Source organism: Nocardioides sp. Soil_C_8 (genome assembly GCF_057656315.1).
The window spans coordinates 166758-224428 of record NZ_JBDGKQ010000005.1 but is presented as its reverse complement, the minus strand read 5'-3'; the positions used below and the strand labels follow the sequence as shown (position 1 = coordinate 224428).

At 69.5% G+C, this 57671-nt stretch carries 51 protein-coding genes (2 of these 51 cut by a window edge); 20 read left to right on the top strand and 31 right to left on the bottom strand.

What is annotated here, in order from left to right:
- The 3 genes from AC3A3L_RS20570 to AC3A3L_RS20560 all read left to right on the top strand — a co-directional run.
- Positions 1–904 carry the 3' portion of a sulfite exporter TauE/SafE family protein gene (locus tag AC3A3L_RS20570; RefSeq protein WP_487641904.1) on the top strand. The gene continues 107 nt to the left of window position 1, outside the view, so only the last 904 of its 1011 coding nucleotides appear in the window; the start codon falls outside the window, past its left edge; its stop codon occupies positions 902–904.
- Positions 905–1159: 255 nt separating this feature from the next.
- Complete coding sequence (locus AC3A3L_RS20565) at positions 1160–1882, top strand: endonuclease domain-containing protein (protein WP_487641903.1); 723 nt, start codon at positions 1160–1162, stop codon at positions 1880–1882.
- A 161-nt stretch (positions 1883–2043) separates the two neighbouring features.
- Positions 2044–3432: a tyrosine-protein kinase domain-containing protein gene (locus AC3A3L_RS20560; protein WP_487641902.1), complete on the top strand. Its 1389-nt coding sequence runs from the start codon at positions 2044–2046 to the stop codon at positions 3430–3432.
- 33 nt (positions 3433–3465) lie between these two features.
- On the opposite strand, the gene AC3A3L_RS20555 is transcribed toward AC3A3L_RS20560, so the two are convergent.
- Positions 3466–4287 carry a beta-keto acid cleavage family enzyme gene (locus tag AC3A3L_RS20555; RefSeq protein WP_487641901.1) on the bottom strand — a complete coding sequence of 274 codons (822 nt, stop codon included), beginning with the start codon at positions 4285–4287 and terminating at the stop codon, positions 3466–3468.
- Between the two features lie 23 nt (positions 4288–4310).
- Here AC3A3L_RS20555 and AC3A3L_RS20550 point away from each other — a divergent pair, with 23 nt between their 5' ends.
- Together AC3A3L_RS20550 and dtd are read left to right on the top strand one after the other, a co-directional pair.
- The gene (locus AC3A3L_RS20550; RefSeq protein ID WP_487641900.1) at positions 4311–5468 is read left to right on the top strand and encodes a hypothetical protein; all 1158 of its coding nucleotides are present in this window, start codon (positions 4311–4313) and stop codon (positions 5466–5468) included.
- A gap of 13 nt (positions 5469–5481) precedes the next feature.
- A complete protein-coding gene (gene dtd / locus AC3A3L_RS20545; protein ID WP_487641899.1) occupies positions 5482–5922 on the top strand; it encodes a D-aminoacyl-tRNA deacylase in 441 nt (146 codons plus the stop codon).
- A 314-nt stretch (positions 5923–6236) separates the two neighbouring features.
- Here dtd and AC3A3L_RS20540 read toward each other — a convergent pair whose 3' ends face one another.
- Both AC3A3L_RS20540 and AC3A3L_RS20535 read right to left on the bottom strand, forming a co-directional pair.
- Positions 6237–7385: a glycoside hydrolase family 16 protein gene (locus tag AC3A3L_RS20540; protein WP_487641898.1), complete on the bottom strand. Its 1149-nt coding sequence runs from the start codon at positions 7383–7385 to the stop codon at positions 6237–6239.
- Positions 7386–7461: 76 nt separating this feature from the next.
- Positions 7462–7734 carry a hypothetical protein gene (locus AC3A3L_RS20535; protein WP_487641897.1) on the bottom strand — a complete coding sequence of 91 codons (273 nt, stop codon included), beginning with the start codon at positions 7732–7734 and terminating at the stop codon, positions 7462–7464.
- A 167-nt stretch (positions 7735–7901) separates the two neighbouring features.
- Between AC3A3L_RS20535 and cysD the strand changes: the two genes are divergently transcribed.
- The gene (gene cysD / locus AC3A3L_RS20530) at positions 7902–8816 is read left to right on the top strand and encodes a sulfate adenylyltransferase subunit CysD (RefSeq protein WP_487641896.1); all 915 of its coding nucleotides are present in this window, start codon (positions 7902–7904) and stop codon (positions 8814–8816) included.
- Positions 8816–10120, top strand: coding sequence for a sulfate adenylyltransferase subunit CysN (gene cysN / locus AC3A3L_RS20525; RefSeq protein WP_487641895.1), 1305 nt, complete (start codon positions 8816–8818; stop codon positions 10118–10120). Before cysD ends, cysN begins: the two co-directional genes overlap by 1 nt.
- Before the next feature lie 34 nt (positions 10121–10154).
- Here the strand turns inward: cysN and AC3A3L_RS20520 are convergent, their stop codons facing one another.
- The 7 genes from AC3A3L_RS20520 to AC3A3L_RS20490 all read right to left on the bottom strand — a co-directional run bounded on the left by AC3A3L_RS20520 (position 10155) and on the right by AC3A3L_RS20490 (position 18428).
- Complete coding sequence (locus tag AC3A3L_RS20520; protein WP_487641894.1) at positions 10155–11351, bottom strand: lipopolysaccharide biosynthesis protein; 1197 nt, start codon at positions 11349–11351, stop codon at positions 10155–10157.
- A gap of 65 nt (positions 11352–11416) precedes the next feature.
- Positions 11417–12562 (bottom strand): glycosyltransferase family 4 protein, encoded by a 1146-nt coding sequence (locus tag AC3A3L_RS20515; RefSeq protein ID WP_487641893.1) that lies wholly within the window; start codon positions 12560–12562, stop codon positions 11417–11419.
- Positions 12563–12573: 11 nt separating this feature from the next.
- Positions 12574–13446, bottom strand: coding sequence for a glycosyltransferase family 2 protein (locus AC3A3L_RS20510; RefSeq protein ID WP_487641892.1), 873 nt, complete (start codon positions 13444–13446; stop codon positions 12574–12576).
- Positions 13443–14603, bottom strand: a complete 1161-nt coding sequence (locus tag AC3A3L_RS20505) for a glycosyltransferase WbsX family protein (RefSeq protein WP_487641891.1) — start codon at positions 14601–14603, stop codon at positions 13443–13445. The genes AC3A3L_RS20510 and AC3A3L_RS20505 overlap by 4 nt, the downstream gene beginning before the upstream one ends.
- A gap of 31 nt (positions 14604–14634) precedes the next feature.
- The gene (locus tag AC3A3L_RS20500; RefSeq protein ID WP_487641890.1) at positions 14635–16083 is read right to left on the bottom strand and encodes a hypothetical protein; all 1449 of its coding nucleotides are present in this window, start codon (positions 16081–16083) and stop codon (positions 14635–14637) included.
- A complete protein-coding gene (locus tag AC3A3L_RS20495) occupies positions 16080–16877 on the bottom strand; it encodes a glycosyltransferase family 2 protein (RefSeq protein ID WP_487641889.1) in 798 nt (265 codons plus the stop codon). Before AC3A3L_RS20495 ends, AC3A3L_RS20500 begins: the two co-directional genes overlap by 4 nt.
- A gap of 42 nt (positions 16878–16919) precedes the next feature.
- Positions 16920–18428, bottom strand: a complete 1509-nt coding sequence (locus AC3A3L_RS20490) for a sugar transferase (protein ID WP_487641888.1) — start codon at positions 18426–18428, stop codon at positions 16920–16922.
- Between the two features lie 350 nt (positions 18429–18778).
- Here AC3A3L_RS20490 and AC3A3L_RS20485 point away from each other — a divergent pair, with 350 nt between their 5' ends.
- Positions 18779–20137 (top strand): helix-turn-helix domain-containing protein, encoded by a 1359-nt coding sequence (locus tag AC3A3L_RS20485; RefSeq protein ID WP_487641887.1) that lies wholly within the window; start codon positions 18779–18781, stop codon positions 20135–20137.
- Positions 20138–20204: 67 nt separating this feature from the next.
- Here AC3A3L_RS20485 and AC3A3L_RS20480 read toward each other — a convergent pair whose 3' ends face one another.
- Complete coding sequence (locus AC3A3L_RS20480; RefSeq protein WP_487641886.1) at positions 20205–20327, bottom strand: hypothetical protein; 123 nt, start codon at positions 20325–20327, stop codon at positions 20205–20207.
- A 288-nt stretch (positions 20328–20615) separates the two neighbouring features.
- On the opposite strand from AC3A3L_RS20480, the gene AC3A3L_RS20475 reads away from it, so the two are divergent.
- The gene (locus tag AC3A3L_RS20475) at positions 20616–21374 is read left to right on the top strand and encodes a hypothetical protein (protein ID WP_487641885.1); all 759 of its coding nucleotides are present in this window, start codon (positions 20616–20618) and stop codon (positions 21372–21374) included.
- Positions 21371–22870: a nucleotidyltransferase domain-containing protein gene (locus AC3A3L_RS20470; protein WP_487641884.1), complete on the top strand. Its 1500-nt coding sequence runs from the start codon at positions 21371–21373 to the stop codon at positions 22868–22870. Before AC3A3L_RS20475 ends, AC3A3L_RS20470 begins: the two co-directional genes overlap by 4 nt.
- Before the next feature lie 10 nt (positions 22871–22880).
- Here AC3A3L_RS20470 and AC3A3L_RS20465 read toward each other — a convergent pair whose 3' ends face one another.
- Positions 22881–23366, bottom strand: coding sequence for a hypothetical protein (locus tag AC3A3L_RS20465; RefSeq protein WP_487641883.1), 486 nt, complete (start codon positions 23364–23366; stop codon positions 22881–22883).
- A gap of 236 nt (positions 23367–23602) precedes the next feature.
- Here AC3A3L_RS20465 and AC3A3L_RS20460 point away from each other — a divergent pair, with 236 nt between their 5' ends.
- Both AC3A3L_RS20460 and AC3A3L_RS20455 read left to right on the top strand, forming a co-directional pair.
- The gene (locus tag AC3A3L_RS20460) at positions 23603–25000 is read left to right on the top strand and encodes a tyrosine-protein kinase domain-containing protein (protein WP_487641882.1); all 1398 of its coding nucleotides are present in this window, start codon (positions 23603–23605) and stop codon (positions 24998–25000) included.
- A gap of 176 nt (positions 25001–25176) precedes the next feature.
- A complete protein-coding gene (locus tag AC3A3L_RS20455) occupies positions 25177–26139 on the top strand; it encodes a hypothetical protein (RefSeq protein ID WP_487641881.1) in 963 nt (320 codons plus the stop codon).
- A gap of 20 nt (positions 26140–26159) precedes the next feature.
- Here AC3A3L_RS20455 and AC3A3L_RS20450 read toward each other — a convergent pair whose 3' ends face one another.
- Both AC3A3L_RS20450 and AC3A3L_RS20445 read right to left on the bottom strand, forming a co-directional pair.
- Positions 26160–27641, bottom strand: coding sequence for a sensor histidine kinase (locus AC3A3L_RS20450; protein WP_487641880.1), 1482 nt, complete (start codon positions 27639–27641; stop codon positions 26160–26162).
- Between the two features lie 172 nt (positions 27642–27813).
- Positions 27814–29232 (bottom strand): AfsR/SARP family transcriptional regulator, encoded by a 1419-nt coding sequence (locus tag AC3A3L_RS20445; protein WP_487641879.1) that lies wholly within the window; start codon positions 29230–29232, stop codon positions 27814–27816.
- 312 nt (positions 29233–29544) lie between these two features.
- Between AC3A3L_RS20445 and AC3A3L_RS20440 the strand changes: the two genes are divergently transcribed.
- Positions 29545–34887, top strand: a complete 5343-nt coding sequence (locus AC3A3L_RS20440) for a peroxidase family protein (protein WP_487641878.1) — start codon at positions 29545–29547, stop codon at positions 34885–34887.
- Positions 34888–34942: 55 nt separating this feature from the next.
- On the opposite strand, the gene AC3A3L_RS20435 is transcribed toward AC3A3L_RS20440, so the two are convergent.
- The 6 genes from AC3A3L_RS20435 to AC3A3L_RS20410 all read right to left on the bottom strand — a co-directional run bounded on the left by AC3A3L_RS20435 (position 34943) and on the right by AC3A3L_RS20410 (position 40183).
- Positions 34943–35248 (bottom strand): DUF1416 domain-containing protein, encoded by a 306-nt coding sequence (locus tag AC3A3L_RS20435; protein ID WP_172256424.1) that lies wholly within the window; start codon positions 35246–35248, stop codon positions 34943–34945.
- A gap of 64 nt (positions 35249–35312) precedes the next feature.
- Positions 35313–36161 carry a sulfurtransferase gene (locus AC3A3L_RS20430; RefSeq protein ID WP_487641877.1) on the bottom strand — a complete coding sequence of 283 codons (849 nt, stop codon included), beginning with the start codon at positions 36159–36161 and terminating at the stop codon, positions 35313–35315.
- 37 nt (positions 36162–36198) lie between these two features.
- Positions 36199–36681 (bottom strand): DUF4395 domain-containing protein, encoded by a 483-nt coding sequence (locus AC3A3L_RS20425; RefSeq protein ID WP_487641876.1) that lies wholly within the window; start codon positions 36679–36681, stop codon positions 36199–36201.
- A 289-nt stretch (positions 36682–36970) separates the two neighbouring features.
- Positions 36971–37438: a TlpA family protein disulfide reductase gene (locus AC3A3L_RS20420; RefSeq protein ID WP_487641875.1), complete on the bottom strand. Its 468-nt coding sequence runs from the start codon at positions 37436–37438 to the stop codon at positions 36971–36973.
- 128 nt (positions 37439–37566) lie between these two features.
- A complete protein-coding gene (locus AC3A3L_RS20415) occupies positions 37567–39774 on the bottom strand; it encodes a carboxypeptidase-like regulatory domain-containing protein (protein ID WP_487641874.1) in 2208 nt (735 codons plus the stop codon).
- Between the two features lie 109 nt (positions 39775–39883).
- Entirely contained in the window at positions 39884–40183 is a 300-nt protein-coding gene (locus tag AC3A3L_RS20410; protein WP_487641873.1) for a MoaD/ThiS family protein, read from the bottom strand.
- Between the two features lie 78 nt (positions 40184–40261).
- Between AC3A3L_RS20410 and AC3A3L_RS20405 the strand changes: the two genes are divergently transcribed.
- Together AC3A3L_RS20405 and mshD are read left to right on the top strand one after the other, a co-directional pair.
- Positions 40262–40978, top strand: a complete 717-nt coding sequence (locus AC3A3L_RS20405; RefSeq protein ID WP_487641872.1) for a winged helix-turn-helix transcriptional regulator — start codon at positions 40262–40264, stop codon at positions 40976–40978.
- A gap of 115 nt (positions 40979–41093) precedes the next feature.
- Positions 41094–41921: a mycothiol synthase gene (mshD, locus tag AC3A3L_RS20400; protein ID WP_487641871.1), complete on the top strand. Its 828-nt coding sequence runs from the start codon at positions 41094–41096 to the stop codon at positions 41919–41921.
- Between the two features lie 79 nt (positions 41922–42000).
- On the opposite strand, the gene ygfZ is transcribed toward mshD, so the two are convergent.
- From ygfZ to AC3A3L_RS20375, 5 genes are all read right to left on the bottom strand, one after another.
- Positions 42001–42948 (bottom strand): CAF17-like 4Fe-4S cluster assembly/insertion protein YgfZ, encoded by a 948-nt coding sequence (gene ygfZ, locus AC3A3L_RS20395; protein ID WP_487641870.1) that lies wholly within the window; start codon positions 42946–42948, stop codon positions 42001–42003.
- Between the two features lie 62 nt (positions 42949–43010).
- On the bottom strand, positions 43011–44258 hold the full coding sequence (locus AC3A3L_RS20390) for an MFS transporter (protein WP_487641869.1): 1248 nt from the start codon (positions 44256–44258) through the stop codon (positions 43011–43013).
- Positions 44255–44818, bottom strand: a complete 564-nt coding sequence (locus tag AC3A3L_RS20385; protein ID WP_487641868.1) for a winged helix-turn-helix domain-containing protein — start codon at positions 44816–44818, stop codon at positions 44255–44257. The genes AC3A3L_RS20390 and AC3A3L_RS20385 overlap by 4 nt, the downstream gene beginning before the upstream one ends.
- A 150-nt stretch (positions 44819–44968) precedes the next feature.
- On the bottom strand, positions 44969–45391 hold the full coding sequence (locus AC3A3L_RS20380) for a Fur family transcriptional regulator (protein ID WP_487641867.1): 423 nt from the start codon (positions 45389–45391) through the stop codon (positions 44969–44971).
- 76 nt (positions 45392–45467) lie between these two features.
- Positions 45468–45962: a heme-binding beta-barrel domain-containing protein gene (locus AC3A3L_RS20375; RefSeq protein WP_487641866.1), complete on the bottom strand. Its 495-nt coding sequence runs from the start codon at positions 45960–45962 to the stop codon at positions 45468–45470.
- A 23-nt stretch (positions 45963–45985) separates the two neighbouring features.
- Here AC3A3L_RS20375 and AC3A3L_RS20370 point away from each other — a divergent pair, with 23 nt between their 5' ends.
- From AC3A3L_RS20370 to AC3A3L_RS20355, 4 genes are all read left to right on the top strand, one after another.
- Positions 45986–46348: a DsrE family protein gene (locus tag AC3A3L_RS20370; protein ID WP_487641865.1), complete on the top strand. Its 363-nt coding sequence runs from the start codon at positions 45986–45988 to the stop codon at positions 46346–46348.
- Between the two features lie 46 nt (positions 46349–46394).
- On the top strand, positions 46395–48572 hold the full coding sequence (locus tag AC3A3L_RS20365; RefSeq protein WP_487641864.1) for an RNA degradosome polyphosphate kinase: 2178 nt from the start codon (positions 46395–46397) through the stop codon (positions 48570–48572).
- Between the two features lie 106 nt (positions 48573–48678).
- Positions 48679–49296, top strand: a complete 618-nt coding sequence (locus tag AC3A3L_RS20360; RefSeq protein WP_487641863.1) for a DUF47 domain-containing protein — start codon at positions 48679–48681, stop codon at positions 49294–49296.
- Between the two features lie 49 nt (positions 49297–49345).
- On the top strand, positions 49346–50341 hold the full coding sequence (locus AC3A3L_RS20355; protein WP_487641862.1) for an anion permease: 996 nt from the start codon (positions 49346–49348) through the stop codon (positions 50339–50341).
- Between the two features lie 114 nt (positions 50342–50455).
- Here the strand turns inward: AC3A3L_RS20355 and AC3A3L_RS20350 are convergent, their stop codons facing one another.
- From AC3A3L_RS20350 to AC3A3L_RS20325, 6 genes are all read right to left on the bottom strand, one after another.
- Positions 50456–51472: a hypothetical protein gene (locus AC3A3L_RS20350; protein WP_487641861.1), complete on the bottom strand. Its 1017-nt coding sequence runs from the start codon at positions 51470–51472 to the stop codon at positions 50456–50458.
- 298 nt (positions 51473–51770) lie between these two features.
- The gene (pstB, locus tag AC3A3L_RS20345) at positions 51771–52550 is read right to left on the bottom strand and encodes a phosphate ABC transporter ATP-binding protein PstB (protein ID WP_487641860.1); all 780 of its coding nucleotides are present in this window, start codon (positions 52548–52550) and stop codon (positions 51771–51773) included.
- 38 nt (positions 52551–52588) lie between these two features.
- Positions 52589–53677 (bottom strand): phosphate ABC transporter permease PstA, encoded by a 1089-nt coding sequence (gene pstA / locus AC3A3L_RS20340; protein WP_487641859.1) that lies wholly within the window; start codon positions 53675–53677, stop codon positions 52589–52591.
- Between the two features lie 64 nt (positions 53678–53741).
- Positions 53742–54692: a phosphate ABC transporter permease subunit PstC gene (gene pstC, locus AC3A3L_RS20335; protein ID WP_487641858.1), complete on the bottom strand. Its 951-nt coding sequence runs from the start codon at positions 54690–54692 to the stop codon at positions 53742–53744.
- Between the two features lie 91 nt (positions 54693–54783).
- Positions 54784–55920: a phosphate ABC transporter substrate-binding protein PstS gene (locus tag AC3A3L_RS20330; protein WP_487641857.1), complete on the bottom strand. Its 1137-nt coding sequence runs from the start codon at positions 55918–55920 to the stop codon at positions 54784–54786.
- Between the two features lie 205 nt (positions 55921–56125).
- A complete protein-coding gene (locus AC3A3L_RS20325; RefSeq protein WP_487641856.1) occupies positions 56126–56992 on the bottom strand; it encodes an NUDIX hydrolase in 867 nt (288 codons plus the stop codon).
- A gap of 41 nt (positions 56993–57033) precedes the next feature.
- On the opposite strand from AC3A3L_RS20325, the gene AC3A3L_RS20320 reads away from it, so the two are divergent.
- Positions 57034–57671 carry the 5' portion of a hypothetical protein gene (locus AC3A3L_RS20320; protein ID WP_487641855.1) on the top strand. It continues 448 nt past the right edge of the window, so 638 of the gene's 1086 nt are visible here — the first part of the coding sequence; it begins with the start codon at positions 57034–57036; its stop codon lies beyond the right edge, outside the window.

The following is a 57671-nucleotide window of genomic DNA, read 5'->3' as shown; positions in this document are numbered from 1 at the left end:
GGCGCTGCTCTTCCTCGGCGTCGGCGAGGCGGCGACCGTCGTGACCGCCGACCTCACCGCGGCCGCGGTCTACAAGACCGGTGGCGCGATCGTGCACAAGCGCGAGGGCTCGCCCAACATGAAGCTCGCGATGTGGCTGATGATCGGCTCCATCCCGATGGCGCTGCTCGGGCCCCACCTGGTCGCGTGGTTCACCGACGACACCGAAGAGCTCAACCACGTGCTGATCATCAGCATCGGCTTCGCGCTCCTGCTGGCGGCGGCGACGTACGCCCTGCGCCTCTACGTCAACCTGCGCCGCGTCCGCTCCGGCACCCACGTCCACGACGACGACCCCGCCATCCGGGTCGTCCCGACGCTCCTCGTCGGCATGCTCGGCGGCCTGCTCGTCGGCATCACGAGCGTCGGCTCCGGCTCGGTCATCATGATCGCCCTGCTGATGCTCTACCCCGGCCTGTCGGCCGTGCGGCTCGTCGGCACCGACCTCGTGCAGGCCGTCCCGCTCGTGCTCGCCGCGGCGATCTCCAACATCGCGCTCCACGGCATCGACTGGACGATCCTCATCCCGCTGCTCATCGGCTCGGTGCCCGGCACGATCCTCGGCTCCAGCCTCGCCCCGCGCGTGCCGCAGTCCTTCATCCGCCGCGGCATCGTCGTCGTGCTGACGATGAGCGGCGTCGCGCTGCTCGACAAGTCCGGCTGGGCACCCCTCGGAGTCGAGGAGACCCACCCCATGCTGATCGCCGGCATCGGCCTCGTCGTGCTGGTCGTCCTGCCCATCGTCTGGGGCTTCCTGCGCAAGCAGCAGGGACTGCCGATGTTCGGCTCGCCGACCATCGCCCAGCTCGAGGACCCCGACTACCGGCCGGGGGTCGTGGGAATGAAGAAGGTCGACCGGCAGTAGGGCCGCTTCCGCCCGCGTGACGGCGCGCGGCCCGGCGCGTCGGGCATGCCGTACGGCGTGTCGCGCGCGTCGCGGGCTTTCGAGCGGCCCCTGTGGAGAGACGGTCGCGACGCCCGCCGATGCTCGACACACTCGGGCCATGGACGTCGTCGTCGCCCTCACCCGCCTCGGCGGCATCGGGTCGACGGCCGACATCCTCCGCCTCACCACCACAAGCGGCTGCGCCACGCTGTCGCCTGCCGCAGGGTCATCCATGTGTCACGCGGGCGCTACGCCCTCCCGACGGCCGACCTCGCGCGTGGCATCGCGGGGGAGATCGACGGGCACCTGCGACTCCTCAGCGCGGTCGCCCACTGGGGGTGGGAGTCGAAGTGGCCGGCGCGCTACCCGCAGCTCGGCGCCTCCGCGAAGCCGGCCCGGCCCGTGGAGGCGGAGGTCCGCATCAGCGATGTTCCCCGGCACGGCGTCGACGGCTGGGCCACCAGCCGCGTGCGCACCGTCCTCGACTGCGCAGCCGAGCTCCCCTTCGACGAGGCGCTCGCAGTGGCCGACTCCGCGCTCCGGCACAGCGACGTGACCCGCGAGGAGCTCGAGGCCGCGATGGGCGAGGACCCGCAGGTGCGTCGGGTCGTTGCGCACGCGACACCGCTGGCGGCCAACCCCTTCGAGTCCGTGTTGCGCGCGGTTCTCATCGAGGCAGGCATCAGGGTGGTCCCGCAATGGGCGACGACGCTCGGGCACGTCACCTACCACCCCGACCTCGCCGAGCCGTTCGCCGGCATCGCGATCGAGGCCGACTCGTGGAAGCACCACGCCGGGAAGGCCGAGCACGACCAGGACTGCCGCCGCTACAACGCCCTCGTCATCGGCGGCTGGATCGTGCTGCGCTTCACCTGGGAGCAGGTGATGTTCTCGCCGCACGAGGTCGTCGACGCGGTCCGCGGCGCGCAGGCGCTCAGGGCCGATAGGGCGGCCTGAGCCCCCTCTGCCGGTTGCGTGTCGGGAGACGTCGTACGGCGTGTCGCGGGCGCTGCGGACGTCGAACGGCCCCTCCCGTCCACCCGCCCCCGCGGATGACGGACGAGGGCGGTCGAGCGCTTACCCTTGTCAAAGTTTCGTTGACAAGAAGAGGAAAACGAGTGGAGCTGCAGGACTACTGGCGCACCGTCCGACGGCGGTGGCGGCTGGTTCTCGGGAGTGTCCTGGCGGTCCTGGCGGTCGCCGCGGTGTGGACGTGGACGGTGACCCCGACCTACGCGTCGACGACCCGGATCTTCGTCTCGACCAGCCAGACCGACGAGAACTCCGCCTACACCGGCAACCTCTTCGCCACCCAGCGCGTGGCGTCCTACGCCGACCTCGTGACCAGCAACCAGCTCGCCGAGCGCGTCGCCACCGAGCTGGGCGACGCCGACCCGACGGACCTTCGCGAGCAGGTCAGCGCCTCGGCCGTCCCGGAGACGGTGCTCCTCGAGATCGAGGCCACCGACCCCGACGCGGAGCGCGCCCGCGACATCGCGCAGGCCTACGCCGAGCAGCTCCAGCTCCTCGTCGAGGAGCTCGAGACGCCGCGCGGCGAGACGGCGGCCGTCGTCAAGGCCACGCTCATCGACGACGCCCAGGTCGCCCGCTCACCCATCTCCCCGCAGCCGCTGCGCAACCTCGCGCTGGCCGGCGTCCTCGGCCTGCTGCTGGGCGTCGGCCTGGCCGTGGCGCGCGAGCTCCTCGACACCAGCGTGAAGGGCGCCGACGACGTCGCCGAGATCACCTCGGCACCCGTCCTCGGCAACATCTTCCAGGACACCGACGCCAAGCGCACCCCGAGCGAGGTGCTGTCCACCGCCACCCCGTGGGCCGAGGCCTTCCGCGTGCTGCGCACCAACATGCAGTACGTCGACATCGACCACGAGCAGAAGGTCTTCGTCATGACCTCCTCGCTGCCGGCCGAGGGCAAGAGCACCACCGCGGTCAACCTCGCGGTCACGCTCACCCAGGCCGGCCAGCGGGTGGCGCTCGTCGAGTGCGACCTGCGTCGTCCGCTGATCGCCGACCGGCTCGAGCTCGACGGCGCGATCGGCACCACCAGCGTCCTGATCGGCAAGGTCAGCGCCGAGGACGTCATGCAGCAGTACGCCGACACGTCGCTCGACGTCATGGTCTGCGGCCAGATCCCGCCGAACCCGTCGGAGCTGCTGCAGTCGCAGGCGATGGAGATGCTGCTGCTCGAGCTGCGCCAGCGCTACGACGTCGTCATCCTCGACGCTCCCCCGCTGCTGCCGGTGACCGACGCCGCCCTGCTCGCGACGCGCGCCGACGGTGCGGTCGTCGTGGTCAGCCACGGCCGTACGACCCGCGACCAGCTCTCGACGGCGATCGAGCGTCTCGACTCGGTCGGCGCCACCACGCTGGGTGTGGTCGTCAACCGCACGCCGGCCAAGGCCGCCTCCAGCGGGTACGGCTACGGCTACGGCTACGCCCCGCTCGAGGAGCCCGTGGCGGCCGGGGGCGGCAAGCGCCGCCGGCGCTGACCCGCAGGACGGGCTGACCGAACCAGCCGGGCCTCAGGCCAGGCCGAGCAGCTCGCGGCACTGCGCCGGCGCCATCGGCGTGCGCTGCGCGATCCGTCCCAGCTCGACCGCGCGCTCGACGAGCTGGGCGTTGGACTCGACCGGCACGCCGCGGCTGATGGTGAGCACGTCCTCCATGCCGACGCGCAGGTGGCCGCCCATCGACAGCGAGGCCATCGCGACCGACAGCGTGGAGCGGCCGATGCCGGTGGCCGACCACGAGGTCACCTCGGGCGGGAGGGCGGCGACGCCCGCGACGAGCGCCGGGGCGGTGCCGGGCATGCCGCCGGGGACGCCCATGACGAAGTCGACGTGCACCTTGCCGCCGGCCGGGACGCCGTACTGCTGGATGAGGCGGCCGAGCGCGTGGACCTGGCCGAGGTCGAAGAGCTCGAACTCGGGCGCCACGCCGCGCTCGAGAGCGAGCTGGTAGAGGTCCTTGACGAAGGGCCAGGGGTTGAGGAAGACGTCGTCGCCGAAGTTGGTCGTGCCCATCGTGAGCGAGCAGGAGTCGGGCTCGGCGTCGAGCACCTTGAGCCGCTCGTCGAGCGGGTCGTGCACCGAGCCGCCGGTGGAGAGCTGGACGACGAGCGAGGACGACTCGCGCACCGCGGCGACCCACTCGCGCAGGAGCGTCTGGTCGAGCGTGGGCTGGTGGGAGGTGTCGCGTACGTGGATGTGGATCATCGCCGCGCCGGCGGCCTCGCAGTCGGCGGCGGTGCGAGCCACCTCCTCAGGGGTGGTCGGGAGCTGCGGGCAGTCGGCCTTGGCCGTCTCGGCGCCCGTCGGTGCCACCGTGATGAGCAGTTCGTCCATGCGCGCACCTTAGACTCCCGCGAGTGACCCTCTCGGCCAGCCCTCGCCACGTCGTCGCTGTCACGGCTCTCGGGACCCAGGTCCACGTCGAGGTCGCCGGGGGCAACGCCGACACCGTGGCCGCCGACCTCCTTCGGGCGTGGTCGCGCTGCGACGCGCGGCGCGTCGACGACGTGGAGGGCCGGAGCGTGCGCGTGCTGGTCGACGAGGACCCCGCCGTGGTGGAGGACGCCGCCGCGCACGGCGCGATCGCCGGGCCGAGCGGGTCGGTCGTCGGTGACCAGGTCGCCCTGGCCGTCACCCTCCAGGCGATCGAGGCCAACGAGGGCGACCTGCTGATGCTGCGTGCCGCGGCTGTCGCCGACCCGGAGACCGGCCGGTGCGTCGTGCTCGTCGGCCCTGCCGGCAGCGGGCGCTCGACCGCGGCCCGCACGCTCGCGCGCCACTTCGGCTACGTCACCGACGACACCGTCGCCTTCACCGCCGCGCTCGACCTGCTCCCCTACAGCAAGCCGCTCGTGTCGTCCGACGAGCCCGCGGAGGGCCTGCAGTCCCCCGACGACCTCGGCCTTCGCGAGGCCCCGGCCGACCTCCGCCCGGCGGCCGTGCTGCTGCTCGAGCGCCACGCCGAGGGGTTCGTCCCGCCCGTCCTCACCGAGCTCCCCACCGCGGAGGCGATCGCCCACCTGTCGGGCAACGCGTCCTACCTCCGCGCCCTCGACAAGCCGCTGCACCGCCTGGCCGCCCTGGTCGAGGAGGTCGGCGCCGTGCACCGGGTCGACTACCGCGAGGCCGACGACCTGGTCGCCGTCACCCAGCAGCTGCTCAACCACCCGCCGGCGCGCGAGGTCGTGACGGAGCAGGTGCCCGAGCCGACCCTCGTCGAGCTCCTCGGCCCCGCCACCGTCGACGACGGGGAGCGCGTGCGCCGCCGCGACTTCGTCGACTTCCACGTCAGCGACGACGGCATCGGTTGCGTCATGCTCGGCGAGACCGTCGTCGCGCTGTCCTTCCTGGCCACCCGCATCCTCACGCTGCTCGGCGAGGGGACCGCGAGCCTCGACCGGCTCGCCGAGGGGCTCCTCGTCGAGTTCGGCGAGCCCGAGTCCGGCGACGCGAGGTCGCTCGTGGAGACCCACGTCGACGACCTCGTCGAGGTCGGCATCCTCACCCGCGTCTGAGCGGGGCACCGTCGTGCGCGTCGTCATCCAGCGGGTGCTGTCCGCCAGCGTGCGGGTGGACGGCGAGGTCGTCGGCGAGCTCGACCGCCCGGGGCTGCTCGTCTACCTCGGCGTGACCCACGACGACGGACCGGCCGAGGTCGCGTGGACGGCCCGCAAGATCTGGGACCTCCGCCTCCTCCGCGACGAGCAGAGCGCCAGCGACGTCGGCGCACCCGTCCTGGTCGTCAGCCAGTTCACGCTGTACGGCGACGCGCGCAAGGGCCGCCGCCCCACCTGGCAGGCCGCCGCCCCGGGCCCGGTGAGCGAGCCGCTCTACGACGCCGTCTGCGCCGAGCTCGAGCGCCTCGGCGCCCATGTCGAGCGCGGCCGCTTCGGCGCCGACATGCGTGTCGAGAGCGTCAACGACGGCCCCATCACCCTCGTCCTCGACACGCCGCCTACCGCTGGTTGAGGAGGTCGCGCAGCGACCGTCACGAAACCCCCAAACCCGAACAGACCTCAGTACGGCAGCTGCGTCGCGAGCCACCCCGCGAAGAGCCACGCGGCGACGGCCACGGCCCAGAAGATCACGACTCCGCGGTGCGTCATCGGACGGCCTACTCGTCCGAGAAACGGTGGTAGTGGCTGTTGTGCGGGCACGCCCGCCCGTACTTGATCCTGCACCGTCCCCAACGCACCGCGCCGACCCCCATTCGCTTCACGCGACGAGTCTGGAACGCCGGCGTCCTCGCGCTTGCTACAGGACGACCACGCTTCGTCCACGGCTCACTTCGGGCCGGTCTCCCACACCCGCGCCCAGTCGACCTCCATGGTCTGGGGCAGCTTGCCGTCGAAGCGGGGCAGCTCGTAGTCCGACGACAGGAGGCTGAGGATGAGGAACTCGGGCTTGCCCGAGCTCACCCCCTTGATCCGCTGGGTGACCTTGTCGTCGATGCGGAAGACGTACTCCTCGGGCGTCCACTCCACGGAGAACACGTGGTACTGCTCGGCCCAGTCGTCGCCGAGCTGGTCGGCGTTGGGGAGCCAGCCACCGACGGTCTGCTTCTTGCCCGCCTTGTCGAGGAAGTAGGTGAAGCTGGTGAGCCCGCCCTCGGGGTGGTCGTCGCCGAAGTACTCGATGACGTCGATCTCGGCGCCGCCCTTCTTGGGCCCGCCGGCGCCCTGGCCGCCGACCGGCTGCATCCAGAACGCTGCGTGCTGGCCGCGGGCCGACTGCGTCTTGATGCGCGCGGCTGCGTAGCCGTACGTGAAGTCCAGCCGGTGCTCGGTGCCGAGGTGCCCGTTGAGCCGGTAGGGGAACTTCTTGCGCTTGCCGGGGAGCTGGCACTCGTCGCCCTTGCGCTCGGGGTCCTCGGTCACGCTGAGGCGGAGCACGCCGTCCGCGACCTCGGCATTGTCCGCGCTGGCCTTGGAGCAGGTGCGGACGCCGGTGTAGCCCTGGTCGCGGGTCAGCCACGTGGCGTCGGGGCCGTCGACGGTGCTCTCGTCGTCGAAGTCGTCGGTGAAGGTCGCCTCAGGGGCGTCGCCGGTCGCGACCTGGGTGCCGATGGCGTCGTCCCCGACGCCGACCACCACGTGGAGGTCGCCGGGCTCGCGGCTGGAGAGCGAGACGCGGCCCTTGCCGTCGGTCTCCTGCTCGTCGACGTCGGACCAGCCGTCGTCGGTCTTCGCGACGAGGGCGACCGCGGTTCCCTCGTCGACGTCGTCGATCGTGGCGTCCACGACCCAGGCGGCGTCATCGGCGGATTCGACGTCCTCGCCGTTGGCGGCGAGCTGGGGCAGCACCTTCGCCTGCACGCTGTCGCTCTTCTTGTACGACGGCGGCGCGGCGTCGCCGTCGTCGGACGAGCTGCAGCCCGTGACGAGCAGGGCTCCTGCGAGCGCAGCCGTGAGGGCTCGGGGGATGGTCCGCATGCGCGCCATTGTGTCCAAGGCACGGTGGCGGCGACCAAATCGTCTCGCCGGCCGCTCGACCGTCAGGTGGGCATGGTCACCCGGCGGTGCGAGCGAGGCCGCCGGAGGTCACGGCCTCGCGACGCCGCGACGTGGCGAGCACCCGCGCCTCGTGCGGCCACCGCGTGGCCGCGCTGCGCCGGGACTCGACGCGTGAGAGGTGTGCCACGTGCTCGGCGCTGACGGCCGGCGTACGGACGGGCTCGGCGACGACGACGGGGCGTGCCGCGAACATGCGCCCGACGACCACGGCGACGGGGAAGGACAGCAGGATCCACGCTGCGAGGATCACACCAGCCCAGAGAAGCATGGTGGAGTAGTACCCACCCGATCCGGGAACCAAACCCGCTGATTCGCACGGGCGCTCCCGCCACCCCCGTGGGCGCAGGGTGACCACCCCCGGCAGTGCGAATCGTCCGTGGCGCTGCCCGTCGCTACGATGATGGCTGCTGTCCCTAGAGAGGTCCTTGCTACGCCATGACCAACACCCACGTCGACTACCAGCTGAGCCAGCTGGACCAGCTCGAGGCGGAGTCGATCCACATCTTCCGTGAGGTCGCCGCCGAGTTCGAGAAGCCGGTCCTGATGTTCTCGGGTGGCAAGGACTCCATCGTCATGCTCCGCCTCGCGGAGAAGGCCTTCTTCCCGGCCAAGCTGCCGTTCCCGCTGCTCCAGGTCGACACCGGCCTGGACTTCGACGAGGTGCTCGCCACCCGCGACTCGTGGGTCGACCGCCTCGGCGCGCGGATGATTGTCGCCACGATCGACGAGGCGATCGCCGCCGGTCACGTCGTCGACGACGGCAAGACCAGCCGCAACCGGATGCAGATCGGCACGCTGCTCGGCGCGATCGAGGAGAACGGCTTCACCGCCGCCTTCGGTGGCGGCCGCCGCGACGAGGAGAAGGCCCGCGCCAAGGAGCGCGTCTACTCCCACCGCGACGACTTCGGCCAATGGGACCCGAAGAACCAGCGCCCCGAGCTGTGGAGCCTCTACAACGGCCGCATCCACGCCGGTGAGCACATGCGGATCTTCCCGCTGTCGAACTGGACCGAGCTCGACATCTGGAGCTACATCCACCGCGAGCAGATCGAGATCCCCTCCATCTACTTCGCCCACGAGCGCGAGGTCATCGAGCGCGACGGCATGCTGCTGTCGGTCGGCCCGGAGATCCAGCCCAAGGGCGGCGAGAAGGTCGAGACCCGGATGGTCCGCTTCCGCACCGTGGGTGACCGCACCCAGACCGGTTGCGTCGAGTCCGAGGCGACCGACACCGCAGCCATCATCGAGGAAATTGCCGTGGCCCGGGTCACCGAGCGCGGCGCGACCCGCGGCGACGACCGGTTCTCCGAGGCCGCCATGGAAGACCGCAAGAAGGAGGGCTACTTCTGATGGCCGACGAGAAGACCACCGCCGGCGAGGAAGCTGCCGCTGTCACCGAGAACGCCGACCTGCTGCGGTTCGCGACCGCCGGCTCCGTCGACGACGGCAAGTCCACCCTCATCGGGCGGCTGCTGCTCGACTCCAAGTCGATCTTCGAGGACCAGCTCGAGGCGGTCGAGACCACGTCGCAGTCCAAGGGCTACGACTACACCGACCTGGCCCTGCTGACCGACGGCCTGCGCTCCGAGCGCGAGCAGGGCATCACCATCGACGTGGCCTACCGCTACTTCGCGACGCCCAACCGCAAGTTCATCATCGCCGACACCCCGGGCCACATCCAGTACACCCGCAACATGGTGACCGGCGCCTCGACCGCCGACCTCGGGCTCGTCCTCGTCGACGCCCGCCAGGGACTCACCGAGCAGTCGCGCCGCCACGCGGTGCTGCTCTCGCTGCTGCGCGTGCCGCACCTGGTGCTGGCGATCAACAAGATGGACCTCGTCGACTGGTCGCAGGAGGTCTACGAGAAGATCCACCGCGAGTTCACCCAGTTCGCGACGAAGCTCAACATCCCCGACCTCGAGGTCATCCCGATCTCGGCGCTCCAGGGCGACAACGTCGTCAACCGCTCCGAGAACACCCCGTGGTACTCCGGCCCGACGCTCATGCACCACCTCGAGCACGTCCACGTCGCCTCCGACCGCGACCTCGTGGACACCCGCTTCCCGGTGCAGTACGTCATCCGCCCGAAGTCCGACCAGTACCACGATTTCCGCGGGTACGCCGGCCAGGTGGCCGGCGGCGTGCTGAAGAAGGGCGACGAGGTCGTCGTGCTGCCCAGCGGCATGACGTCGACCATCTCCAAGGTCGAGCTCTTCGACCAGGAGGTCGCCGAGGCGTTCCCGCCCATGTCGGTCACGATCCACCTCGAGGACGACGTCGACGTCTCCCGCGGCGACATGATCGCCCGCCCGAAGAACGCTCCCCGGCCCAGCCAGGACATCGACGCGATGATCTGCTGGATGACCAACGAGCCGCTCAAGCCCCGGCAGAAGCTCGCCATCAAGCACACGACCCGCATGGGCCGCGCGATGGTCAAGGACATCCAGTACCGCCTCGACGTGAACTCGCTGCACCGCGACCAGGAGGCCGGCGAGCTCGCGCTCAACGAGATCGGCCGCGTCCAGCTGCGCACCACCGTGCCGCTCCTGTGCGACCCGTACTCGAAGAACCGCACCACGGGCTCGTTCATCCTGATCGACGAGGCCACCGGCGTCACCGTCGGCGCGGGCATGATCAACAGCGCCAGCTGACGCAGCCTGGTGCACGCGGCCCTGATCGATTCGGTCAGGGCCGCGTTGTTTTCCCTCGACCCCCGCGGCTGAGGCCTGTCACCTGCACTACGAGTGCCAAGCCCTCTGCGCAAGCCAGTGCCAGCATGGCGCCGGGAGCTCCGTTACGACTGGGCAGCACCGACAACAGGAGGAAGGCCGACGCCGCGGCTGCGCCGGCACTCACGGTGATCCACCGGACCCGTCTACGCGCGACCAGCAGCATCCCTGTCGCCCTGGACAGCGACGTCAGCAGGACGACGCAACCGGCCCCCGCAGAGGTGGCGTAGCTGACCTTTACCTCGCCTGCGAACATCAGGTCGACCGCCCGCGGCAGTGCCAATGCACAGGTGATTCCGGCCCCAACCCCAACCGCTGCCTGCAAGAGAACAACTTGCCTCGAAACAGCAGCCAGCGAACGAGCGTCGGCGGTCGCCACTCCAATACTCCTCTGTAGAACGTTCGGGACGCTCTGAAGCACCAGCAAGCCCATCCTCATAAGACGTTCTGCAGCCGCGAAAGAAGCCACGGCTCCGGGCGCCCAGGCTTGAACGAGCGCAACCGGAAGTCCGATGTACACCGCGCTGAGGCCACGCCCGAGCAACGCCATCGACTGACGGCGCACAACGGCCGCAACCCCATCCGACCGCGCGAAGTCAACCCGCCGTGGCCGCACGAGAAGCACGCCAGCCAGAGGCGAGGCGAGATACCCGAGCACCAGGCACATCGAGAACGCAACGAGAGGCGCATCGAGGAGAATGATCGCTACTACCCCAAGCAACACTGAGAGCAGTCGCGGCAACGCGTCGCTCCAGAAGATGCGCGACGGACGTCCAAGCCCAATGAAGAACCAGTTCAGCGAGAGGCCGCTCACTGTCATCGCCACCCCTGCGAGCATGGCTGCCACCACATACGGAGGCGCCAACAACCAGACAATGAGAGCTGATAGCGGGACTACGGCGGCCGCCACTGCCGCCCTGGACTTCAAGGATGACGCCAGGAGCGCGAACGACCCCGCACGATCCGCCGACGCGACTGCCTGAGGCCCGGTCAGGCCCCAGCCGAGCTCGACGGCCACGGAGGCGGCTGCACCAACCGACTGACCGACCGCGATCGAGGTCCAGCCCGCTGCACCGAATCGATCTGAGATGGCCGGTATGGCCAGCAGCGGCGTGACGGCCCCAATCATCGGGAATGCCGCGTACGCGAGCACCTTACGAGCCCGTCCTCTGGCCGCACTCACGACTGCATCAGAGCGAGACGACGAAGTATTCATTCCTAGTTGCCCGCGAGGAGCGGACGCCGCTGAATCTCGACAAGCACGTTTCGGAATGCCACGTACTGCGAGGGGGCATTGGCGAACTCCTCCCCCCTTGCCGCGGCCCGTTGTCTCAGGTCTTCGTAGTCCTCCGCCGACATTGTGGCCGCTTGGTGGAGAGCAGCGGCCATTCCCTTGGCGTTCGCTGGTTCGGTGGCGATTCCGCCGCCGTCGCGCAGAAGCATCGAGGTGGCGCCGCGTGCAAAGCCGATCACAGGACGACCGTGCCGAAAAGCTTCGACTACGGTCCGACCGAAGGCCTCGTTGCGCGAGCCAGTGATGACGAAGTGAGCTGCCGTGTACTCAGCACTGAGGTCGTCTGCCCACGGCAGGAGTGCCACGTTCGATCGCAAGCCCAGGACGCGAATGAGTGCTCGAAGAAGCGCCGAGAAGACCAGCCCGCCACGACCGACCACACGGATATCGAGGTCACTGCAGGCTTTCCGTGCCAGGAACGCGCCCAGAATGACGAGGTGTTGCCCCTTCTCCCGCGAGAAGTACCCCGGAAGAACCAATGTCCTCCGAGCCCCCTCCGGAGGCGCAAGATCCGTGCGCGCAACAGCGGCTGCGGGATTGGGGCTCACGGTGAAGGTGTTCGGATGCCTCGCACGCGCGAGGTCGAAGATCTGTTCCTCCACGTATGGCGAGATCGTGCACAACGCGGCTGACCGTCTGAGGATCTGCCGTGCAATCGAGCGCTTGGGTAGGAACGAGCCCAGTTGCCTGTTGTCTCGCAGGGATTCGCGGACGATCCAGACGTGCGGAAGTCCAAGACTGCCGGCTGCCCACGCGCCAGCTGGAATGACGGAGGTGTTCGTCACCACCACGTCCGGGCGGAGCGATCGCAGGAGTGAAACCAGTCCGCCAACCGACCCGAAGGCTTGGAACACTCGCATCAGGCCCACCGGCGGTAGCCAGTGTCGCGCTCCCATCCAGGCTCGCATGGGAAGGAGAACGACAGTCGCGCCAGCGGCGCGCAGAGAGTCCACCAGGGGTCCGTGGGCGGGCAGGACGACGACGACTTCGTGGCCGTCGGCAACAGCACCCGACGCTATGTCGAGCATGGAGCGCTCGGCGCCCAACAATCCTGCCGAGTGCCCGATCATTACTATCCGCATCAAGCCACCCTGCCCCAGCGTCCGCGCAAGCCGTCCGCGACGCCGCGCAGCGTCGCGTGACGCGTTGCCGGGGTTGCCCGCAGTGCGCCGGCAACGGAGCGCGCCACCCATCGCAGGGTACGTGCGCGCAAGCGCCACGCCGAGCCGAGTCGCAGCGACAGGTACAACAGCTCGTTACGGACCCGGTAATAGGTTGCGCGTGGGGATTCCTGAGACATCGAACCGCCTCGTTGATGCCACAGTTTGGCGGCGCAGACATAGCGCAGCTGTGCGACGGCTGCCATTCGCTCGGCGAACTCGAACTCTTCCTTATAGTGGAAGAACCGCTCATCCATGAGTCCGACTGCGTGGGCGGCGTCGACCTTGACCAGCAAACCAGTTCCGGTGACGACGTCCACTGGATGGTGGCCAACGCTGCAGCCCTGACAGCGCTCATGCACGAGCCGCGACCCGTCACTCCGGGCCGCGCTGACATACGGCACCGCGTCATCACTCAGAGGTTGCTCCGACGACAGCTGCTGCGGGGAGAGCAGGCCGCTTTCGCCAGCGTTCTGGAGAAGCAGGGTCAAGCAACCGGGATATGGCATGGCATCGGGGTTCAACAGCCAGGCCCATTCGTAGCCGCGGGCCCGTGCGATACGCAGTCCCGCATTGACACCCGCGGCGTACCCGAGATTTGTCGGCAACCGATCGATGGTCGCACCATCCGCTGCCAGACGATCGAGTAGCAACCAGTCCGAGTTCTCTGAGTCGTTGTCGACGATCACTACCGCCAGCCCTGGGTACTCCTCGCGGACGGCCCTGACTACCCGCGTCACATCCTCGGCGGAGTTCCAGTTGACCAGAACAGCCGCAACGCTCTCCCCGCTCACCGACGTGCGCGCTCGCGAGCTGATTGCACCATGGTCTTGACGGTGCGAGCAGACCCTCGTGTCAGACCTGCGAAGTTCACTCGGCCGCGTGCATGCGACTCGTCGACGTGCGGTAGATCCGAGGGAGACACGCCCCATCGGGTCGCGTCCAGATAGGCGTAGCCCCACTTGTTGTCCGGTTCTAGATACGCACCTTCGGCCCACTCGTTCCAAGCATTGATGAAGACCAGGCCATCGCTACCCCTGGCAGCGCGCTCCGCTTCGCGGGCATGGGTGAGCCACTCGGCGTACAGCCGTGGGGTGCTCCCCACGAAGAGAGTCGCATTCTGCATTCGCCGAGGGGTGTTGTCCCAGCGGGGCACAACCGTCGGGTGGCGGATGAACTGCGTCCTCTCCCGCGTGATGTATCGATCTGCCAGTGCGGGATACGAACACATCCGGCCACGAAAATCCTTGGCCGCGCCGGCAGGGAGTCGGGTCAGCGCGGTGCGCAGGTCGCTGTCCCCGACCGGCGGGAACTCAGCAACGGCGTCGAAGCCGAGTTCGTCAGGGCCGGCGCTGTGCGTCTCAGACGCGACAAGCCAAAGCTCCCCGAGGCCGTTCTCCGATGCCAGACGGCGCCAAGTCTCGGCAAACCTGCGTGGCGCGGGCAGGTGATCCGCCCGGTGAACGAGGAGAACCAGCGCGCCTGCGCGACGAATGTACCTAGGGTCCCGTAGGTAGGGCAGGAACGATTCGAAGACCTCCGCTGGCGACTCGTCGGTGTAGTCCTGCCCCAACAGGACCTCCCGCTCCTTTCCGTCCCAGCGTCGAGTCCAGTTCTCGTTGGCCCAGCAGATCGCGAACCCATGATCCAGCTCGCTCTGGAGGAAGCGGTCGACCGGCTTCTCCAGCAGGCGTTGACCTGCGAACCAGTAGTGGTAGAACACGAATGCATCGACATCGTTCTCCCGGGCGAGCTCGGTCTGCCACCGCATTACGTCATCGTCGAGAAGGTTGTACTCCCCGAACGGCGTAGCAGGCACTTGCGGCTGGTAGTGGCCATCGAACTGCGGGCGGGCACGCCGCACATTGGTCCATTCGGTGAACCCTGCTCCCCACCACTCGTCGTTCTCAGGAATCGCATGGAACTGCGGCAGGTAGAACGCAGCTGTCACGGGTGCATCCGCAGGGCGAACGCCCGACATCTCAGGCATCTGTCTTTACTCTTCCGCTCCGGACTAGGAGGTAGTAGATGATTACGGCCAACGCTAGGTATCCAAGTACCTCGTAGATCGAGCCCCGCAGCACGATGAACAGAAGAGCGGTACTTCCCGGGAGACTCGCCAGTTGCGGCACGCCAGCGGTTCGCCCACGACTTCGCGAAGTGATCCCGAGCCAAGCACCGAGCGCGGCGAGGGCCGCAATCGTTCCGGCCGTGCCGCCGATCAAGTGACCCTCCGCCCAGAGTGGCATCGACACGTTCGTGTACTCCATGCCTGTAGCTTGCGCAACGAGTGACCCGCCGGAGTCTCCGATGTATGGACGCGACACGATCGGGATCCATCGAGCGATGGGGGCTATGAGCAGGTGGCTCGAACTCGGAAGGAACGCCTTGGCCTCAGGCGCCAATGAAACCTCACGTGTCCCCATCTCGAATGCGTCGAAGTCGTAGTCGAGCAGCGAATTTTCGACGGAGAGCACCTCGATGGCGTTCGAACCCGTTGCGTCGCCCCGGAGGACGTCCAGCGACGGAAACACCAGAGCGAGCAGGACCACACTCCCAACTGGAACCAGGCGGAGCAGGTGCCGACCATGGAGAAGCGCAACTGCGGTTGCAACAATGAAGCTGCCACTGAGAAAACGCGAGCCAACAAGTGGGTTGGTTACGACTGCCGCGGTTAGCCAAGTCGCCACTATCAGCCAGGCAGGGACGTTCACCCCATAACGGCGGCTGATGATCAGTGCACTCGGTATGACAATGGCGCCTGCAGTAACTGCAAAGTACAGGAATCCTCCTAGCGGTAGAGAGGCAATCTCTAGAACTCTGACACGAAAGACTGCTCGAGCATTGAAGAGCGCGCTACCCATGAAGGCGATGAAGAGTGTTGCCACTACCACGTAAGCCAGACCGAACGCATTCAGAACCCGAACGTATGGCTCTTTCTCCTCTCGACCCGACGGATCGGCACCTGACGGCTCAGCAGTCTTGGATGTCGGACGTTGCCGCCCCGCGAGCCACGCAACGGTAGCAAAGGCCACGTGACCCAAGAGTACGAGCGACTGAGCTTGCTCAATTACCGGCACCGTGAAGGTGCCGGTCCAAGGGAAACCCTGCGTAGCGAGCTGGATGGCGGGGGCAAGGCCGAGGAACACGAAGCTCCACGCCCAATACACCGAGATAGCAATTCGAAACTCGCGAGCGCCGGCGTTCGCAACCAAAGCCGCAAGTGGCAGAAAGATTAGGGCGCGCGCTTGCCACTCAACCCTATCTCCGTAATCAAACGCGCCCTGCACAAGGGCGTGCTGAGCGTCGAGCGCGAATGGCAGAGTCAGTGCTATCGTGACGAGTGCGGCCGCGAAGCGCCACGGGAGGCCAGCGCCAATTCTATTCCTAGGCGCGTCGACTGGAATAACTGCATGAGTTGGAATCGTCATTGTGGGTAGCTGCCGTCTATAGCCCTGAGACTCCGACTCTGGCGTCCAACGGGAACCAAGCAATGGGGATGCTTGACGTAGAACCGCGCCGCAGACCGGAGTTCGTGCTTCCAGATATCCAGCGATTTTCCGTTCGCGGTCTCGCGCGCCCATCCGTGCACGAACCGTACGTCACCGTCTACGAACGTCGGCGTGCCGTGGCGCAATGCCCGAAGACAGATGTCTGAATCCTCGTAGTAGATGAAGAAGCCCGAGTCCCACCCGCCGATAGCATCGAACGTCGAGCGGCTTGCAAAGACTGCCGCACCCATTACCCAGACCACTCGGGCCAGGCCGGAGTCAACATGGCGCACATAGCGACGATTCATGGCGGACTCGGGTGCAAACATGTGCGCCAGCTTGCGCGCCGGGTACGGTGCGCCCCGCCCGTTCTCCTGCAGGCTGCCGTCCGGGTTGACCAGTTGCGGTGCTACCAGAGCTGAGGTTGCGCAAGCGACGTCGCCCAGATGCATGACGCCTTCTCGGGTGACCGTAACGTCGGGATTCACGAACCCAAGGACATCGCCCGTCGCTAGCTTCGCCCCCGCGTTGTTCGCCGCTGAGAAGCCACGATTGGCCGGCATTTTAAGGACGCGGGCACCCAGCTCCTCAGCGACAGCGACGGAGTCATCGCTCGAGCAGTTGTCCACCACGATCCATTCGCAGACGTCACGCGGCCAATCTGCCCAGAAGTGAGAGAGCGTGGAGGCGCTGTTAAACGTCACTGTGACTAATGAAACCAGCGGTCTACTCATCCACGCGCTCCCGAGATGTCATGCCGACGACCTGCGATGAGGCTAGTACGCACCATCGGACGCGACGACCGCGCGGGCCGTGCGCCAGAGGATCATGAGGTCGCTCATCATCGACCAGTTCTCGACGTAGTGGACATCCAGGTTGATCGCCTCAGCGTACGCGAGGTCAGAGCGCCCTGATACCTGCCACAGACCCGTCATCCCGGGTCGCACGGTGAGTCGCCGCTCGGCGATGCGGTCGTACTGTGCGACCTCGAAGTCGCGCTGAGGGCGCGGGCCTACCAGGCTCATGTCGCCCTTGACGACATTGAGTAGCTGGGGAAGCTCGTCGATCGAGTAGCGCCGGATGAATGACCCCACACGTGTGACCCGCGGGTCCTTCGCCAACTTCGGGAGCTCAGCAAGGGACTTGCCCTCCGCCTTGAGCAACGCAGCCAACTGACTGTCGGCGTCGGAGCGCATCGAGCGGAACTTGATCATCCCAAAACGCTGACCGTCACGACCAATGCGCTCCTGTCCGTAGAAGATCCGGCCGGGGCTCGACATCTTCACCGCAACCGCGGTGGCGATGAAGAGCGGCGCAGCAGCCACGAGCAGGATCAACGCCCCGACAATGTCGAAGACGCGCTTGCTGAGCCTTGCGGCAGCGGCGTACTGCGGCTCGGCAACGTGCAGCATCGGCATGCCCGACACGTCCTGCAGGAAAAGGCGGGACGACGACACGTGCAGGACGTTGGGGGACAGGATGAGGTCGATGTTCGACCCCTCGAGCTGCCACGCAAGGTCACGAAGCGACTCGTGCCCGAGGTGCTCAGTGTCCGTCACCACGACGGTGGTGGCGCCGGACCGCGCGAGGGCCTCGGTGAAGTCCGCCCCGGAGGACATCACGGGGACACCTCGCGGCGCGTCTCCGATGATCGCGGCCAGCGGGTGGCTCTCGCCAGGGACCCACACGCCGCACACCTCGTAGCCGGCAGTCTTGTGCTTGGCGAACCACGTAGCGAGTTCTGCTGCGGCTCGCTCTCCGCCGATGACCAGAACCTTCTCGGCCGCCTCGCCCCGCACTCGCGCTCGGTGCAGGCCAACCCGGGCGAGCTTGCGCTCGATCAGCAGGCCCACGAGTCCGAGCGGGAACGCGGTCGCCAGGTAGAGGCGGGAAGCGTCCATCTGCAGGGCAACCGAGGCAATCGCCAGAATCGCGAAGACACGGAACGTCGCAACGACAACCCGTCGGTACTCCTCCCAGCCGTGACCAACGACCTTAGGGCTGCGCGCCTGGTGCATCTGCAACGACAGCCACCACGTCGCCGCGAGCGCGACGCCGAGGACGGCGTATGAAGCACCGAGACCGCTGACCGGTCGGTCCGAGGACACCCCGAATCGAACGACTTGCGCGGTGCCCACAGCCAGCGCGAGCACGACGAGGTCCCCGATCAGGAGGGCACGCGCGTGTCGTCGACGCCAGTCGACAGCTGCGCCGTCCCGCTCGGTGTTCGCGATCTGGATCGATCGATGCGTTACCTCTGCACGAGGCATCACTGCTTCGGGCACACGACTGACTACCGACATTTGCATCCCCCACGGATGACTTGGACCCCGAGACCCCCCGGGACAGCTGCGTCAACCAACCCCTGACTGACATGCATACGCTAAGCGAGATTCGGGCCAGCTCGTGGAAAGTTGAACGAACATGAACCGTATGTGAGGTGTGCTGTTCCTCACCAGTTACTCGCCCCCCACCCCTATGGGGGTAAATAGGTGTGCAGCGACGCTTCGGCAGACGAGCCGACCAGTTCGACGCACCTAGCGCGGATGGTCACATGGGACTAGAGCGGCAAACCTGAGGACCGTTTTTTGCCAGAATTCAACAACTCTGCTCGCCCGACCCCCACAATGGCCGAATGGACGCACGTCAGGCCGAACTGCTCGCCCAGGCCGACGCCCACGAGCTGGGTCGTCGGCTTCGCTCGATCCGTGTCGCCCGGGGGCTGACCCAAGGCGAGGTGGTCGGCGACACGATGTCGGTCGCCTACCTCTCCCGCCTCGAGACGGGCGCTCGCAAGCCCACGGTGAAGGCACTCGACGCGCTCGCCGTGCGACTCGACGTGACGGTCGACTCATTGCTGGCAGTCGAGCCCGGCCAGGATCCCGACGAGGTGCGCCTCTCGCTCGACTATGCCGAGCTCGCCCTCGAGTCCGGAGAGCCGGCTGAGGCTGCCAAGCACCTCGACGCCGCCCTGAGCCGGGTGGGCGACGTGGCCGGAACCGGCCTGCGCGATCGCGCCAAGCTGCTCCACGCTCGCTCACTGGAGGCGAGCGGTCGCGAGGACGACGCCATCATCGAGCTCGAGACGCTCCTCGAGGACGGCACCGTCAGCGGCGTCAGCCGCATCAAGGCCGGCATCGCGCTCAGCCGCATCCACCGCGAGACCGGCGACCTCGGCCGTGCGATCACCAGCGGCGAGGAGGTGCTGTCGCAGCTCTCGACGGCGGGCCTGGACGCCAGTGACGAGGCGGTCCAGCTCTCGGTCACGGTCGCGGCCGCCTACTTCGAGCGTGGTGACACAGCGCACGCCGTGCGGCTGTGTAGCAAGGCCATCGCCCAGGCGGAGACGCTCGACTCTCCGCGAGCCCGCGCTTCGGCGTACTGGAACGCCAGCGTCATGCAGGCGAACCGCGGAGACATCGCAGCTGCGGTGCCGCTCGCCGAGCGCGCGTTGTCACTACTGAGCGAGGGCCAGGACGCTCGGAACCTGGCTCGCCTGCGCACCGAGGTCGGCCGGTTGCAGCTCGAGCTCGACCCGCCCGCAGTGGCCGAGGCCCGCGAGAACCTGACCCGAGCGGTCACCGAGATGGAATGGAGCAGCGCCTCTCCCACGGATCGTGCCTGGACCCTGCTCGGCCTGGCCCGGGCTGCCTACCTGTCAGGCGAGCTCGAGCAGGCCCGAGACCTGATCGGCGAGGTCGAGGTGACCTCAAGCGGGCACGCCCCGCTTGCCGAGGCGGAAGCGCTGACCCTGGCAGGCCGTACGTGCGCTGCCGAAGGACGAATGGACGAGGCAGCCAACTTCTACCAGCAAGCAGTGCTTCGCCTCTCCGCCATCGGTGCCGACAAGGCCGCTGCCCAGCTGTGGTTCGACCTGGCCGGTCTCCTCGAGAGCGTGGACCTGGCCGAGGCCGCCCGCGACGCCTACCGTCGCGCGGCGGCCTCGACAGGGCTCCGCACGCGTACAACGGTCGTCTCTCCGACCAGCGTGTGAAGGGCCGTGCGGTCTCGGGCCGCACGCAAGAAAGTCGAGACGACCAAGCTCTGATCAGCCGTGCAGATCAGCAGCACCACACGTTGCGCTGCTGGGCGTCCTTGGGAGCCGCGGTCGCAGGAGCAGCAGCCATGCCGGCCAGGCTGACGACGGCGGTGGCGGCAACGACGATGCGAGCGATGTTCTTCATGGGGACTCCTATGTGGGGTGTGAGCTGACCGAGCGAGACAGGGGAATCGTTCGCTCGCGGCGATTGTGTCAAAAATGCTGCGCGGACGCGCCGTGTCTGGCAAACTCAGTCAAGACAGATTGGCAAATGCCCCCGCCGAGATGTCTTCGCTCGTCAAGTGCCCCCCACTACGAGCCAAAGAGATGCGCTTCACCCCACGGAGCGCCCGGAGCCCCCCGCACCCCACGCGGGGGGCCCATTCTTTGCCTTCCCAGCCAGGTCATGGCCGATCCGCCTAGGGTGGCGCGCATGTCCAGCACCGACGATCGTGGATCCGACGACGTGGTCGCCCACGTCGCGGCCTTCGGTGTGGTCGTGCCGGTGCGCGCCTCGCCGGCGCTCCGCGAGCCCGTGCTCGCGGCGTGGCAGGATGCGCTGACGGACGATGAGCCCACCACCGGCGAGGTGCAGGCCCTCAATTCGGATGTCGGGAGCGCCCTCCACTACCTGTCCCCCGCCGTCACCACCGCCGCGATCGACGCCAGGGCCGGCGAGCTCGTCATGCTCCACGCCGCGGCTCTCGCCGACCCCACCAGCGGCCGGACGGCCGTGCTCGTGGCGGCCTCGGGCACCGGCAAGACGACCGCCTCGGTGACCTTGGGCAAGACCTTCGCCTACCTCACCGACGAGACGTCCGCCATCACGACGGACGGGGTCGTTCTTGCCTACCGCAAGCCGCTGTCGATCATCGACGGCGGACACCTCAAGAAGCAGGTCGCCCCGTCAGACCTCGGGCTGCTCACCACCGAGCGCGAGTGCCGACTGGCCGCGCTGCTGGTGATCGAGCGGGATCCTCACCACGAGGGTCAGCCGACCGTCGAGCTGCTCGAGACGGTGGACGCCATCGCGGCCATCGCGCCGCAGTCGTCCTACCTGCCCAGCATGGACAAGCCGCTCCACCGCCTGGCCGAGCTGATCCACCTCGTGGGCGGGGCCCGACACGTGCGGTACGCCGAGTCGGTGGACCTCGCGCCCGTCCTCACTGGGCTCTTGGCGGTGGAGTCGTGATCGTCAGGCGCGGGGTGCTGACCGATCACTACGTCGAGGACGACCGCAGCGTGGTCATGGTCGACGAGAGCGTCCTCGGGCTGTCGCCGATCGCCACGACGATCCTCGAAGCCGTGCCCGACGGCGCGGACGTCACGCTCGAAGCAATCACTCGTCACGTGGTCGCCACGTTCGGTCCGCCCGACGGAGGTGCGTCGGCTGAGGCCCTCACCGAGCAGCAGCTCTGGGACCTCGTCGCACACCGGGTCGTGGTGGTCATTGAGGACGACGGGTCTGACGACGACGAGGGTTCGGCGCTCCTCAGCCATCGGTCTGGGCCGGACGCCTTCACGGACGAATCGACCGCGGCGGTCGCAGCACTGCGGGACGCTCTGCGTCACGTGCGCTCGGACGACGACCATCACTGGACGCCGCCTGCAGGGCTGAGTCCCAGCCTCCTGGTCGGAGCAGCACGTCAGCACCATGTGATTCCCTACTTGGCCGCGAACCTCGACCGACTCGACATCCCAGCTCAAGCGAGATCCGAGTTGGGGGCCGCGGCCGGCCGCCAGCACGCGGGGGCGGTTGCGCTGGCGGCCGACCTGTCCGTGGTCGTGACGGCACTTCGCGACGCCGACATCCGAGCGCTCGCCTTCAAGGGGGTGGCCCTCTCGGCCCAGGCTTACGGGGACTTCTCGCTCCGCGGGGCCGGTGACCTCGACGTGCTTGTAGCTCCAACAGACCTCGAGCGAGCTCACGAAGTGCTCGCCTCTGCTGGCTGGGCACCGGCGCCCGGGTACCCGCGACCAGGCCCGTCGTGGGCGTGGCGCCACCTCGTCCGTACTGGCAACGAGCTGTTGCTCAGCGGCCCGAGTACCGACGTCGATCTGCACTGGCACCTGGTGCCGACCCGCGGCACGTTCCCGGACTTCGACACCTTGTGGACGCGACGTCAGGTCGTGACGGTGGATGGGCGCCCGACGCCCACACTGTCCGCCTATGACGCACTGGCGCATTCCGCTGGCCACGCTGCAAAGGATCGGTGGAGGTGGCTTCGGAGCCTGCTCGACCTGCACGTCATCGCGTCGCGGCGGGACACCTGGACCAGCGTGGATCGCCCGCTTCGCGGGGACGAGCTTCTGTCCCTCGGCCTGGCGGTTCGTGCGTTCGGCGCACCGCCCGGTGCGCCACCGGTCGCCGAGGAGGCTGCCCGAGCTGTGACCGACGACCTCTGGTGCGCCGTCCTCCGCAACCAGGTAACCACAGCTCCGGCGCACCGACCCCTGGCGATTCCAGGGATCAACTTCCTCCTTGGCCTGCGTGGGGTCTCGCGGACACACGCGTCACCGCGGGAGGTCATCCGCCTGCTGAGCAGGAGTGCACTACCCCCGTGGATCACGGCCGAGGAATCGTCTCCGCACTTCATGGCAGCGGCGCCTCGGCTGCTCGGCAAACGTGCTGCGGGCGCGGTGTCTCGCGTCAGCGTCAAGCAGGAGACTGCGCCCGAGGAAACGTAGCGGAGGGCCGTCAGGCTCCGACGACGGTCTTGCCCTTTTCGACGTTCGGGAAAGTCAGGGTCTTCAGCGGTGTCCCAGAAGGCGCTCCGGCGTAGAACGTCATGGTGACAGTCCCGCCCTGCGAGGTACCCAAGGAAACGGCCGAGTCGCCCAGCTTGGGCAGTCGCGCGAAGCCGTTGGCCGCGATCGAGGCGCCGAGCGCGAACGTGCGGGTCACGCCGTTCCACGAAATGACGACTGTGGGATTCGTGAAAGTCGTCGTCCCGGTGTTCGTCAGCGTTGTGTTGAAGGTGAACACATCGCCGTTGCCGCTGCTACGCGTGACTGAGCCGCTCGCGCTCCCCTTCGGCGTCACGCCCGGCGACGCGGCCGCGATGTTCGGCGTCGCCACGACAACGGTGACCGCCGATGCGGACCACGCTGCCCCACGCAGCGCGGTCCGACGGGTGATGCCGCTCTCGTTCGAGCGTGACTGACTGGTGAGCTGATCGCTCATTTCTGGTGCCCCCACCTGAAGTTGTGAGTGGTCGCCCCCCGACCACTGCCGGTCGACTCGTGCCGTCCGGGTGATCGGAAGGCTATACAGCGAAATCTCGAACTCCGCCGAGTTTTACTCGAATGAGGGTTTCCTCGATGAATGTTGTACTTCTCCACGGACCGCCCGATTCACGGGACGTCCCGCGCGACGGCACCTACGCTTCTCAAGACATCCGGGAAAGTAAAGGGGATCCGGTGGAGCTCGCCGACTACCTGCGCATCCTGCGCAACCACTGGATCGCCGTCACGGCGTTCATCCTGGTGGCCGCACTGGCCGCCTTCGGGTGGAGCAGCATCCAGCCCAAGGTCTACGCCGCCAGCTCGTCGGGCTTCGTGACCTCCGGCGGGGGCGGCGACCCCGGCCTCGACAGCCTGAACGACTCGCTGTCCAAGTCGCGCGCGGCGTCGTACGTCGTCCTGGCGAAGGACCGTGAGACCGCGTCGCTCGTCATCGACGACCTCGGGCTCGACACCTCGCCCGAGGGCCTGGTCGGCCGCATCGACGCCGCCCAGACGCCCGACACCGTCATCATCTCGATCACCGCCCGCGCCGGCACGCCCGAGGAGGCGCAGCAGCTCGCCGACGCGTGGGTGGGCGCGCTGGCGCAGCGGGTCAAGAGCATCGAGGCCGGCAAGTCCAACGGCAACCAGGGCATGCGCATCGAGGTGTCGGAGTCGGCGCAGCTGCCGACGAGCCCCGTGTCGCCGCAGGTCGAGCGCAACGTGCTCCTCGGCGCCGTGCTCGGCGCCCTGCTCGGGCTCGCCTACGCCGTCGTGCGCAGCCTGCTCGACCGCCGCATCCGCTCGAGCGAGGACGTGGAGCGCGACACCGGCGTACCTGTTGTGGGCTCGGTCCCCGACGTCGGCAAGTCGCCCGGCATCTTCGTCGGCACGACCACCGGCAACGCCGCGCTCGCCGCCGAGGGCGTACGCCGCCTGCGCACCAACCTGTCCTACATGGACGTCGACAACCCGCCGCGCGCGATCGTCGTCACCAGCCCCAAGCAGGGCGACGGCAAGTCGACGGTCGCCGCCAACCTGGCCGCCGCCCTCGCCGGCTCCGGGCAGGCCGTGACGCTCGTCGACGCCGACCTGCGCCGACCGACCGTCGCGGCCACCGCCGGTGTCGACGACACCGTTGGCCTCACCGACGTGCTGACCGGCCGCCTCGAGCTGGCCGACGCCCTCCAGTCGCACCCGACCATCGAGGGCCTCAGCGTGCTCACCTCGGGCTCGCGCCCGCCCAACCCCAGCGAGATCCTGGGGTCGCAGGCCATGCGCAGCGTGATCGCCGACCTCACCGCCAAGGGGATGCTCATCATCGACGCACCTCCCCTGCTGCCCGTGACCGACGCCGCCGTCGTCGCCCACGCGGCCGACGGTGCCTTCGTCGTGGTCTCGGCCGGCAAGACGCTCGACACCGAGCTCGACAACGCGCTGGGCCACCTGCGCACGGTCAACGCCCGTCCGCTCGGCATCATCCTCAACCGCGTCTCCAAGCGCACCGTCGGCGCCGGCAACTACGGCCACTACGGCTACGGCACGGACGACTACGTCGAGAGCACCGCCGGCCGGCGCAAGAACCGCCACTGACCCCTCCCTGTTCCCGCGCTGGCACCCGGTCGCTCGAAGGTCTGCACCGGGCGGACCAGACCACATCAAGGTTTCCCGCACGTTCCCTGCAGCCCGATGGCAACGGGCGAAAGTCGACCTACGCTCGCCGCACCGGCCCGTGGGGGTGCCGGGTTTCACCGACGTGGGGGTGCACCGTGTCCGATCAGGCACGCATGGGGTCGACCGTGCTCAACAGACGGGCTGTCGTCCGGGGAGCCGTGTGGTCGCTGCCCGCGGTGACCGTCGCGACGACCGCGCCGGCGTTCGCCAACGCGTCGGGCTCCCTGGGCATCAGCGCCCCGGTGGCGAGCTACCAGGCCCCCGACCGGCTGACGCTGTCGACGACCGTCGAGGGCGCTCCGGGCCAGGCCGGGGTGCTCACGCTCCGGATCGAAGAGGCACACCTCTTCGGCTCCGTCGCCATCGCGTCGGGCGCGCCCGGCACGGTGACCCCGCTGCCCAACGGCACCTTCACCCTGACCTACCCCGTCACGCCGGGTCCCTTCACCACGACCCTCGACCTCGGCGAGGACACCCTCGCCGGGCAGTTCCGGGGCACCCGGGGCGACGAGACGATCCTGCGCGCCGCGATTGCCCCGTCGGCGTCCGACCCGGCGCCCGTCCCGGTGGCGCACCTCGGCTTCGCATCGGTCGAAACCGTGAGTGCGTCGGCGGCGTGGGCGTCCTACACCGCCGTGCGAGTCGAGGCGAGCGGCGTGCGCCTGACGGGCGGCCCGCAGCCGTCCGTAGGACGGCTCCGAGTCGCCATGACGGTCCCGGCCGCCGTCTACAACAACCCGAATCCTCCGGCCGTGTCCGACCTGGCGCCTGGGTGGATGGTCGATCCGCTCAACGAGATCAGGCACTGGGGCGGAGGCTGGACGATGCGCTTCGTCACGACCCAGGAGGCGCACACGTCCTTGACCGGCGACGCTTCCCACCGCGGTCCGGGCGCGTTCGGCGTCACGCTGACCCATGACAGCACCGGCTTCTTCGAGGCAGGTCGCTTCGCCGTCGACGTCACCACGGACGAGACTGCGTTCGGCTGGGGCGAGGACGCGTCCAAGATCGTCGACCAGGACATCCGGGTCGACCTCGGCCCTCGCCCGCCTGCCTGACGGCGGGCTGACCGGCCGCCTCAGCGGGGCAGCAGCACGCAGACGCTGGTGCCCTCGCCGAGGGTGCTCTCCAGCGACACCACGCCGCCGTGCGCCTCGACGATGCTGCGCACGATCGTGAGGCCGAGCCCGGTGCCAGGCACCTGGAGCCGGCGGGCGTTGGCTCCGCGGTAGAACCGGCCGAACACCTGCTCCACCTCGCTCGCGTCGATGCCGGTGCCCTCGTCGGTCACCGTGAGCACGACGTGCTCCTTGCGCGCGGCCAGGTCGACCGTCACGACGCAGCCCTCGCGGCTGTAGGCGATCGCGTTGTCGAGCAGGTTGTCGAAGACCTGGCGCAGCCGCATCCCGTCGGCGACGGCCGGCAGCGCGTCGGGCACGCGGGCGTCGATCCGGACACCCCGGCTGTCGGCGTCGAGCGACGCCGCGTCGACGGCCTCGCAGAGCAGGACGGCGACGTCGACGCGGTAGGGGTCGACCAGCGGCGAGCCGGCCGAGACCCGCGTGGTGAAGAGCAGGTCGGCGACCAGGTGCGAGAGCCGGAGCATGTTGCGCCGCGCGGCGCTCACCTGCTGCTGGCCATCGGGCGTGACGTCGGTCGACTCGTCGAGCAGCTCGAGGTAGGCCAGCGCCGCCGTGAGCGGCGTACGGAGCTCGTGGGAGATCGTCGAGACGAACTCGTCCTTGACGCTCATCGCCCGCACCAGGTCGGTCACGTCGTGGTAGGCGAGGACCGCGCCCGCGAGCGCGCCCGAGCGGTCGAGCACCCGGCGCGCGGAGACCGACAGCGCACGACGCGACTGCGGGTGCTCCCCCACCCACATGCGTACGTCGTCGAACTCCTCGCCGCGTGAGGCGCGCACCGACGGCATGTCGTGGCGATCGAGCGGCCGCTGGTCGGCGTCGAACGCGAAGCCGGCCTGCCCGGCCTGGCCGTGGTGGCCGTCGGGGAAGGCGAGCTCGAGGAACTCCCGGTGGCGGGCGTTCATGGCGACGTAGCGGCCCTCGGCGTCGATGCGGAGCAGGCCGACGGCGACGCCCTCGAAGATCGCCTGGGCCGTACGACGGTCCGCCTCCGCGGCGGCCTCCGCGGCGTCGAGCCGGTCGACGAACGCCTGGCGCTCGCTGAGGTCGACGATCTGGGAGATGAAGTGGATCGGGGTGCCCGACGGGTCGCGCAGCAGGGCGACGGACAGGTCGCCGACCAGGATGCTGCCGTCGGCGCGGACGTAGCGCTTGGTGATCCGGTAGGAGCTGATCTCGCCCGCCAGCGTCTGCTCGAACAGCCTGAGGTCGGCGTCGAGGTCGTCGGGATGGGTGATGTCCTGGAAGGACTTCGTGATGAGCACGTCGGCCTCGTAGCCGAGCATGTCGCACAGGGAGACGTTGGCGGTCATGAACCCACCCGTCGGCGACACGATCGCCATCCCGACGGGCGAGTGCTCCATGGTCAGGCGCCAGAGCTCGTCGGTCTCGGGGATGGGTGCGATCTCGGCGACCATCACCACCTCCGCTCTTCACGACACAGCCCAAGACGACGGCACACGGCCCGGACCGCCACGGTAGGACGCCCACAAGCCCGCCGACCGGGGTGTGGGGGAATGGTGGCGAAAATGAGAGGAACGCCCCGCGCTCACGGCGCGAGGCGTCCCTCCTGTGGTCTGGACCAGTCGTTCAGCGGGCAAGGACGAGCCTCCGCTCGCGCTGCTCCAGCTCGTTGCTCTTGGCGCCCGCCTCGACCGCCCCCTCACCGTTGAGGAGGCCCAGGGCGCCGAGCAGTGCCCACGGGATCGAGACGAGGGTGGGGACGATCTTCGAGCGACCGCGCGGCCGCCTGGCAGTTCCCACGCCGCGGGTCGTCCACACCAGGTCACCGGACGCGATGCGCGCACGGGCCGCCTGGGTCGCCAAGCCCGGCAGGCCCCTTGACTCGTCGAAGAGCTCGGTCTCCAGGTCGGGAGTCGGCCTCGCCTGAAGCACCAGACCCAGCAACCGACCGAAGTCCGCCCGGCCCAGGGGGCCGACCCCGACGAGGGAGTCGCGCCCCTCGGCAGCGGGCTCCTCGACGTGGGTGACGGGGACGAGGAAGATGCGTCCGCGGCTGCGCGCGCGGTCGGTCAGCATGTCGGCCAGCCCGCGGGTCAACGGACCCTGGTCGGCGAGCCGCTGCAGTGTCGGTCCGATGTGCGAGCGGGCGCACCCGTCGTCGGCGGCGTCGATCGAGTCGTCGGCGATCGGGAGCATTAGCGTCCGACCAGCTTCGTCGGCGACCGCGTCACGGCCCGATCCCGGCTCGCCGACCAGCCACACGACGCCGCCCCTTCGGTCCGGATCCAGCAACCAGGCCATCGCCGCAGACACCACCTGCGCGACCTCGGCCTCGCGACCCACGACCGTCTCGCGCGGGGGCCACTCGTCGCACGAGCCGACGACCTCCAGGTAGAGCGCCCGCGTCTGCGGCGCCGGGTCGACGCCGTAGTCGTCCGCGAGTCGCCGCCGCAGCCGCTCGAACTCCTCGACGGGCTTCGCGGCCTCGCCCAACGCGTACCAGGCGCGCATGAGGGCGCGCGTCGAGCGGTCGGTGACGTCGATGCCGGCGGCCCGCTGGGCGAACTCCAAGGACTGGCGCCAGTCGGCGCACCTGCCGGCCGCCTCGGCGCCGTCGAGGAGCAGACCCATGCGTTCGGCGCGCAGCTCAGCGCGCGCGTCGTGCAGGCGGGCACACTCGCTGCCCGTGACGTCGAGGTCGCCCTCGTAGAGGTCCTCGGCCTGCCTGGCCAGCTCGACGACCTGCGCGGGGACGCCGTCAGACCGCGCCACCTCCACCCGGGCTGCGAGGCCCCAGAAGGCGTCGACGTCGACCCAGGCGTCCAACATCAGTCCGTGATCGACACGGACGATGCTCTCGGTCCCCAGCACCCGGCGGACGTGGGCGACAGCCGTCCGGAGGCTGGTCCCGCCCCGGTCGGGGCCGGCAGCGGGCCAGAACAGCTCGACCAACGTGTCACAGGCCACGGGCGTGCCGCGCGAGAGTGCGAGCACCCTGAGCAGGTCGAACGACTTCGCCGTCCGCCACGCGTCGGGTTCGACCACCCCGCCGGCGCAATCCTGCACACAGGCGTGCCCCAACAGCCTCACGACAGGCTTCTCGCCCGCTGGATCCATGCTTCCCCCCGGTCGCACCACTCATCCGCAGTCAAGCGTGACATGACACCCAGGGGACCCGCGGGCGTTTCCGCACGGCTGTACCCCATCCGGGGGGTGCCTGCCTAGACCGGGGTGCCTCATTTCACGAGATGTTCACGCGTGCGTTCCCACACTGCCGAGACGCGAGCCGAGTGGGGTCTCGTGTCACCCGTCCAAGGGTGGAGCACAAGGGGAGTCATCATCATGAGCTTGACGAGAATGCCCGCACGGACGGGCCGGCGGAACCTCCGCACCGCCCTGGTCGGCGCACTGGCGACCGCCCTCGCGGTCACCGGCGTGACCGGCCTGGTCGCACCACCCGGAGCGAGCGCGAAGGACACGAACCCGGACTTCGTGCTGGTCGAGGAGGACCTCGAGCACATCCTGAAGCAGATCCAGATCGCGGAGGCCCACGCGGCCGGCGGCAACCTGCTCTGCGCCACGCGGACGGACACCACCGGCAAGTGCGTGCCCGATCCCGCCCTTCCGCTGGGCCTGCGAACCGTCGACGGGTCCTTCAACAACCTCGAGAACCCCCACTACGGCGCGGCGGACCAGCCATTCCCCCGCAAGTTGCCGGTCCGCTGGCGCCGGGCGGAGTCAGTCCCACCCGGCGCGCCCGGCAACAACCCCGCCAACACCAGCATGTGTGCCGCCGGCGAGACGTGCTACGGCCAGCGCCAGGGCTTCGTCTACGACTCCGAGCCCCGTGTCATCAGCAACCTGATCGTGGACCAGACCGTGGCCAACCCCGCCGCACAGAACGCGGCCGCCAACACCCCCGGTTCCTCGATCGACGCGGACGGCAACGTGTTCGTCCCCAACACCGCCCCCGACGAGGGACTGTCGGCGCCGTTCAACGCATGGTTCACCTTCTTCGGCCAGTTCTTCGACCACGGACTCGACCTGGTCAACAAGGGAGGCAACGGCACCCTGGTGGTGCCTCTGCGCCCGGACGACCCGTTGTACGTCGACGGCAGCCCGACCAACTTCCTGATGCTGACCCGGGCCACCCGCTACCCCGGCCCCGACGGCCAGGTCGGCACCGAGGACGACGTCCACAACAACCAGACGACGCCCTTCATCGACCAGAACCAGACCTACACCTCGCACCCGTCCCACCAGGTCTTCCTGCGCGAGTACGATCTGCGCGACCACGACGATGACCCGGCCACGCCCAACGTCCCTGTCGACACCGGCCAGCTGCTGGACGGGACGCTGCCGGGCGGCGGCACCGGTGGCCTGGCCACCTGGGCCGACGTCAAGCGCCAGGCGCGCGAGGTGCTCGGCATCGCCTTGGGCGCCCAGGGCGACCCCGGACCGGGCAACAACGACTACCCGGACGTCGCGAACGTCCCCCAGGTCGACGTGGACCCCTACGGCAACTTCATCCCCGGCGACGACGGGTTCCCGGTGCTCCAGATGCAGGACGGAACCGAGGTCGAGGGCGACCCGAACAGCCCGGTGAGCACCGAAGGGGCCGCGCGCACCAACCACGCGTTCCTGGACGACATCGCCCACGGCGCCACCCAGGACCCCAACGACCTGAGCGGCTACGACAACGTGGCGCTCGACGACCACTTCGTCACCGGTGACGGCCGCGGCAACGAGAACATCGGCCTGACCTCGGTGCACCACATCTTCCACTCCGAGCACAACCGGATGGCCGAGGCGATCGAGGACGTCCTCGACAAGCCGGAGAACGAGCAGCTCAAGCTCGCGTTCATGGGTGAGTCCAACACCTACAACGAGCTGCTCGGCGAGCCGCTCCCCGACGGCCCCGAGGCCGACGACTGGACCTACGAGCAGCGGCTCTTCCAGGCGGCTCGCTTCCCGACCGAGATGCAGTACCAGCACCTCGTGTTCGAGGAGTTCGCCCGCAAGATCCAGCCGGCGATCGACGCCATCGTGCTCAACGAGAACAGCTACGACGCGACCATCAACCCGGCGATCGTCGCGGAGTACGCGCACGTCGTCTACCGGTTCGGCCACTCGATGCTCACTGAGGACATCGAGCGCAACCTGCCAGGTGTGCCGGGCGTCGAGGACGTCAGCCTGCTCGACGGCTTCCTCAACCCACGGACGTACGACAACGACGGCACGCTGACACCGGAGCAGGCCGCCGGCGCAGTGGTCAACGGTACGACCAACCAGGTCGGCGGGCAGATCGACGAGCACGTCATCGACACGCTGCGCAACGACCTGCTCGGGCTGCCCCTCGACCTGGCGACCATCAACATGGTCCGTGCCAGGGACGTCGGCGTCCCGCCCCTGCAGGTGGCTCGCAAGACGTTCTTCGAGGAGAGCGGCGACCCGATGCTGAAGCCGTACGAGAGCTGGATCGACTTCGGCCTCGGCATGAAGAACGGCGACAACTTCGGTCGGGAGTCGGCCAACCCCAACGCCTCGCTGGTCAACTTCGTCGCGGCGTACGGCAAGCACCCGACGATCCAGGCCGTCGGCACCGTCGCGGGCAAGCGCGAGGCGGCCAACCAGATCGTCAACTGGGAGGACTTCCCGGGCGTCGCACCGGCCGACAGTGAGGCCTTCATGACGAGCACCGGCGCCTGGGCCGACGAGGGCGGCGACACGACCACCGGCCTCGAGGAGGTCGACTTCTGGATCGGCGGACTCGCCGAGGCGCTCGAGCCGTTCGGTGGCATGCTCGGCTCGACCTTCAACTACGTCTTCGAGAAGCAGATCGAGGACCTGCAGTTCGGCGACCGGTTCTACTACCTGTTCCGCAACCAGGGCAACCAGCTCTTCTCCGCCCTGGAGGGGAACTCGTTCTCCGGTCTGATCCAGCGCAACACCGATGCCACGCTGCTCCCGGCGGACATCTTCGCGGTGCAGGATCCCTACATCGACCTGGAGAACCTCCCGGACCCGTTGCCGGCCGGCCTCATCCTGATGCCTGACGGCACCTACCGGTGGGACGGCGACGAGCACATCGAGATCCACGGCCGCCGGGACGCGGACGACAGGATCCGGGCAGGTCAGGGCGATGACGCGCTCTGGGGCTACGGGGGCAACGACCGCATCGAGGGCGGCTCCGGCAACGACAGCCACATCGGCGGTCCGGGCAACGACGTCCTGACCGACACCTTCGGTGACGACAACATGAAGGGTGGGTGGGGCAACGACGCCCTGAAGGGCGGGTCGGGCGACGACCTGCTGCTCGCCGGCCACGGTCACGACTACGTGGTCTCGGGCAACGACTTCAAGACCGTCTTCGGCAGCACCGGGCGGGACGTGGTGATCGGGGGCAACGGCCGTGACACGGTCTTCGCCGGCGAGCACGACGACTGGATCGAGGGGGGCGCGCACGCCGACCTGATGCAGGGCGACAACGCCAACCAGTTCCAGAGCAACCCGCACGGCGGCGACGACATCGTCGACGGCGGCGCCGGCAACGACGACGTGGAGGGTGAGGGCGGCCACGACATCCTGATCGGTCGCCCCCAGGGCACCGACCGCATGGAGGGCATGCACGGCTACGACTGGGTGACCTACCGCGGCGACACCACCGGCGTCGACGTGGACCTGCGGTTCACCACCCTCCAGCGGCCCGACATGCAGGCGATCCGTGACCGCTTCGACCTGGTCGAGGGCATCTCGGGCGGTGACGGCGACGACGTGCTGCGCGGCATGGGCACCGAGATCGACGACGTCCCCGACCTCGACGAGCACAAGATGACCCAGGAGTCGGTGGACAAGATCGCCGGTCTCCGCGACATGCTCGACCCGGGTCACGCCGAGAACTACCTGGAGCGGTTCATGAAGCAGCCCGTCGGGTTCGACACCGATGGCGTCAGCAACCTGCTCCTCGGTGGTGGCGGCAGCGACATGATGCAGGGACGGGTCGGTGACGACTTCATCGACGGCGACGCCTACCTGGACGTCTACGTCACGGTGGACGGCACGCGTTACGACAGCCCGTCGGCGCTCGCGCTGCAGACCGGCATCTTCAACGGCACGATCGACCCGGGGGACATCCAGTACCACCGCGAGATCGTCGGGACGTCGAACGAGGGCGACAACGACATCGCCGTCTACGGCGCGCCGAGCTCGGCGTACGAGATCGCCGACCTCGGTGACGGCTACTGGAAGGTGCAGTACGCCAGCGACGAAGCCGAGGCCGAGGAGGCCGAGGGCTCGGACGTCATCCGCAACATCGAGCTGCTGCACTTCGACGACGGCTGCTTCGTCCTCGGGCCGGCGCCGATGGAGTCGTGTGGCGACTTCGGCACCGCCTCGCTCGAGTACGACGTGCCCACGACCGAGGACCAGCCGATCACCGCTCGCGTGGTCTTCGACGGTGAGATCACGGTGAACGACCCGACCAACGTCCAGTTCCGCTGGCTGATGGCCGAGGAGGAGGACGTCAACACCGGGGAGGAATGGCTGGCCGGTGCCGTGCAGGACCCGCAGGACTGCGGGCGCAACGCGGACGGTCACGTCGAGTGCACCGTGACCTTCACGCCCGGTGACCTCGAGGTCGACAACCTGCTCCGGGTCGAGGTGACCTTCATGGACGACGGAGACGTCCTCCGGAGCATCAAGTCGCCGGCCACGACCGAGATGGTGGTCAACGTCCAGGACGCGCCGGTCCCGCCGGTGCTGAGCACGCAGGACCCGGCCGTCGGCCAGGTGGTGCGCGCCTCGGGCCTGCAGGACGAGGACGGCCTCGGCGAGGCCGGCGAGACCCTCCAGTGGATCTGGCAGGTCGCCGACGTCGGCTCGTCGAGCTGGACCGACGTCGCGACGAACCCGTTCAACATCACGGGCTTCGTCCCGCAGCCTGCTCACTCGGGCAGGCGGCTGCGGGTGGTCGCCAGCTACACCGACGACCACGGCACCCAGGAGAACGCCACGTCGCTGCCGACGAACCCGATCACGGGACCGACGGATCCGGGTCCGTCCGCGCCGTCGGCACCGTTCGCCGGTGCGGCGACGGTCTCTGGCCCGGCCTCCGTCCTCGTGACGTGGACCCCGCCCGTGGACGACGGTGGTGCCGCCATCGCCGGCTACACGCTGACCGTGTACGCCAACGGAACGGTCCGAGGGACCCGGAGCGCCGGGGCGAGTGCGTCCAGCATCCAGGTGGGCAACCTCGACACCGACCCGGCCATCGCGTACACGTTCCGGGTCGCCGCCCGCAACGCGGCCGGGACGGGTGCGGCGTCCGGCCTGATGGGCCCGGTCGCCTTCGGCACGACGCCGCCGCCCGTCGTCCAGCCGCCGGTGGTCCAGCCGCCGGTGGTCCAACCGCCGGCGACGCAACCGTCAGCGGTCACTGTCGACGGGACGCCGCGCCTGGTCGGGGTGGCAGCCGTCGGGGAGAAGGTCCGGGTGAGGGTCCCCGAGGTCACCACGCCCGGGAAGGCGAAGGTGACGGTCACCTGGAAGGTCGGAGGGAAGCGCGTCAAGGGCGCGACCGGCAAGGCCTACCGGATCAGGACCGCCGACCAGGGCAAGAAGATCAAGGCGGTCCTGAAGATCGAGCAGCCCGGGTTGAAGAAGATCCGGGTGCACACGAAGCCGGTCAGGATCCGGCGCTAGCGTGAGACGCGAAACGGCCCCGCCGCGAGGCGGGGCCGTTCGTGCGCGTCGTGGATCAGGCGCTGACGAGCACCTGCACCTCGGCGACCGAACCGGTCGCGGCGACGACTCGGGTGTCGACGGGCTGGGCCTTCGGCGCGAGCGTGCGCAGGGTCCACTCGCCGTCGCCGGCGAAGAAGCGGAAGTGCCCCGTCGCGGACGTCGGCACCTCGGCGGTGAACTCGCCGCTGCGGTCGAGCAGCCGGACGTACGCATTGGCGACGGGCTCGTCACCGCTGCGCAGCACCTGCCCCTGGATCACGGCCTCCTTGGCGACGTTGACGCCGTCGAGCGACAGGCCGCCTTCCTTGGCTCCGCACATGATGGTTCCTTTCGAAGAAGTGGGGTCTCGTGACGGGACTTCGTCCCTCCTCGACCAGCGGGGGTCAGGCCTTGCCGGGCTCGTCGCCGAGAGCGACGGGCACGCCGACGAGCGAGCCGTACTCGGTCCAGGAGCCGTCGTAGTTCTTCACGTTCTTGCGACCGAGGAGCTCGGTCAGGACGAACCACGTCAGCGAGGAGCGCTCGCCGATGCGGCACAGGGCGATGGTGTCCTTGTCGGTGTCGAAGCCGACCTCGTCGTAGAGGGCGGTGAGCTCCTCGTCGGACTTGAAGGTGCCGTCGTCGTTGGCGTTCTTGCTCCACGGCACGTTGACCGAGGTCGGGATGTGGCCGGCGCGCTGGGCCTGCTCCTGCGGGAGGTGGGCCGGGGCGAGCAGCCGGCCGGCGTACTCGTCGGGGCTGCGCACGTCGACGAGGTTCTGCGTGCCGATCGCGGCGACGACCTCGTCGCGGAAGGCGCGGATCGAGGGGTCCTGCTCCTGCGCGGTGTACGACGTCTTCGCGCGGGTGGGGAGCTCGTCGGTCAGCTCGCGGGAGTCGAGCTCCCACTTCTTGCGGCCGCCGTCGAGGAGCTTGACGTCCTGGTGGCCGTAGAGCTTGAAGTACCAGTAGGCGTAGGCGGCGAACCAGTTGTTGTTGCCGCCGTAGAGCACGACGGTGTCGTCGTTGGACACGCCCCGCTCGGACAGCAGCGCCTCGAACTGCTCCTTGTTGACGAAGTCGCGGCGGACCTGGTCCTGGAGGTCGGTGGTCCAGTCGAGCTTGATGGCTCCCCGGATGTGGCCCTTGTCGTAGGCGGTCGTGTCCTCGTCGACCTCGATGATGACGACGCCGTCGGTGTCGAGGTTGTCCTCGACCCACTGGGCGGTGACGAGCGAGTTCTCGCGGCTCATGGTTGGTGTGCTCCTTGTGGTGGTGAACAGTCGTGTGTCAGACGGTGGCGATGAAGCGGCGGACGAGCAGGTAGACCTCGCATCCCAGGCAGAAGGCGAAGACGGCGTTGAGCAGGGCGGCGACGAGCGCCAGCCCGACGGCGACTTGGGCGACGACGGTCGCGCCGGCTGCGAAGGCCAGCAGCCCGACGACCGCGAACGCGAGGCCGACGGCCTGGGCGAAGCGCGGCGGCTCCGGCGCCTCCCACTCGGTGGGCGAGGCCAGGCGCGGACGGACCAGCGTGCGGAACAGCCAGGCGTGCGGCGTGGCCTGCACCCCGCGCACCGCACCCACGGCGAACAGCACCGCCTGCACGGCGAGCAGCGCGACGGCGTACGGCGTGGGGAGCAGCAGCACGGCCACCAGGACGACGGCGGTCAGGGCGGCGGCGAGCTGCGGGCCGCGGGGGTCGATCCCGCCCTCCGGGCGGGCGGCCGCGTCAGGACCCTGCGCGGGTCGGGGCGTGGCGGTGGTGGTCATGTCTCTCCTGAGGTCGGTCGGCACGGCAGTGGCCGGGCACGCCGGGGCACGGGCCCGGCGTGCGGGTCCCACCGACCGAGCACGGTCCGGCGACGACAGGCCGGACGGGAGGGCTCAGGCGAGCGGTGGGACCGCTACGACATTCGACACAGCGCCGAGCGCACGCGGCAGTGGTCCACTGCGCGGCGCCTGGTGAGCATGGTCGAGGACATGTGGACGACCCTAGGCGGTGCGGTCCGTCGGACCCACTTGCGTCTCACCATGTGACCCACCCATCCACATCCTGAGATCACACGCGGGCGAGCGCGGTCAGGACCTGGTCGCGGGACGGTGCTCCGGTCGCGCGGGTGACCTCCGCGCCGGCCGCGTCGAGCACGATCGTCGTGGGCGTGCGGAAGATGCCGAGGGTCCGCGTGGCCTCGAGGTGGTGCTCGGCGTCGATCTCCACGTGGGTGACGCCGTCGACGAGGTCGGTCACCTCGTCCAGCACGCGCCGCGTCGCACGGCACGGTGCGCAGAAGGCGCTCGAGAACTGGAGCAGCGTCGCCCGCTCCCCCAGCTCCTGGCCCACCGAAGCGACGAGGCCGGCGCCGGGACGGCTGGCGGGTCTCGTGACGGGCGCCGGGGCGCCCTCCTCGACCAGCGGCTCACCGATCGGGCGGGTGCCGCGGAAGCGGCCGTCGGTCGCGGCCCGCCACAGTCCGAACGCCGTCGCCAGCACGACAGCGGCGAGGACGATCCAGGCTCCGGTGGTCACACCGGGGCAACGACCGCGACGCGCGCATTTGTTCCACCCCGGCTCACGCCACCGTCCGGAGACGGAGCGAGGCCCCGGGACGGATCCCGGGGCCTCGCGTGGAGCAGGTGGTGCAGTGGAGCAGCAGGTCAGCGCTTCTTCTTGACCTTGACGGTCTTGGCGACCTCCGCGTCGCCGTACTTGCCGCCCTTGAGGTCGACGTCGAAGACCAGCTTGTTCTTGCCCTTGGTCAGCTTCTTGACGGTGAGGGTGGCCTTGCCGTTGCGCAGCTTGGCCTTGCCCACCTTCTTGTAGACCGGGGCGCCGAACTCGTCCTCACGCACGATCTTCCGCACGACGACCTTGCCCTTGAACTTCTTGGCCTTGACCTTCTTGTCGGAGACGACGACCGAGGCCTTGCTGCCCTTCACCGAGATCTTGACCTTCGGCTTCTTGGCGATCTTCTGGGTGGACGCCAGGGCGGTGCCGGTGATGCCGTCGTTGGTGGCGGTCACCCGCAGGGCGATGCGCTTGCCCTTGTACTTCTTCGAGACCTTGAGCGTGCGGCCCTCGCCGACGACGGCGTCGTCGACCAGCCACGCGTACTGGTAGGTCGTACCGCCCTCGAGCGTCCAGTAGCCCGTGGTCGCGCGGACCTTGCCGCCGAGGTAGGGGTTGCCCTTGATCTCGGGCTTGCGCAGCGCACGCATGCCCTCCTCGAGGGTGGCGTCGACACCGGTCACGGTCTTGCCGCTGGTGACGGTGATGACCTTCGCGTTGGCGAAGTTGGTGTTGTCGTACCACTCGGGGCCGAAGAACTTGTCGTCGTAGCTCCCGTCGAGGAACAGCACCTTGTACTTGCCCGGCTTGAGGGCCGTCGCGTTGAACGAGCCGTCGTCCTCGATCGCGCCGTAGGCGTAGCTGTTCTCGGTGACGAGCCCGTCGTTGGCCTCCAGCATCTGCACCGAGACACCGTCGATCGAGAGCGCGGTCGCGGCCGACACGGTGCCCGAGATGCCACCGGTGAGCGGCAGCACCACGTTGACGCCGGCAGCCGGCACGGGTGCCGGCTTGGCGGCGGCGAAGGACTGCGCACCGCCGTACCAGCGGCCCATGCGGTAGTACTGGCCGTCCTCGCGCTCGAGCTCGTCCTCGACCTGGATCTTGAACTGGTCCTCCGAGGACCGGGTCGCGGCGGGGTCGAGGTCGTCGAAGGCGTACTGGCCGGCGCGGTTGGTGATGGCGACCGCCATCTGACGCTCGTCGCGCGCCTTGAGCGGCGTGCTCCACGCGGTCACGCGGGCGCCGATCACCGGAGCACCGGCGGAGTCGGTGACCGTGCCGCTCATGTCGATCGCGGCCGGGTCGACGGCGAAGGACGGGTCGTCGGCCAGGGCCGCGTCGATCCCGGCGACCGTGGCGCCGCCGTTGAGCACCAGCGGGGTGGCGGAGCCCTGGTCGGCCTTGTCGGCGAACCACTCACCGAGGAACTGGCCGACCGGGTCGGTGTAGCGGATCTTGTAGACACCCTCCTGGGCGCCCTCGATCCGGAAGACGCCGTTGGCGTCGGTGAGGTCGGAGTACGACGAGAAGCCGTCGTTGCCCTCGTAGGCCTGGACCCGCACCCGCTCGAGCGGGGTGCCCGCGGTGTTGGTGAGGCGGCCGGTCAGGACGCCGCCGCGGCTGACGCCGATGTCGCCGAGCGCCAGGGGCGCCGCGCCGAGGGTGATCGCGTCGGCGGTCTCCTCGGTGGTCTTGTCGGTGTACCACTCCGACGCGTAGCCGACCGGGTCGATCTCGAGCTTGTAGGAGCCGGCGATCGGGGCACCGACGCGGAAGGTGCCGTCGCGCTCGATGCGGGCCGAGGACACGAACGAACCGCCGGCGTGCAGGCTGACCGAGCCGCTGCGGACCGGGCGGCCCGCGGAGTTGACCACACGGCCGGTGGCCGTCGGGGCCGCCCCCAGGACGACCGGCGCGAGGGCGGTCGGACCGGTGACCGCGACCGGGTCGGCGGTGGCGAGGTCGGGCTTGTCGGTGTAGAACTCCGACGCGAGCGTGCCGTCGATGCTCTCGAACTCGAACTTGTAGGTGCCCGGCTCGAGCGGCAGGTTCATCCGCCCGTCGGCGACGTACTGGGCGTCCTCGTAGTAGTAGCCGCCGTCGCTCTGGCCGAGGTACGCGGTGACGTATCCCTCGACCGGGTTGCCCGCGGCGTCGGTGACCGTGGTGGTCACCCCGACCGGAGCGGCGTTGGCCGGCGCTGCCGCGCCGATCGCGAAGCCGGCGAGCGCCGTCGCGGTGGCGGCGCCACCTGCAACAAGGCGCGCGAAAGCTCCCCCGTTGGTGCTGATCATGCTGTGTCCCCCTTGGACTCATGCCGGCACGCGACGTGCCAGGCACCCAGACCATCCCCCGTGGAGGTCTGTCGAAACGCAGTTCTATCGCATAACTGCGCGGCTGTGCTCACCCCCCGGCAAATGGGGGCAGCAGCTCGACGACGTCGCCCGGGCGTACGACGACCGCGGCGGGATCCTGCGTGCGGACCGGCTGGTCGCCGAGGAGCACCGAGCAGACCCCGACCGTGCGGGCCATCTGCTCACCGGGGTGGCGCTCGAGGACGCGCGCGACGACGTCGGCCAGGGTCAGCTCGCCCGTCGTCTCGAGGTGGTCCTCGGCCGTGCCGGCCGCGGCCCGGGCACCGGCCCAGTAGCGCACGGTGACCGCTGTCTCACGACTCCGTTGCGCGTCCGTCCGCTCGCTCATGCGGGATATCCTTCCTCATCCCCGGCTGACGCTCCGGCTGACGCCCCCGGCTGAACCCCCGGACGAGGAGGCCCCGCGATGAGCGCCCTGCTGCTGCTCACGAGCGCGCTGCAGCCCTCCGCCGAGGTGCTCCCCGGGCTCGCGCTGCTGTCGCACACCGTGAAGATCGTGCCCGCCCAGGGCAGTGCGCTGCTCGACGCGCCGGACTCCGACCTCGTCCTCGTCGACGGGCGCCAGGACCTCGCGGCCGCCCGCGACCTGTGCCGGCTGATCCGCACCACCGGCACCGACGCGCCGGTCCTGCTCATCGTCACCGAGGGCGGCCTCGCCGTCGTCGCCCACGACTGGGGCATGGACGACGTCGTCCTCCACACCTGCGGGCCCGCCGAGCTCGACGCCCGGATCCGCCTCGCGGTCGGCCGGGCCGGCGCCGCCGCGCCCGACGACCCGGCCGCCCACGTGATCCACCGCGGCGAGGTCGTCGTCGACGACGCCACCTACACCGCCCGCATCGGCGGCCGCCCGCTCGACCTGACCTACAAGGAGTTCGAGCTCCTGAAGTACCTCGCCCAGCACCCGGGCCGGGTCTTCAGCCGCGAGCAGCTTCTCCAGGAGGTCTGGGGCTACGACTACTTCGGCGGCACCCGCACCGTCGACGTCCACGTCCGGCGCCTCCGCGCCAAGCTCGGCACCGAGCACGAGCACCACATCGGCACCGTGCGCAACGTCGGCTACCGCTTCGTCGTGCCGACCCGGGAGCCCGCCACCGAGTCGGAGCCGTCCTCGACGTCCTGACGTCTCGGCTCTCCTTCCATCGGATGTCTGAGGACGTCGTGGACGGGATCTCCCCCGATCGACGACCGTCCCGTCCTCAGATGTCGGTCGGGACCGCGCCGCTAGGGTCGAGCGCATGGACGCCAGCCCGGACTCCGCCTCGCAGACCGTGGAGCAGATCGCCGACGAGGCCGCGGTGGCCGACGGTGCCGACCCGCTCGACGAGGCGACCCGCATCGCCCTCGCCGACGGCGCCGCCACCGTCATCGCGGAGGACGACGCCTTCGCCCTGCTCCACGCCGATGACCTCTCGCTCGTCGTCCGCCCGGCGGCCCGCGGCCGCGGCCTCGGGTCCGCGCTGCTCACGCGCGCCGAGTCGTCGTACGGCACCGGGCTGACGGCGTGGTCGCACGGCAACCACCCGGCCGCAGCAAGGCTCGCCGGGTCCCACGGGTGGGAGCGGGTGCGCGACCTCTGGGTGATGCGTCGGCCGACCTCGCTCCTCCTGCCCGACCTCGTCGTGCCGAACGGCGTGACGGTGCGCAGCTACCGCGACAGCGACGCCGCCGACGTGGTCGCGGTCAACGCCGCCGCGTTCGCCCACCACCCCGAGCAGGGCGCGATGGACGTCGACAACCTCGCCCGGCGGATGGCGGAGCCGTGGTTCGACCCGGCCGGGCTGCTCGTCGCGGAGGACGACTCCGGGATGCTCGGCTTCCACTGGACCAAGCAGCACGACGCGCGCCTCGGGGAGGTGTACGTCGTCGGCGTCGCCCCCGCCGCGCAGGGCCGCGGGCTCGGCAAGGTGCTCACCCTGGCCGGGCTGCACCACCTCGCCGGGCTCGGCGTGGACGAGGTGCTGCTCTACGTCGAGTCCGACAACGCTCCTGCCGTCGCCGTCTACTCACGCCTCGGGTTCGGGCACGCGGACGCCGACACGCACGTGCAGTACCGCCGCCCCTGACCTCCGATATCTGAGGACGTCGCGGACGTCGAGGTGCCCTTCAGGCGGACGCTGCGTCCTCAGATATCGCGGGGTGGGATCAGCGGAGGGGGCGGACGTGCAACCCGACCTCGGGGTCGACGACGACCTCCTGGGCGGCGGGCATCTCGTCGACGGTCAGCGTCGCGTCGACCGGCACGTTGCGCTTGACCAGCGCGAGCGCGATCGGGCCGAGCTCGTGGTGGCGGGCGCTCGAGCCGACGAAGCCGACGTCGCGACCGTCGTACGACACCGGGGACCCGGCGGTCGGCAGGCGGCTCTCCGACCCGTCGAGGTGCAGGAGCACCAGCCGGCGGGGCGGGCGACCGAGCGTGTGGACGCGCGCGACGGTCTCCTGGCCGCGGTAGCAGCCCTTGTCGAGGTGCACGGCCGCGCCGATCCAGCCGACCTCGTTGGGGATCGTGCGGTGGTCGGTGTCGATGCCGAGCCGCGGCTCGCCGCGCTCGATGCGCAGCGCCTCGAAGGCCCACAGCCCGCAGGCCGGGCCGGCGGCCTCGGCGTAGGCCTCCAGCCGGTCGCGGGGCACGAGGTCGTAGCGACCAGCCACGTGCGACTGGCCCTCCCCCGGGCGCCACATCACGGCGAGGTCGTCGACGAGGGAGATCTCGACGCGCGTCATGAACTTCATCCGCTCGAGCCACTCCACCAGCGCCGCGCCGGCGCCCGGCTCGGTGTGGGCGGTGAACGCCTCGCCGTCGTCGACACCGGTGAACGCGTGCTCGACGTGGCCCTGCGGGCTCAGCACGAGCGCCTGCGTCCAGGTGCCGGGGGCGAGGCCGTCGAAGTACTGCGTGGTCAGGTTGTGCAGCCACGACAGCCGCTCGGGTCCGGATACGCGTACGACGTCGCGGTGCGAGAGGTCGACGAACCCGTCACCCTGCGCGAGGCTGCGCTGCTCGGTGTTGAAGGAGCCGTAGTGGGCGGCGACCGGGGCATCGATCCCGTCGCCGGCGACGGCTCCGGGCAGGGCGAGGAGCGGGGACTGCATGCCTCGAGCCTACGCGCCGACACCATGAAGGCAGTTGGGCTGCCACATGCCGTTCGCCACGCTCAGCCGGGGCCCACGAGGTCCGAACTGCCTTCATGGTGCTCGACGATCTCCGGCGCGGCGTCGCGTCGGACCAGCTGGTCGCGGAGCCAGAAGGCGACGTGCCCGGCGCCGGCCAACGTGGCGACGCCGATGACCAGGAAGATCCAGCGCCAGTCGACGATCGTCACCAGCGCGGCGCCGAGGGCGAGCGAGACCGCGCTCGGCACCGTCATCACGACCTCGGCGGCGGTCGAGACGCGGCCCATCAGCCGCTGCGGCGTACGACGCTGCAGGAGCGTCATGTAGGCGACGACGAGCAGCGGGAGCGAGACACCGAAGACCACGATGCTCACCAGCACGCCCGCCATCGCCGGGGACGCCGCGATGCCCAGGGCGCTCGCCCCGAGCAGCACCAGCCCGAGCACGCTGGTCGCGACCTCACCGATGCGGCGTACGCACCGGGCGGAGGCGATGCCGCCGACGACCGCGCCGATGCCCTGCACCGAGACGATGACGCTGACGTAGGTCGCGGGGCGGTCGAAGTGGTCGGTGAGCGCGAAGATCGCCGACTCGGTGAAGCCGAGGACGAGCATCGACAGGCCGAAGCCGATGAGCAGGTGGCCCAGCACCCGGTCGTGCACGAGGTGGCGCAGGCCGTCGGTGAGCTGGTTCCAGTAGGCGGCGTGCTCGCGCTCGGGGGTCTCCTCCTCGACCCGGATCGTCGAGATGACGGCCGCCGCGACGAGGAACGACGCGGCGTCGACGAGGGCGACCGCCCACCCGCCGAGCCAGGCGAAGAGCGCGGCGCCGAGCAGCGGGCCGAAGAGGCGGTAGGACTCCTTGACGGTCTGGATGCTGGAGTTGGCGTCGACGAGCATCCGCTCCGGCATCAGCTCCTTGAGCAGGCCGTTGAGGCCGGCGGGCAGCACCACGAAGCTGACGCCGTAGAGACCGGCGACCGTCCAGATGATCCAGACGTCACCGGCGTCGCGGACCAGCAGGAGCGGCAGGACGGCGACGGCCGAGAGGACGTTGCCCCACACCAGCATGGGCTTGCGCTTGATCCGGTCGAGCCAGACGCCGACGAACGGCGCGAAGATCGCCGGGATGCACATGAAGAAGAACGTGAAGCCGGCCATCGCGCTCGAGTCGGTGAGCGTCTTCACCCAGATGCTCAGGACCAGCAGCATGATCGAGTCGCCGAGCATCGACGTCGTCAGCCCGGCGAAGAGCCGGGTGAAGCCCGGCTGGGCGAAGGCGGCCCTCATCGTTCGATCTCCACGGCCGCGCCCCAGGCGACGATCTCGCACAGCCGGGCGCCGTCCGGCCGTTCACCGGAGGCGAGCCGGTCGTCGTACGTCCCCGCGACCTCGCGCAGCCGGCCGGTCAGGTCGGCGAGCTCCTCGGGCGTGAGCCAGGCGACGTGCTGGGTCAGCCCGCCGCTGTCGCGCCACCCGGGATCGGTCTCGCGCTCGCTCGAGCCGAGGAAGCGGTCGACCCACCGCTCGAGCAGCATCCGGCTCAGCGCCTGCCCGGCCCGCAGCTCGTCCCGGCTGAGGTCGTCGTCCTCGGCCCAGGACATCCCGATGGTCCGCATCTGCCACGGCCGCTGCCGGCCCGTCCCGCCCGCGGCCTCCTCGATGAAGTCGTGCTCGGCGAGCTTGCGCAGGTGCCACGAGCAGTTCGCCGGGGTCTCGTCGAGCTGGTCGGCCAGCTCGGTCGCGGTCATCGGCCCGTGGACCGACAGCAGCTCGATGATGCCCATCCGGACGGGGTGGGCGACGGCCGCGAGGGCGCGGGGGTCACGGAGGTGGCGGGGGCTGGACACCTGTCGAAAGTAGTCTTTCGAAAGAGTTCTTGCAATAGGCGTCGCGCCGCGGAGTCACCGGATATCCGGTGACTCCCCTGGTTGGCACCCGGGATCTCGGCCCACAAGCGGGAAACTCGGGTGCAAAGCAGCCGCGAGTCCCTCAGAGACTCACGTGCCAGCGGCGGCGGAGCAGTCGGCGCAGGTGCCGAAGATCGCGAGGTGCCCGACGTCGACGGAGAACCCGTCCTCCCCCAGCGCCGTGACGAGCGACCGCACGATCTCGGGGTCGTAGGAGCGCACGGAGCCGCAGCCGCGGCAGACCACGTGGACGTGCTCGTGCTCGCGGGTGGAGTGGTACGTCGGCGCGCGGTCGCTCAGGTGCGTGTGGCGCACCAGCCCGAGCTCCTCGAGCACCTCGAGCGTGCGGTAGACGGTGGAGGCGTTGACCGAGCTCACCTGGCCGCGCACGTGCGACAACACCTCGTCGGGGGTGGCGTGGCGCAGCTCCTCGACGGCCCGCAGGATCAGCTCGCGCTGCGGGGTGAGCCGGAGCCCCTGCTCCCGCAGCCGTGCCGCCAGGTCGTCGGACATCACACGCTCTTCCGGGGTCCCCGCGGCGCTCGTTCGGGGGAGCGCAGCGGAGGAGAAGGACGTCGTGGGGTGTTCATCACGCTCGCTGGAGTCGCGCCCAGGTGTGGGGCTGGAGGTCCTGGCCGACGGCCGCCATGTCGTAGGCGTAGAGCAGGTCGCCGTCGACGTTGCCGTACATCCGGGACCCGGCCGTGACCTCCTTCGCCGTCTCGGTGAAGGACACGCCGGCGGTGTGGATCTCGAGCTTGCCGCCCTCGGCCGCGCCGTACCAGACCTCGGAGAAGCCGATGTTGTGCGCGAGGAGCAGCTCGACCTTGCCGGGCTCGGGGCAGCGCAGGAAGCCGGTCTCCATGGCAGCGTCGCGGACGAACTCACCCTGCTCGTCGACGATCCACGCGCGCGACATGTAGTGGAAGAACGGGCGGCCGTCGTGGGTGAAGATCAGCTCCTGGCCGAACTGGAACGAGTCGATGGTCGGGTAGGCGCCGTGGCCGTTGCCACGCCAGGTGCCGAGCAGCCACGCGACGGGGCCGCAGTTGGGGTGCAGGTTGTCCGGCAGCTCGAAGGGCATGGTGACGACTCTAGTCTGGGCGCATGCCTCGCTCACTGGTCCTCAAGGTCACCTGCGGCGCCGAGGACGCCGAGCGGCTCAACCAGGGCTTCACCGTCGCCGCCGCAGCGGCGGCCGCCGGCGCCGACGTGTCGCTGTGGCTGACCGGCGACGCCGCCTGGTTCGGCGTACCGGGTCGCGCCGAGGAGTTCGAGCTCGAGCTCGCCACACCGCTCGACCAGCTGATGGCGGCGGTCCTCACCAGCGGGACGATCACCGTCTGCTCGCAGTGCGCCGCACGTCGCGGCATCGTCGCCGCCGACCTCCGCGAGGGCGTCACCATCGCCGGCGCGGCCGTCTTCGCCGAACAGGTCCTGGGCGAGGGCGTCCAGGCGTTGGTCTACTGAGACGAAGGTCATCTCACGTTCATCTTCCGGTGCCACACTGAGTGGCATGTCCGACCCGGCCACCCTCACCAGCGCTGTCTCCCCGTCGGTGGAGGAAGGGCCGGTCGCCGAGCCCTTCGGGCACCCCACCGACACCTTCGACGTCGAGCCGCCCTACCAGCCCGACGCCGAGGCCATCGAGGGCGTCGAGAAGTTCGAGGACCGCTTCATCGACCGCGAGATCTCCTGGGTCCGGTTCAACCAGCGCGTCCTCGAGCTCGCCGAGGACCCTGACCTCCCGCTGCTGGAGCGCGCCCGCTTCCTCGCGATCTTCGCCAGCAACCTCGACGAGTTCTTCATGGTCCGCGTCGCCGGCCTCAAGCGCCGCATCGCCGCCGGCGTCGCCGTGCGCGCCGCGAGCGGGCACATGCCGCGCGAGCAGCTCGACATGCTCTGGACCGCGAGCCGCGAGCTGATGGAGCGGCACGCGCGCGCGCTGGTCGACCTGCTGCCCGAGCTCGGCAGCCAGGGCATCGAGATCGTGCGCTGGGCCGACCTCGACCGCGAGGAGCAGAAGATCTGCAAGAAGCTCTTCAAGGAGCGGATCTTCCCCGTCCTCACCCCCCTCGCCGTCGACCCGGCCCACCCGTTCCCCTACATCTCCGGGCTGTCGCTCAACCTCGCGGTCGTCGTACGGCACCCGGGGACCGGCACCGAGCACTTCGCGCGGGTCAAGGTGCCGCCGACGTTCGGCCGCTTCGTCAACGTCGGCAACCAGCGCTTCGTGCCGATCGAGGACGTCATCGGCGAGCACCTCAAGAAGCTCTTCACCGGCATGGACGTGCTCGGCTCCCACACCTTCCGGGTCACCCGCAACGAGGACCTCGAGGTGGAGGAGGACGACGCGGAGAACCTCCTCAAGGCGCTCGAGAAGGAGCTGCAGCGACGCCGCTTCGGCCCACCGGTGCGGCTCGAGGTCGAGGAGTCGATGGACCCCAAGGTGCTCGAGCTGCTCGTCTCCGAGCTCGGCGTCGGGCGCGACGAGGTCGTCTCGCTGCCCGGCCCGCTCGACCTCACCGGCCTCCACTCGATCGCCGACCTGCCCCGCGACGACCTCAAGTACGCCGCCTTCCTCCCGACGACGCACCCGAGCCTGGCGGAGGTCGAGTCGTCGTCGCCGGTCGACGTGTTCGACTCCGTGGCGCGTCACGACGTGCTGCTGCACCACCCCTACGACTCCTTCGCCACCTCGGTGCAGCGCTTCCTCGAGCAGGCCGCCGCCGACCCGCACGTGCTGGCGATCAAGCAGACGCTCTACCGCACCTCCGGCGACAGCCCGATCATCGAGGCGCTCATCGACGCCGCCGAGGCCGGCAAGCAGGTGCTGGTCATCGTGGAGATCAAGGCCCGCTTCGACGAGCAGGCCAACATCCGGTGGGCCCGCAAGCTCGAGCAGGCCGGCTGCCACGTCGTCTACGGCCTGGTCGGCCTCAAGACCCACTGCAAGCTGTCGATGGTCGTGCGCGACGAGCCCGAGGGCATCCGCCGCTACGTCCACCTCGGCACCGGCAACTACAACCCCAAGACCGCCCGCCTCTACGAGGACCTCGGGCTGCTGACGGCCAACCCCGAGATCGGCGAGGACGTCGCCCTGCTCTTCAACAACCTCTCGGGCATCAGCCGCAACCGCACCTACGACCACCTCCTCGTCGCGCCGCACAGCGTCCGGGAGGGCCTGGTCGCCCAGATCCACCAGGAGATCGCCCACCACCAGGCCGGCCGGCCCGCCGGGATCCGGATCAAGGCGAACTCGGTGGTCGACGAGGCGGTGATCGACGCCCTCTACCTCGCCTCGCAGGAGGGCGTCCGCATCGAGCTGCTCATCCGCGGCATCTGCGCGCTGCGACCCGGCGTACCCGGCCTGTCGGAGACCGTGCGCGTGCGCTCGATCCTGGGCCGGTTCCTCGAGCACAGCCGCGTCTTCTGGTTCGACAACGGCGGCGAGCCGGCCGCGTGGATCGGGTCGGCGGACATGATGCACCGCAACCTCGACCGCCGCGTCGAGGTGCTCGTACGTCTCCGCGACCCCGACGTCGTCGAGGAGGTCGGCGGGCTGCTCGACCTGGCGCTCGACCCGACGACGACGGCGTGGGAGCTCGGGCCGGACGCCGAGTGGCAGCTGCACCGCGGCGAGCGCCACCTGCACGACGAGCTGATCGCCCGCCAGCGCGCCCGCCGTCGCTGAGCGGAGCGTCACACCGAGCCGGGAACGGCACCCCGGTTTTGCGTCAAGGGGCCGCTCACCCCCTACCATGAACCACGGTTCATCCGCCCCCCGTTCGGAGTTCACCGTGCGTTTGAAGTTCCGCCCCGTCGACAGCTCGTTCTACGACCTGTTCGCCGAAGCTGCCAACCACCTCGTCGTCGGATCGCAGCTCCTCAGCGAGATGCTGTCGGTCGGCAACTCCAAGGCCGAGATCGCGCAGCGCATGCGCGAGGCCGAGCACGCCGCCGACGAGACGACCCACTCGATCATCCGACGGGTCAACAGCACGTTCGTCACGCCCTTCGACCGCGAGGACATCTACTCGCTGGCCTCGGCGCTCGACGACGTGATGGACATGATGGACGAGGCCGTCGACCTCGTCCTCCTCTACGAGGTCACGTCCCTGCCGCCGGAGACCACCCAGCAGGTCGAGGTGCTGCAGCGCTGCGCCGAGCTGACCGCGGCAGCGATGCCGTCGCTGGAGTCGATGGGCTCGCTCGACGAGTACTGGATCGAGATCAACCGTCTCGAGAACACCGGCGACAAGTCGTACCGCCGCATCCTGGCCAACCTCTTCAGCGGCGACTACGAGGCGCTCGAGGTCATGAAGCTCAAGGACATCGTGGAGTCCCTCGAGGGGGCGATCGACGCGTTCGAGAAGGTCGCCAACATCGTGGAGCAGATCGCGGTCAAGGAGTCCTGACCCCGATGCCTGCCATCACCTTGCCCTCGCGCGCCCGGAGCGTGGTCTGATGGAGATCGCGATCATCCTCGCGGTCGTCGTCGTGGCCCTGGTGTTCGACTACACCAACGGTTTCCACGACGCGGCCAACGCGATCGCCACGTCCGTCTCGACGGGCGCACTCAAGCCGCGCGTGGCGCTCGCCATGGCGGCGATCATGAACTTCGTCGGCGCCTTCCTCGGCCAGAAGGTCGCGCACACGGTGTCCGACACGATCGACCCAGGGGAGGGCAGCCACGGCCTGGTCATCGTGATGTGCGGCCTCCTCGGTGCGATCACGTGGAACCTCATCACCTGGTGGCTCGGGCTTCCCTCTTCGTCCTCGCAGGCCCTGATCGGCGGCCTCGTCGGCGCCGCGATCGCGGCCGGGACGACCGCCAACTGGGACGTCGTGGTCGAGAAGGTCGTCCTCCCGATGCTGATCTCCCCGGTGGTCGCCTTCACCCTGGGCTTCGCCCTGATGGTCGCCATCATGTGGATGTTCCGCCGGGCCAACCCGGGCCGCGCCAACCGTGGCTTCAAGATGGCCCAGACCGTGTCGGCCGCCGCGATGGCGCTCGGCCACGGCCTCCAGGACGCCCAGAAGACGATGGGCGTGATCTTCCTGGCGCTGCTCACCGGCGGCTACGTCGCCGAGGGCGACCCGCTCCCGCTGTGGGTCATCTTCACCTCGGCCGCGGCGATCTCGCTCGGCACCTGGTCGGGCGGCTGGCGCATCATGCGCACCCTCGGACGCCGGATCATCCACCTCGACCCGGCCCGCGGGTTCGCCGCCGAGTCCGTGGCATCAGGCGTGCTCTACTCCACTGCGTACGTCTTCGAGGCGCCCATCTCGACCACCCACACGATCACCTCTGCGGTCATGGGCGTCGGCGCGACCAAGCGCCTCTCCGCCGTCCGCTGGGGCGTGGCCCGCTCGATCCTGATCGCGTGGGTGCTCACCTTCCCGGCCGCTGCCTTCGTCGCCGCCGTCTGCTACTGGATCGCGCACATCTTCCTCCCCTGATCGGGCGTCCCGTCGCCCCCCTTCTTGGGCCCCGCCTGCGCCTGGAGACATCTGAGGACGCCACGTACGCCTCAACCTGCGACTTCCGTCCACCACGTCCTCAGACAGGTCGATTCATGCGGCTCGCCGGCGGTGGGCCAACAGCCTTGACCGGTCGTGCGCCGAGAGGGCGTGGCGCGCTTCGACGGTGGTCGTGTCCTGCCACCAGGGCGGCGTCCGCAGCGTCCACGCGCGATCCGAGGCCGGTTGCCGGGCTGCGCGCACGTACGCCTCGCGCAGACGCGCCCGGAACGGGTCTCGATCGACCAGGTCACCCGCCATCATCGTTGCGCCTTCGAGTCCCAGACGCCGGTACGCCGCTTCCTTGGCTACGTCGCCGTGGCGTACCGATCCGGCGAGGTGCAGCCCGCCGTCGTACATCCCGTAGACGCCCGCGGTGGGATCGATGACGTCAGGTGTGCCGACGAAGCGCCCGTCGTGGTCGAACACGGGAACATTGCTCAGCAGCCGTGGCGCCTCCATCGCCTCGCGCCACACCAGCCGCATGACGGGCTCCATGGGCGACCAGGCGTTCTCGTCCAGGAGCGGCAGCACTCGGCGGACCCGTTCGACGCCCCGACGTGCCACGAGGTCGGAGTCCACGAAGACCGTGAGCTCCTCGATGGACACCAGATCGTTGAAGGCAGCCATGTCGAACGCCACCACCGCGGCCTCGTCGTCACGCGCACGTCGCATCTCGAACGCGACGCTCCAGAGCGGGTGGGTGACGCGCACGCCGCCACAGCGAACGACGTACCGAGGCGCGATCACCTCCTGCGAGACCTCGAGACCAGCGCGCGCTCGCATGCTGTGACCGCTGCTGACCGCGACCGGAACCGGGAGCAGCTCGGCACCGCGTCCCACCCCGCCGAACCAGACGCCCCCGAGCCACGAGAGCCCGGCCCAGCCCGTCACGCCCCCGTAGCCCGGTAGCTGTGCGGCCGCCTCCACGATGCGTTGCGCGGGGTCCGTCGCGTCGAGGTCGGACGGGACCCACAGGTTGGAGCCGGCCCGCCGCCATGCCTCGGAACGGGTTGCCCAAGCGTTCGGGCCGTCCAAGCCGCGCGGATCTCGGCGTGCCGGCCACTGCACGCCAGGACGCAACCCTTCGCGAGGGCCGATCCCGCGCGCAGGCCAGGCGCCCGCCGTCCATGAGTCCGAGTCCACGCAAGCATCGTGCTCCGGACGCGACCACGCGCGCTCGGCTCCTCCACAGCCCACCTATCTGAGGACGTGGCGGTCGTCAAACAGGCCGATTTCCGTTCACGACGTCCTCAGATACCTGTCCCGGGGCGCCGCGTGCGCCGCGATCCATCTGAGGACGTGGTGGTCGACGAACGGGCCGATTTCCGTTCACCACGTCCTCAGATATCGCAGGTGGGGTGGCATATCAGCCGAAGCGGCCGGAGATGTAGGCCTCGGTGGCCTCGTTGTCGGGGTTGGCGAACATCTTCGGCGTCGCGTTGAACTCGACGAGGTGGCCGGGCTGGCCGGCGGCCTTGAGGTTGAAGAAGCCGGTCTCGTCGGAGACGCGGGCGGCCTGCTGCATGTTGTGGGTGACGATGACGATCGTGTAGTCGGACTTCAGCTCGTGGATCAGGTCCTCGATCGCGGAGGTCGAGATCGGGTCGAGCGCGGAGCACGGCTCGTCCATCAGCAGGACCTGCGGCTCCACGGCGATCGCGCGGGCGATGCAGAGGCGCTGCTGCTGGCCGCCGGAGAGGCCCATGCCGGGCTTGTCGAGGCGGTCCTTGACCTCGTTCCAGAGGTTCGCGCCCTTGAGGGAGCGCTCGACCACGTCGTCGGCCTCGGACTTCTTCATCTTCTTGGAGTTGAGGCGGTTGCCGGCGAGGACGTTCTCGTAGATCGACATCGTCGGGAACGGGTTCGGCCGCTGGAAGACCATCCCGATCTGGCGGCGTACGGCGACCGGGTCGACGGCGTTGTCGTAGAGCGACTGCCCGTCGACGGTCACCTTGCCCTCCACGCGGGCGCCGGGGATGACCTCGTGCATGCGGTTGAGCGAGCGCAGCACCGTGGACTTGCCGCAGCCGGAGGGGCCGATGAAGGCGGTCACGGAGCGTGCCTTGATGTGCATGTTGACGCCCTCGACGGCGAGGAAGTCGCCGTAGTAGATGTCGAGGTCGGAGACGTCGATGCTCTTGGCCATGGTGGGGGTGACTCCTTGGTTCCTACGTACGACCCGGCTCAGCGGCCGGTCTTGGGGGCGAACGCCTTGCCGACCAGTCGGGCGACCAGGTTGAGCGACATGACGATGATGATGAGGAAGAGGGCGGCGCCCCAGACGCGGTCGGTCCAGATCTCGCCGTACTTGAAGTGGGTCGTCTGGCCGAGCGACTGGAAGATGTAGACCGGCAGGGTCTGCACCGGCCCGTCGAACGGGTTCCAGTTCGCGACGCGCGCCGTGCCCAGGATGAGCAGCAGCGGGGCCGTCTCGCCGGCGACGCGGGCGATGGCCAGCGTGATGCCGGTGACGATGCCGGCGACGGCGGTCGGCAGGACGACCTTGGCGATCGTGCGCCAGCGCGGCACGCCCAGGGCGTACGACGCCTCGCGCAGGTCGTCGGGCACGAGCTTGAGCATCTCCTCGACCGAGCGGATGACGGTCGGCAGCATGAGGACCGACAGCGCGATCGAGCCGCCGATGCCCAGGCGCGGGAGCGGGTCACCGGTGATGACGATGAACAGCGCGACCGCGAAGAGGCCGGCCACGATCGACGGGATGCCGGTCATCACGTCCACGAGGAAGGTGATGGTCTTGGCGAGGCGGTTGTTCTTGCCGTACTCCACGAGGTAGATCGCGGTGAACAGGCCGATCGGGATCGCGATGATCGCGGCGATCGCGGTGACCATGACCGTGCCCATGATCGCGTGGTAGATGCCGCCGCCGACGCCGAGCAGCGCGCGACCGCTCATGTCGTCGTGGAGGAAGGCCGGCGTCAGCACGGGTGCCCCGCGCGCGACGACGGTCCAGATCAGGCTGACGAGCGGCAGCATGGCGAGCGCGAACGCCGTCCACATGAGGGTGCGGACGAACGTGTCGGTCGCCTTCCGCGGGCCCTCGATCGCGCGCGTCCAGCCGTAGAGGGCGATCGAGAAGGCGATCCAGGCGACGATGAGGGCCGCCACCGGACCGAGGCCGAGCAGCATCCCCAGCGCGCCGAGCGCGACCGAGCACACGCCGACGAGGACCGGCGCGACGCGGGGCAGGGTGCCGCCGGTGATCGGGTCGAGCCGGTCGACCGGGTCGAGGTCGGTGTCGATCAAGGTGCTCATGTCGGGGTCCCTGCGGCGTTGTTCGGAGGAGCGGAGCGGAGGAGAAGAACGGCGTGGGGTGATCTCATCCCTTCACCTGCCCGCGGGTGGCGACCCAGCGACCGAGGAAGTTGACGACGAACGTGAGGACGAAGAGCCCGAGGCCGGCGAAGATCAGGACGTTGATCTTGAGGCCGGCGGCGTTCGCGTAGTTGTTGGCGATGCTCGCCGCGATGGTGTTGGAGTTGGCCGACGAGATGACGTCGAAGCTGATGATCGCACCCGTGGCCGAGAGGACCATCGCCACGGCCATCGTCTCGCCGAGCGCGCGGCCGAGGCCCAGGAGCAGCGCGGCGACGATGCCGGAGCGCGCGTACGGCAGCACGGCGAGGCGGATCATCTCCCAGCGGGTGGCGCCGAGCGCCAGCGCCGCCTCCTGCTGCATGGTCGGCGTCTGGGCGAAGATCTCGCGCAGGATCGCGGTGACGATCGGGAGGGCCATCAGCGCCAGCACGACCGCTGCGGTGAGCAGCGTGCGGCCCGAGCTCGACACGGGGCCGCCGAAGAGCGGGATCCAGCCGAACCACGCGTTGAGCCAGTCGTAGAACGGCACGAGCCGCGGCGCGAGGACGGCGATGCCCCAGAGACCGAAGACGACCGACGGCACGGCGGCCAGCAGGTCGACGAGGTAGCCGACCGGCTTGGCGACCCGGCGGGGTGCGTAGTGCGAGATGACCAGCGCCAGCCCGATCGAGAGCGGCGCCACGATGATCATCGCGAGCGCCGCCGACAGGATCGTGCCGAACAGCAGCGGGCCGACGTACGCCCACACGCTGGGCTTGCCGTAGGCCTGCTCGCCTGCCGCCTCGAGCGCCGGCAGCCCCTGGATGAACAGGAAGATGGCGACGCCGGCGAGCAGCGCGACGACGAGCAGGGCGGCGGCGAGCGCCGTGCGGCTGAAGACCGCGTCCCCCACGCGGGTGGTCCGGCCCCTGGTCTGCAGGTCAGGAGCCGGGTCCTGGATCGCGGTTGTCACTCTGTTCCTCCTCCGACGGGTGCCGGGTGACGACGTGTCGGAAGGGGCCGGGCCTCATGGGCCCGACCCCCGCCGTGGTGCTGGTGGATGCTCAGCCGGCCGAGATCGTGTCGACGATCGACTGGGCCTCTTCGCGGATGGAGTCGGTCAGCGGAGCCGAACCGGCCTCCGAGGAGCCGATCTCCTGGCCCTCGTCGCTGAGGATGTAGGAGATGTAGCCCTTGACGTTCGCAGCGGTCGCCTCGTCGTCGTAGCTCTCGCAGGCGAGGAGGTAGGAGGTGAGGACGACCGGGTAGACCCCGGCCTCCTCGGTCTCGTGGTCGAGGTCGAACGCCATGTTGACGCTGGAGCCCTCGTCGACGCGCGGGGAGACCTCGAAGATCTTGGCGGCGGCGTCGGCGCTCGGGGCGACGTACTCCTCGCCGACCTTGATGTTGGCCTGGCCCAGGCCGCCGGCCTGGCTGGCGTCGGCGTAGCCGATCGTGTTCGGGGCGTCGGTGACGACCTGGACGACGCCGGAGGTGCCCTTGCCGCCCTCGCCGCCGGCCTCGTTCGGCCACGTCTCGATGGCGCCGTAGGTCCACACGTCGCCGGCGACGGCGTCGAGGTAGTCGGTGAAGTTCTCGCTGGTGCCCGACTCGTCGGAGCGGTGGACCGGGGTGATGTCCTCGTCGGGGAGGGTGGCGTCCGGGTTGTCCGCGACGATCGCCTTGTCGTTCCACTTGGTGATCGTGCCGGCGAAGATGCCCGCGAGGGTCTCCGGCGCGAGGTTCAGGTCGTCGACGCCGTCGACGTTGTAGATGACCGCGATCGGGGAGACGTAGTTCGGGATCTCGATGGGCTCGGAGCCGCAGGTCTCCGTGGCGCCGCTGAGCTCGCCCTCGTCGTCGGTGAGGTAGGAGTCCGAGCCGGCCATCGGGAAGCCGCCGGAGATGAAGTTCTCGCGACCGCCGCCGGAGCCGACCGGGTCGTAGGAGACGGTCACGCCGGGCGCGACCTCGCCGAAACCGACCATCCAGGCGTTCTGCGCGGACTCCTGCGAGGAGGCGCCGCCGATGGCGAGCTCGCCGGACAGGTCCGCGAAGTCACCGCTCGCGGAGCTGGAGTCGCCGGTGTCGGCGGACGCCTCGTCCGCCGAGTTGCCACCGCCGCAGGCGGTGAGGGAGATCGAGAGGGCAAGCACGGCGACGCTCGGGGCGAGCAGCTTGCGGAAGGAAGTGCGGTTCACTTCGGATGCTCCTGATGGAAGTCTGATGAGTGCTGACGATGAGGAACGTAGGCACGTCAGGAGAACGACCACGGCGCCGTCGGTGAACGCGCGGTGAACTCGGCAGGACCGGTTGGCATCACCCGTTCGGGCGTGGGACGACGATCACATGAACTCGCCCGGGCGCCCTTGACGGGCGCGCACACGACGCCCTAGAGGCAGGCGCTCAGGGGGCGACGTGCTCGGTCGCCACGACGCGGCCCTTGCGGTGGTGCACCACGAGCATCGACCCGGGCTCGAGCGCGACGTCGTCCACCTGCAGCGCGTCGAGCACGGTCGGCAGCACGGGGCGGTGGGTGCACAGCACGGCGCCCCCGGCGCCCGGACCGCCCTCGAGCAGGTCGTCCACGAGGTCCACGACGCCCTCGACGGTGGAGTCCTCCTCGCTCAGCTCGTCGTAGAGCTTCACCGGCCAGCCGGTCACGTCGACGTACGGCATCACCGTCTGCACGCAACGGGTGCTGGAGGAGGTGTGGGCGACCATCACGTCGAAGGCGGCCAGGATCGGCACGAGCCGCTCGGACTGGGCCTCGCCGAGCCGGACGAGCGGCCGCCGCCGGTCGTCCTTCTTCCACCCCTTGCGCGAGCGGGCCTCGGCGTGGCGCAGCACCACGAGCGCGCGGGTACGGCGCCGCAGCGGGCGCGCCTCGGCCAGGGTCTCGCGGTCGTAGGAGTAGGTCAGTCGCTCCTGCGCGTCCTTCCAGCCGACCCACTCGACCGCGTCGATCTCGGCGTTGGAGCGGTAGCGGCTCACGTCGTCGCTGCCGACGACCCGGGCCGTCCAGTAGTCCACTGACTTCCAGCGCCCGTTGGACATCCGGTAGCGCTGGCGCGACAGCGCGGGCCCGAGGCGCACGTCGAGACCCGTCTCCTCGGCCACCTCGCGCACCGCGGCCGTGACCACGTGCTCCCCACGGTCGAGCTTGCCCTTGGGGAAGGACCAGTCGTCGTACTTCGGCCGGTGCACGAGGAGCACCTCGCCGCCCTTGCGGGTCACGACAGCACCGGCAGCGCGCACGTCGCGGGGCTCCATGGAAGTAGTCTCACATCCACCCCGACCCCGCGAGGAGCCCCGTGCCACATCGTGACGTCCCGCCTGCCGGGACCCGCGGCCGGAGCCGGGGCCGGACCCGCGTCGTGCTGGCGGTCGCAGCCGTGCTCGTCGTGGCGGGCGCCGGGCTCGTCGCGTGGCGCGCGCTCACGCCCGGGACCCCGCTCCAGGAGGCGATGGAGCTGGCGCCGGCCGACGCCGTACGCTTCTCCTGGACCGACTGGGACGGCGTACGCCGTGAGCTCGACGCCGACGTCGGTGCCGACTCGTCGGCCGAGGACGTCGACGCCTTCCTCGCCGAGGCCTTCGGCGCCGACCTGTCGTCGATGTCGGCCCTCGGGACGTCGGCCGGTGTCATGCAGGAGGAGCTCGGCTTCTCCCCCGCCACCGTCATGTGGGAGCTCCTCGCGCAGTCGGGTGAGGGCGCGGTCGAGGTGCTCAAGGTCGACGACGACGTCGACCTGGACGCGGTGGCGAAGCGGCTGGCCGACCTGGGCTGGACCGAGCCTGACGAGGAGGACGGTGTGTGGGTCGGCGGCCCCGACGTGCTCGCGGGCGTGGGCTCGATGCTGACCCCCGAGCTGCAGCACGTCGCGCTGCTGGCCGACGAGGGTCTCGTGCTGACCTCCGACCAGGCGCCCTTCCTCGAGCAGGTCCTGGA

What these genes read in the sequence shown, in the direction of transcription:
- AC3A3L_RS20440 (WP_487641878.1), top strand. Translation starts at nt 29,545, where the DNA reads ATGCCCGCACGGACGGGCCGGCGGAACCTCCGCACCGCCCTGGTCGGC.
- AC3A3L_RS20555 (WP_487641901.1), bottom strand. Translation starts at nt 4,287, where the DNA reads ATGGACGAACTGCTCATCACGGTGGCACCGACGGGCGCCGAGACGGCC.
- AC3A3L_RS20495 (WP_487641889.1), bottom strand. Translation starts at nt 16,877, where the DNA reads ATGAGTAGACCGCTGGTTTCATTAGTCACAGTGACGTTTAACAGCGCC.
- AC3A3L_RS20500 (WP_487641890.1), bottom strand. Translation starts at nt 16,083, where the DNA reads ATGACGATTCCAACTCATGCAGTTATTCCAGTCGACGCGCCTAGGAAT.
- AC3A3L_RS20465 (WP_487641883.1), bottom strand. Translation starts at nt 23,366, where the DNA reads ATGAGCGATCAGCTCACCAGTCAGTCACGCTCGAACGAGAGCGGCATC.
- AC3A3L_RS20390 (WP_487641869.1), bottom strand. Translation starts at nt 44,258, where the DNA reads ATGAGGGCCGCCTTCGCCCAGCCGGGCTTCACCCGGCTCTTCGCCGGG.
- AC3A3L_RS20515 (WP_487641893.1), bottom strand. Translation starts at nt 12,562, where the DNA reads ATGATCGGGCACTCGGCAGGATTGTTGGGCGCCGAGCGCTCCATGCTC.
- AC3A3L_RS20380 (WP_487641867.1), bottom strand. Translation starts at nt 45,391, where the DNA reads ATGTCCGACGACCTGGCGGCACGGCTGCGGGAGCAGGGGCTCCGGCTC.
- AC3A3L_RS20475 (WP_487641885.1), top strand. Translation starts at nt 20,616, where the DNA reads ATGTCCAGCACCGACGATCGTGGATCCGACGACGTGGTCGCCCACGTC.
- AC3A3L_RS20425 (WP_487641876.1), bottom strand. Translation starts at nt 36,681, where the DNA reads ATGACCACCACCGCCACGCCCCGACCCGCGCAGGGTCCTGACGCGGCC.
- AC3A3L_RS20540 (WP_487641898.1), bottom strand. Translation starts at nt 7,385, where the DNA reads ATGCGGACCATCCCCCGAGCCCTCACGGCTGCGCTCGCAGGAGCCCTG.
- AC3A3L_RS20375 (WP_487641866.1), bottom strand. Translation starts at nt 45,962, where the DNA reads ATGCCCTTCGAGCTGCCGGACAACCTGCACCCCAACTGCGGCCCCGTC.
- pstB (WP_487641860.1), bottom strand. Translation starts at nt 52,550, where the DNA reads ATGGCCAAGAGCATCGACGTCTCCGACCTCGACATCTACTACGGCGAC.
- ygfZ (WP_487641870.1), bottom strand. Translation starts at nt 42,948, where the DNA reads ATGCAGTCCCCGCTCCTCGCCCTGCCCGGAGCCGTCGCCGGCGACGGG.
- AC3A3L_RS20450 (WP_487641880.1), bottom strand. Translation starts at nt 27,641, where the DNA reads ATGGTCGCCGAGATCGCACCCATCCCCGAGACCGACGAGCTCTGGCGC.
- AC3A3L_RS20480 (WP_487641886.1), bottom strand. Translation starts at nt 20,327, where the DNA reads ATGAAGAACATCGCTCGCATCGTCGTTGCCGCCACCGCCGTCGTCAGC.
- AC3A3L_RS20355 (WP_487641862.1), top strand. Translation starts at nt 49,346, where the DNA reads ATGGAGATCGCGATCATCCTCGCGGTCGTCGTCGTGGCCCTGGTGTTC.
- pstA (WP_487641859.1), bottom strand. Translation starts at nt 53,677, where the DNA reads ATGAGCACCTTGATCGACACCGACCTCGACCCGGTCGACCGGCTCGAC.
- AC3A3L_RS20405 (WP_487641872.1), top strand. Translation starts at nt 40,262, where the DNA reads ATGAGCGCCCTGCTGCTGCTCACGAGCGCGCTGCAGCCCTCCGCCGAG.
- AC3A3L_RS20485 (WP_487641887.1), top strand. Translation starts at nt 18,779, where the DNA reads ATGGACGCACGTCAGGCCGAACTGCTCGCCCAGGCCGACGCCCACGAG.
- AC3A3L_RS20365 (WP_487641864.1), top strand. Translation starts at nt 46,395, where the DNA reads ATGTCCGACCCGGCCACCCTCACCAGCGCTGTCTCCCCGTCGGTGGAG.
- AC3A3L_RS20370 (WP_487641865.1), top strand. Translation starts at nt 45,986, where the DNA reads ATGCCTCGCTCACTGGTCCTCAAGGTCACCTGCGGCGCCGAGGACGCC.
- AC3A3L_RS20415 (WP_487641874.1), bottom strand. Translation starts at nt 39,774, where the DNA reads ATGATCAGCACCAACGGGGGAGCTTTCGCGCGCCTTGTTGCAGGTGGC.
- AC3A3L_RS20435 (WP_172256424.1), bottom strand. Translation starts at nt 35,248, where the DNA reads ATGTGCGGAGCCAAGGAAGGCGGCCTGTCGCTCGACGGCGTCAACGTC.
- cysD (WP_487641896.1), top strand. Translation starts at nt 7,902, where the DNA reads ATGACCAACACCCACGTCGACTACCAGCTGAGCCAGCTGGACCAGCTC.
- mshD (WP_487641871.1), top strand. Translation starts at nt 41,094, where the DNA reads ATGGACGCCAGCCCGGACTCCGCCTCGCAGACCGTGGAGCAGATCGCC.
- AC3A3L_RS20410 (WP_487641873.1), bottom strand. Translation starts at nt 40,183, where the DNA reads ATGAGCGAGCGGACGGACGCGCAACGGAGTCGTGAGACAGCGGTCACC.
- AC3A3L_RS20325 (WP_487641856.1), bottom strand. Translation starts at nt 56,992, where the DNA reads ATGGAGCCCCGCGACGTGCGCGCTGCCGGTGCTGTCGTGACCCGCAAG.
- cysN (WP_487641895.1), top strand. Translation starts at nt 8,816, where the DNA reads ATGGCCGACGAGAAGACCACCGCCGGCGAGGAAGCTGCCGCTGTCACC.
- AC3A3L_RS20430 (WP_487641877.1), bottom strand. Translation starts at nt 36,161, where the DNA reads ATGAGCCGCGAGAACTCGCTCGTCACCGCCCAGTGGGTCGAGGACAAC.
- AC3A3L_RS20535 (WP_487641897.1), bottom strand. Translation starts at nt 7,734, where the DNA reads ATGCTTCTCTGGGCTGGTGTGATCCTCGCAGCGTGGATCCTGCTGTCC.